Here is a 57,671-nt window from a genome sequence, read left to right on the forward strand (position 1 = left end):
TCGCGCTGGGCAGCCTGACCGCGACCGAGTTGGCACGGTTGCGGCGCGACCGGATCGGCTACGTCTTCCAAAATCTCAATCTCATCGCGGACCTGCGCGCACACCGGCAGGTGCACGGCCCGGTCGGCCCGCTGTCCCAGCGCGCGCTCATCGAGCTGGCCGAGGGCATCAAGCTGACCGGCCGCGGCGGCGCCGGCTTCCCGTTCGCCAAGAAGGTGCGGGCCGTGGCCGACGCCGTGGAGCGGCGGGGCCCCGCACCCTTCGTGGTGGTGAACGCGACCGAGGGCGAGCCCGCGGCCTGGAAGGACAAGGTCCTGCTGACCCGCGCGCCGCACCTGATCCTCGACGGCGCCGCGCTGGTCGCCTGGGCGCTGCGCGCGGTGGAGATCGTGGTGTGCGTCGCCGACGACGGCGTCGGCGAGTCGTCCCTGCTGGCCGCGGTGGCCGAGCGGGACCTGCCGGTGTCGGCCCGGGTGGTACGCGTGCCGCATCGATTCATCTCGGGCGAGGGCGGCGCGCTGGTGCAGGGCATCAACGGCCTGCCGCACATCCCGCCGGGCATCAAGCGCCGGGCCAGCGAGGGCGGCGTGGCCGGGCAGCCGACGCTGCTGTCCAACGCCGAGACCTTCGCGCAGCTGGCGATCGCCGCCCGGACCGGGCCGCGGCGCTACCAGGAGGCCGGCGACGCCGACGAGCCCGGCACGGTGCTGCTCAGCGTCACCGGCAGCGCCCGGCACCCGGCCGTGGTCGAGTGCCCGACCGGCACCCCGCTGGCCGACGTGCTCGACCTGTGCGCCGTGCCCGCCGGGCCGGCCGTGCTGTCGGGCGGCTTCCACGGCCGCTGGCTGGACATGGCCGCCGCGAGCCGGGCCGAGGTCTCCCGCCGCGGGCTGGCCGCGGCCGGCGGCTCGCTCGGCGCAGGCATCGTGCTGCCGCTCGGGCCGGACACCTGCCCGGTCGGCGAGGTGGCCCGGGTCGTGCGCTACCTCGCGGCCGAGTCGGCCGGGCAGTGCGGGCCGTGCCGGCTCGGCCTGCCGGACCTGTCCCGGGCCGTGGACGGGCTCGCCTCGGGGGCCGGCGACCCGGCCGTGGTGCGGGCGGCCGCGGCGGCGGTCAAGGGCCGCGGCGCCTGCAGCCATCCCGACGGTACGGCGGGCTTCGCCACCTCCGCCCTCGAGGTCTTCGCCGAGGACCTCGCCCGCCACGCCCGGTCCGGCGACTGCGGCCGCCCGGTCGCCGGGGTGCTGCCGGTGCCGGCCGCCCGCGACGAGGGCGGCAACCGGCGGCTGCACGTCGACTGGTCCCGCTGCGACGGGCATGGCCTGTGCGCCGACGTCGCCCCCGACCTCATCCGGCTGGACGGCAACGGCTATCCGGCCCTTCTCGACGCGCCGGTGCCGGTGCGGCTCGAGCCCGTCGCCACGCAGGCCGTGGCGATGTGCCCGGCCCTGGCCCTGCGCATGGCAGCGCCCAAGCACTGACCAGGTGTGATGGGAGAGTCCCGGTCTCACTGTTTTTGCACGAAATGTCGGGCGCTGGCGCGCCACGGCATTTCGGACTTATAACCTGACGGGGTATAAGTCGGATAAGTCGCGGCGCGGAGCGCCCGACTTATCGCGATTCGGGGCTTATCGAGCCCTCGTAGGGCTCCTCACGGCTTATCAGCGTAATTCGCGGTAGGCGGAGATGATGGCCGTTGTGCGTTCGGCCAGCTCCTGGGCCTCGTCCGGGGTGTGGGTCAGGACCTCCGGGGGCGTCAGGCGGTGCAGGGACTCGTCGGCCCGCCGTACCGCCTCGTGCGCCGCATGCAGCGCGGACTCCTCGCGCACGAAGCCGGCGCAGCGGGCGGCCAGCGTGGTCAGGGACTCCAGGCGCCGGTCGATCTCGGCGCTGAGCCGCTGCTGCGAGCGCTCGACCAGGGCCAGCCGCTCCTCCAGGGCCGCCCGCACCGGCGCCTCGGGCGGCAGGGCGCCGAGGCGGGCGTCGTTGAGGGCGGCGTGCTGCTCGGCCAGGTCCGCGTGCTCGCTCAGCAGCCCGGCCAGCGTCCACAGCGACGCCGCGACCTCGCCGCGGGGCGACGGGATCTGCACCAGATCGGCCAGGAACGGCCAGGCCACCAGGATCGTGCGGGCCGCGTCGAAGCCCTTGCGGAACCGGGCCACCTCGGGGCGGGTGGCGAGCATCCGGTGCCGCTCGGCCCACCGGCGCTCCAGCCCGGCCGCGGCGGCGTTGTGCCGCCGCCCGACGTAGACCGCGGCGGCCGCGCCGACCGGCAGCATGAGCAGCGGGTTGATCAGCGCGGAAGCGGTGACGGTGGCGCCGGCGACGATGGCCAGGATGCTGCCGGTGAGCAGGCGCGTGCCGGCCAGGTCGGGCGCGGTGCGGGCCCGGTCGTTGCCCTCGTTGCCGGAGAGCCGGATGACGACCACGCCGTCGTAGTCGGCCCGTTGCGCGGTCCCGCCCGGCGCCGGGTCGTCCCGCGAGACGAGGCAGCGGCCGAAGTCGTCGAACGCGACGTACAGCACCCGTCGATGGTAGGCGAGCAACGAAACCGCTGGTCCAACAAATCTCAGCACGCCGAACAGCGGCGAGTCAGGCCAGCGCCGCGGCCTTCGAAGACAGGTAGCGCTGCTCGGGGAGGCTGGTCGTGCGCCTGGCGGCCAGCGTGTACCACTCGCGGGCCTCGGGCAGGGCGCCGGACATCTCCAGCAGGTGCGCCCGGACCGCGGCCAGCCGGTGGTGGCCGGCCATCCGATCGTCGCCGTCCAGCGTGGCCAGCAGCCGCAGGCCGGCCTCCGGGCCCTGCACCATGGCCAGCGCCACGGCGTGGTTCAGGGTCACCATCGGGTTCGGGGCGACCCGGGTCAGGAGCTGGTACAGCGCCAGGATCTGCCGCCAGTCGGTGTCCCCGGCCCGCGCGGCCTCGTCGTGCACGGCGGCGATGGCGGCCTGCAGCTGGTAGGGGCCGGGCGGGCCCAGCGGCAGGGTGCGGGTGATCAGCGCGGTGCCCTCGTCGATCATCGGGCGCAGCCACGCCGCGCGGTCCTGGTCGGCCAGGGGGACCAGGGTCCCGTCCGGGAGGGCGCGGGCCGGGCGGCGGGCGTCGGTGAGCAGCATCAGGGCCAGCAGGCCGGCCACCTCGCCGTCGTCGGGCAGCAGCCGGTGCACCTCGCGGGTCAGCCGGACCGCCTCGGCGGTCAGGTCGCCGCGCTGCAGGTCGGCGCCCGAGGAGGCGATGTAGCCCTCGTTGAAGATGAGGTACAGCACCTGCAGGACGACCTCGAGGCGGGCCGGGCGTTCCTCGGGCGGCGGCGGGGCGAAGCGGGCGCCGGTCGACTTGATCTTCGCCTTGGCCCGGCTGATGCGCTGGGCCATGGTGGCCTCGGGGACGAAGAAGGCGTTCGCGATCTCGGCCGTGGTCAGGCCGCCGACCGCGCGCAGGGTGAGGGCCAGCTGGGAGGCCGCCGACAGGGCCGGGTGGCAGCACAGGAACAGCAGGGTCAGGGTGTCGTCGCGGTCCGGCACGGTGTCGGACGGCTCGGGCGCCAGGCCGGCGAGGGCGGCCTCGCGCCGGCGGCGGGCGTCGTCGGAGCGGAACTGGTCGGTGAGACGGCGCCCGGCGACGGTGATGAGCCAGCCGCGCGGGTTGGCCGGCATCCCCTCGGACGGCCACTGCAGCGCCGCGGCCAGCAGCGCCTCCTGCACCGCGTCCTCGCAGGCGTCGAACTGGCCGTGCCGCCGGATCAGGATGCCCAGCACCTGCGGCGCGAGCGCCCGCAGCGCCTCCTCGACCGTCACACCCAACAACTACACCACCGCGGGCCGCGCCTTGTCGGTCGCCAGCCGTACCGCGATCAGGCCGAGCAACGCGCCGGTGACGTACCGCTGGACCCGCAGCCAGGCCGGCCGCTTGACCAGGAAAGCGGCGATCGCCCCGGCGGCGCAGACGATGCCCGTGTTCACCAGCAGGCTGACCGCGATCTGCACCCCGCCGAGCAGGAACGCCTGGGCCACCAGGTGCCCGGCCCGCACGTCCACGAACTGCGGGATGAGCGACGCGTACATGATCGCCGCCTTCGGGTTGAGCAGGTTGGTCATCAGGCCCATCGCGAAGAGCCGCCGGTTGGAGTCCGGCGGCAGCTCGACCGGGGCGAAGACCGACGTGCCGCCGGGGCGCACCGCCTGGAACGCGAGCCACGCGAGGTACCCGGCGCCGGCCAGCTTCACCGCGGTGTACAGCGCCGGGACGGCCGCGAAGACGACGGACAGGCCGGTGGCGGCCAGCGCCAGGTAGACGCCGAACCCGACGGCGACGCCGCCGAGCGAGGTGAGCCCGGCGCGGCGGCCCTGGGTGATGCTGCGGGAGACGAGGTACATCATGTTGGGCCCGGGCGTGAGCACCATGCCCAGCGCCACGAGGGTCACGCCGACAACCGCACCGACGGAGATCATGGCCCCACCCTGCCGGGCCCGGCGGCCGGTGGAAACGGCCAATCCGCCGTCGGAGGCTCTTCACCCAGCGGCCCCCTCGGCGCGGCGTTAGGTCAGCAGCAGCGGCTCAACCTGGTCATCAGTTCGCTGCTGCTGTTCGCGACGGTGCTGTCGACGTACAAACCCTGGGGTCGCGCCTCCCGCGGTGACCAGCGTCGCCGCGCCGAGCAGCGCGATGACCACGCCGGGGCGCAGCGCCTCGGCGAGCAGGCCGGCCAGCGCGGGCAGTAGGCCCTGCGCGGTCATCAGGCCGGTGGAGAACAGCCCGAAGGCCTGGCCGCGGCCCTCTTCCGGCAGCGCGTCGCGGAAGGCCTCCTGCAGCCCGAGGCCGAAGGCGAAGCCCACGCCGACCACGGCCAGCGCGCCGATGAGCGGCGGCCACGGCACCGGGGCGGCGAAGGCCAGGCAGGGCAGGCCCATGAGGGCGATGAGCGCGGGCACCAGCCGCTCCCGGCGGGCCGGCCCGACGAGCCGGCCGACCACCAGGTTGCCGCCGATCATGCCGACCGGGATGGCGGCCAGCAGCCAGCCGGCCGCGCCGGCCGGGAAGCCGCGCCCGGCGGCGAAGGGGATGATGAGCGCCTCGGCGCCGGTGATGAAGGCCGGCGGGAGCCACTGCACGAGCAGCAGCCGGCGCACGGTCCGGTCGCGCAGCAGGGCGAGGTTGCCCCGCCAGCTGGCCGCGGCCAGGCTCTTGTCGTTGCCGCGCCCGGCCGCCGGCAGGTCGGCCAGGCCCAGCCGGGTCCAGGCGGCGGCGATCAGGTGGCCCAGCGCCGCCAGCAGCATGGCCCGCCGCCCGCCCAGCGTGGCGACCGCGAGCCCGGCGCCGGCCAGGCCGACCAGCTGGGCCAGCGACGAGGCGACGTTGGCCAGCGACCGGCCCAGCACGTAGGCCTCGCCGCGCAGGGTGGCCGCGACCAGCGCGTTCTGCGCGCCGTTGAAGACCGGGGTGATGAGCGCGGCCGCGGCGACGAGGGCCAGAGCGGCCCACACCGGCAGCGCCACCGTGGCCAGCAGCAGCGCGACCGCGGCCTCGGCGAGGTAGCCCAGCGCGATCAGGCGGCGGGGGCGGACCCGGTCGGCCAGCGCCCCGATCAGCCCGGCGCCGAGCAGCTGGGGCAGGAAGCCGATGCCGTAGGCGAGGGCGGCCAGGGCCGGTGAGTCGGTCGCGGCGTAGACGAGCAGCGAGAGCGCGACGATCCGCAGCGTGTCGGCCAGGATGCTCAGCGTGCGGGTGCCGAACAGGACCCGGAACGTGCCGTCGCGCAGCACCGCGGAGTACGTCGTCATGTCGCCAGGCTCCGGGACGTACACCTTGGGCGGTTAATGTTTCGTCCCTCGACGTAAGGTCGAAGGCATGCTGCGGTTGGAGGTCGACGCGGCCGACCTGCTGCACACGCGCTTCGGGGTGTCGCCGCTGTTCGAGCTGGGCGGCCTGCTGCGCAAGCTGGCCGGGCTGGCGCCGCTGGGCCGGTTCACACGGCTGCGGCCCGAGTTCGACCGCCTGCGGGCGCAGACCGAGCTCGACGCCGTGGTCGCGCTGCACACCGCCGCCTACGGCGCCGACTTCATCGGGCCGCCCCCGGCCGGGCTGCAGCAGACCTGGACCGCCGACCTCGACGCCGTGCGCGCGACGCCGTTGCCGGTGGCCCGCCGGGAGATCGCGAGGGCCCTCGCCCAGGGTCCGAGGATCCCGGATTCGGTACTTCGCGTGCTCCACTCCGCCGACGTGGTCGACCGCCTGGCCGCGGCGCTGGAGTCGGCCTGGCTGGCCCTGCTCGCCCCCGACTGGCCACAGCTGCGCGCGATCTGCGAGAGCGACGTGGTGCACCGCGCCGGACGGCTCGGCGAGGGCGGCTGGGCGGCCGCCTTCGACGGCCTGCACCCCGACCTGCGCTGGCGCGACGGCGCGCTCGAGCTGGACACGCCCCACGACCGGGGCCGCACCGTCCCCTCCGACGGCCAGGGTCTGCTGCTGGTGCCCTCGGCGCTGATCTGGCCCAGGTTCGGCGCGTTCACCGACCCGCCCTGGCGCCGCGCGCTGGTCTACCCGGCCCGCGGCGTGGCGGCGTTGTGGGAGGAATCGCCTGCTCAGACCGGTTTGGGGGAGTTGCTCGGCCGATCCCGGGCCCGGCTGCTGCTCGCCCTGGACTCGCCGGCCAGCACCACCCAGCTGGCGGCCCGGCTGCGCCTGGCCGTAGGGGCGGTCGGCGACCACCTGGCCGTCCTGCGGCGGGCCGGCCTGGTGCGCCCGGCCCGGTCCGGGCGCTCGGTGCTCTACCGCCGCACCGCGCTCGGTGACGCCCTGGCCGCACAGGGGTGACATGTGCCCTCGACCGGGCGGATGCGGTGCCGCGGCGAACTAGGCTGCGGGTATCGCGCCCGTCACACGACAAGGGAGTTTGCTGTGACTTCGAGGCTCAACCCGTACATCAATTTCCGGGGCAACGCCCGACAAGCGATGGAGTTCTACCAGGCCGTCTTCGGCGGCGACCTGCGGATCAACACGTTCGGCGAGTACGGCGGCGACCCCGCCATCGCCGACCAGGTCATGCACGCACAGCTGGAGTCGTCGAGCGGCTACCACCTGATGGCCTCGGACACGCCGCCGAACATGACGGTCAACCCCGGCGACAACATCACGATCAGCATCAGCGGCGACAACGCCATCGAGCTGCGCGGCTACTGGGAGAAGCTGTCGTCCAGCGGCAAGGTCTCCGTGCCGCTGGAGAAGCAGTTGTGGGGCGACGAGTTCGGCTCCTGCACCGACCAGTTCGGCATCCAGTGGATGGTGAACATCACCCAGCCGCAGGGCTGACCCAGCGCATAGTGTCGGGTCCGTGACCTTGGACCCCGACGAGCTGATCGCGCTGGACCGTGAGCACGTCTGGCACCCGTACGCGCCGATGCCGGCGACGCAGTCACCGCTGGTGGTCTCGTCGGCCTCGGGCGTGCGGCTGCGCCTTGCCGACGGGCGCGAGCTCGTCGACGGGATGTCCTCGTGGTGGGCGGCGATTCACGGGTACGCCCACCCCGTCCTCGACGCCGCGGTGCGCGACCAGCTCGGGCGGATGAGCCACGTGATGTTCGGCGGGCTGACCCACGAGCCCGCGGTCCGGCTGGCCAGGACGCTCGTGGACATCACGCCCGGGCCGCTCGCGCACGTCTTCTTCTGCGACTCCGGCTCCGTCGCCGTCGAGGTCGCGATCAAGATGTGCCTGCAGTACCAGCTCTCGCTGGGCCGCCCGCAGAAGCGCCGGATGCTGACCTGGCGCGGCGGCTACCACGGCGACACGTTCCACCCCATGTCGGTGACCGACCCCGACGGCGGGATGCACAGCCTCTGGCGCGGGGTGCTGCCGGAGCAGGTCTTCGCCCCGATGCCGCCGGTCGAGTACGACCCGTCCTACGTCGAGGAGCTCGACGCGCTGCTGCGCGCGCACCGCGACGAGATCGCCGGGATCATCGTGGAGCCCGTCGTGCAGGGCGCGGGCGGGATGCGGTTCCACAGCCCGCGGTACCTCACGGCGCTTCGGGAACTGGCCGACGAGCACGACGTGCTGCTCGTGTTCGACGAGATCGCCACCGGCTTCGGGCGCACCGGCGCCCTGTTCGCCGCCGACCACGCGGGGGTCGCGCCCGACGTCATGTGCATCGGCAAGGCGATGACCGGGGGGTACCTCAGCATGGGTGCCACCCTGTGCGTCCCGCGCGTCGCCGCCGGGATCAGCCGCGGGGACATGCCGGTGCTGGCCCACGGCCCGACGTTCATGGGCAACCCGCTCACCGCCGCCGTCGCCAACGCCTCGATCGAGCTGCTGCTCTCGGGGGACTGGGCGGGCGCCGTGACCGGCATCGAGGCCGGCCTCATCCACGGCCTGGCCCCGGCCCGCGCCCTGCCCGGCGTGCGGGACGTGCGCGTCCTCGGGGCCATCGGCGTGGTCCAGCTCGACCACGACGTCGACATGGCCGCGGCCACCCGGGCCGCGGTTGATCACGGTGTCTGGCTGCGGCCCTTCCGCGATCTCGTCTACACCATGCCCCCGTATGTCACCGGGGACGACGAACTCGTGCGCCTTTGCCGCGCGGTGGTCGCGGCTGCGGAAGTCGGTTAGTTCGTCCTTTCGGGACAATGCGCCGTTGCCTTTGCCGCGCGTGATCGCGGCTGCGGAAGTCGGTTAGTTCGTCCATTTGGGACAACGTGCCGTGCAAGAACGCGGCAGTGTTACGCAATTATGTCGCGGGACCTTGTGCAAGGTGGTGCGGCGGACCTACTGTCACCTCACTCACGGCGTCCGCCCCCGCCTCGAGCGTCCGAGGTGCAATCACCCCATCGCCCCCCGCTCGACGTCCGCCCACCTCGATGCGTTCTCGGCGTGCGCCCTCCCGAGAGAAACGAGTCATTCGATGTCACGGAGCACCACAGGAACACCACCGCGGTGGTCCGCGGCGGCGACGGCGGCCCTGATCGGCTTAGGAACCGTCGTCGCCGGTGGCACCGCCGCGCACGCCGCCTCGGCCTCGCCGGCCGTCACGCGGGCAGCCCTGAACCCCGCGCTCGTCGCGGGCCGGGGGGCCAGCGTCGGCTTCGCGGAGCAGGAGGCGGAGCGCGCCCAGACCAACGGGGTGGTCATCGGTCCCGACCGCACGCCGTACACGCTGGCGGCAGAGGCGTCGGGCCGGTCGGCGGTCAAGCTCACGCCCGGCCAGTGGGTGGAGTTCACGCTGCCCAGCGCGGCCAACGCGATCAACGTCCGGTACAGCATCCCGGACGCGCCGAACGGCGGGGGCATCACCGCGCCGCTCGACGTCACGGTCAACGGCAAGTCCAAGCAGACGATGACGCTGACCTCGCAGTACTCCTGGCTGTACAACCAGTACCCGTTCTCCAACAACCCCAACGCCGACCTGCTGCACAGCGACTGGTGGATCACGGAGTGCGGCTGCGTGCCCGCCTTCACCACGCCGGCGCCGCAGATCAGCAAGCCGTTCCGCCCGTTCCACATGTACGACGAGCAGCGCCTGCTGCTCGGCAAGACCTACAAGGCGGGCGACAAGGTCCGGCTGCAGGTTCCGGCGGGCAGCAACGCCGCCTGGACCGCGATCGACCTGCTCGACTCCGAGCTCGTCGGCGCGCCGAAGGTCAACCTGATCGCGTCCAACGTGCTGTTCTTCGGCGCGGACCCGACCGGCAAGCGCGACTCGGCCGACGCCTTCGACATGGCGATCGCCTTCGCCAAGCTGACGCGCCTCAAGGTGTACGTGCCGCCGGGCACGTACCAGGTCAACCGGCACATCATCGTCGACAACGTGACGATCGAGGGCGCCGGCTCGTGGTACACGATCATCAAGGGCCACGAGGTCGCCCTGAGCAAGCCGCTGCCGGACAACTCGGTCCACACCGGGGTCGGCTTCTACGGCAAGTACGCGCAGGACGGCGGCAGCAAGAACGTCCACCTCTCCGGTTTCTCGATCATCGGTGACGTGCGCGAGCGCATCGACACCGACCAGGTCAACGGGATCGGCGGGGCGATGTCGGACTCGACCATCGACGGGCTGTACATCCAGCACACGAAGGTCGGCCTCTGGTTCGACGGCCCGATGAACAACACCAAGGTCACCAACACCACCGTGGTCGACCAGATCGCCGACGGCCTCAACTTCCACCTCGGCGTCACCAACTCGTCCGTGTCGAACAGCTTCTTCCGCAACACGGGCGACGACGCGCTGGCGATGTGGTCGGAGACGACCGCCGACGCGAACAACACGTTCGACCACAACACCGTGCAGACCCCGACGCTGGCCAACGGCATTGCGATCTACGGCGGCAAGGACATCACGGTCTCCAACAACCTGGTGGCCGACCCGATCCGCGAGGGCAGCGCCCTGCACCTGGGCACGCGCTTCGGCGCCCAGCCCTTCGCCGGCACGATCGCCATCACCAACAACACCACGGTCCGGGCCGGGACCTACGAGCTCAACTGGAACATCGGCCTGGGCGCGATCTGGCTCTTCGCGCTCGAGCGCAACATCGACGCGAACATCCAGGTCGTTGGCGACAACTTCCTCGACAACACCTACAACGCGATCATGATGGTCGTCGACTGGCCGGTGAAGGACCAGTACACGATCACCAACGTCCACTTCAAGGACATCAAGGTGGACGGCACCGGCACCTCGGTCGTCTCGGCCCGCGCCGGCGGCTCCGCCACCTTCGAGAACGTCGATGCCCGCAACGTGGGCGCGGTCGGCGTGAACAACTGCGGCGCGTTCAACTTCAAGCCGACCGGCTCGGAGTTCTCCCTGGTCGACCTGGGCGGCAACGACGGCGGCGGCACCACGGGTCCGTGGATGGCGTCGTGGGAGCTGCCGAACACCATCACCTGCGACGACCGTCCGCCGGTCGTGGTTCCCCCGGCGCCTGCGCCCTGGTGATGATCTGACGCTTCTGCTGCTCTGACGCATTCGCACCACGAGGCGCCCCCGGCCGTGCTGGCCGGGGGCGCTTTTGTTCGCGGTCAGCGAGGGACCCAGAGCTCGATCTCTGTGCCCTGGCCGGGGCGGCTGAAGACGTCGGTGGTGCCGCCCAGATCCTCGATGCGCCCCCGGATGGACTGGGCCACGCCGAGCCGCCCCTCCCCGGCCGCCTCGCCCAGCCGCGCCGGGTCGAAGCCGGCGCCGTTGTCGCGGACCGTGATGCGCACGCCGTCGCCCTCGTCCTCCAGCAGCACCCAGGCCCGCGCGTCCGGGCCGGCGTGGCGGCGGACATTGTCCAGGGCGGCCTCGACGGCGGCGGTCACCTCGGCGGCGGCCGGCTGCGGCAACGGGACCGGGCCGGCGGGCGCGGCCACCTCGACCGTGGGCGAGGCCAGCGCGGTGAGGGTGGTGCGCAGGTCGCCCGGCTCGGCGCGACCCCGCGGGGGCGGGACGGCCGCGCCGCCGCTGAGCAGCGTGCGCAGCGCCACCTCCTGCTCGCCGGCCAGGCTGGCCAGCTCGGCGCCGGTGCCGCCGAGATCGGCGCCGTGGCGCTGCACCAGGGCCAGGACCTGCAGCACGCCGTCGTGGATAGGGCGGGCCAGGCGGTTGCGCTCGGCCTCGGCGGCCTCGCGGCGGATCTGCTCGGCCAGGCGGCGCTCGGTCCGCCGGTCGGACCAGTGCCGGGCCAGGCCCAGGCCGCCGGCCGCGGCCGCGGCGACGAACAGCAGCCAGATCGACACGCCCAGGTACTCCCGGCTGGGCAGCGATTTCAGGGCCAATCCAGAGCCGGTGAAGTAGCCGGAGTCGACGACGTGCATGCCGCTGAGTGCCAGCACGCCGGCCAGCGGGCCCAGCGTGGCCGGGGCGGTCCCGCTCGGGGCCACGGCGGTCGCCGTGGCGCCGACGACGGCGACCACGGCCGCCGTGACGAGCACCGCGATCAGTATCGCGGGGATGACCCGCTGCTGGCCGGCCAGCTTCTCCGGGTGGCCGATCGTCGCGGAGTAGGCGATGAGCAGCGCCACCGCGGCGGCCACCGTGACCGCGGCGGCGAGGGGAACGCGCCGGCGGGCGGCGGCGAGCGCCGCGCCGAGCGCCAGGCCGCCCACGACGGCCAGCCACGGCGCCGGCGACGCCTGTAGCGCGGACATCGCCATCAGCAGCGGGCCCGCCGCGGCGAGCTGCGCGAGCGCGGCGGTCAGCGCGCCGCCGAGGGGCCACGGCCCGGCGATCGCGGCCAGGACGGCCACCACGGCGAGCGTGACCGCGGCGATGATGGCGTCCGCGGCGTAGGCATGGCGGTACAGCTCGTACTCATCCACGCCGACCAGCTCGGCCAGCCGCTCGGTCGTGATCAGGCTCAGCGGGATCGCCAGGGCGACGGCCAGGCCGCCGGCGATCGTGGGCCGGGAGAGGATGCCGCCCGGGCGCGCGGCCTCGTCGCCGGAGCGCAGCAGCCAGACCGCCGGGGCGAGGGCGGCCAGCGCGACGGCGGCGAAGGCGACGTACCAGTACGACATCCCGCCCTGGGTCCGAAACCACCACGGCTCCGAGGAAGCCGAGGCGATCACGGCGACGGCGACGCTCGACCCGGCGAGGACCGCGCCGAGCCGGGTGTGGCCCCGACCGATCAGGGACTGGGCAGCGGCGAACAGGGCGATGACGGTCAGGGGCCGTGCGGCCGGCTGCAGGAGGAGCAGCCATTCGGGGGCGCCGGCCGGGCTCGACACCGTCGTGGCCAGCGTGATCAGCGCCGCGGCGGCGAGCAGCCACGGCCACCGGCGCAGCGCCAGCAGCCCGGCGATGACGGGGATGATCGGGGCCGCCGTCTCGGCCAGGCCGGCCGGTGAGCCCCGCAGCGGCAGATTGAGCAGCAGCGGCGCGTCGCCGCCGCGCATCGGGACCAGGAGCAGGAGCAGGGCGGCCACCCCGGCGGCGGCGATCGCGGCGCGCGGCTGGTTCATGGCAGCGATCATCGCCGATCCGTCCCGGTCGCGCTGACCCCGGTGAGGCCGGGATGGGGCAGGCGGACCGGGCGGCCGTCCGGGCGGTGCTCGAAGTGCCACCACTCGTTGTCGTAGGTGCGGTAGAGGCCGTAGCGGGCGCCGTGGCGCTCCAGCCAGCGCGCGCCCTCGGTCGGGCGGATGTCCAGCGCCGTGCCGGCGACGTGGCGGGAGGCGTCGGGCGGCAGCACGTGGCGCCGGGCCGCCTCGACCGAGCCCTCACGGGCCACCGCGCGGTGGAACAGGCGTGCCTGCTCCAGCGGGTCGCGGTACCCGGAGGTGAGCCCGAGCAGCTCGCCGTCGCGCCACAGCGCCTCGGTCCGGGCCGCCTCGAAGGCCGCGCGGGTCGACGCCGTCAGGCCGCCGAGGTCCTCGGCCGGGAAGCGGGCGGCCAGCGCCCATCGACAGGCCGTGAGCCGGGCCCGGCCGGGGGCGGCGAGCCAGGCGGCCGGGGCGAGCGCGACGGCGAGGGCGCGGGTGATCCTGCGGTACACCCCGTCGCGCCGCCGGGCGTTGGTCGAACGCATGCAAGGACAATGCCGCCCGCGCCCCGGCCCGGTCCTGAGCCGCGGTACCCATTCGTCGATAGGTACCGCGACTCAGCGGCGCCCGGGCTACCGGGCCGTGCCGGCCGAGCCCGAGCCGCGGCGGACCGGCTCGGCGCAGGCCAGCAGCCGGCCGTGCGGCAGGAACTCGATCGCGGTGGCGGCGCCGATCTCCGCCGTCGGGGTGAACGTGTGGCCCAGAGTGGCCAGCGCCTGCCCTTCCGGCGAGGCGATGAACGCCGGCTCCGCGGTCACCGACGCCGTGTTGCGCTGCGAGGCCCGCGGCGCGGCCAGGGCCTCCGGCAGCGTCATGCCGAGATCGAGCCGGTTGACCAGGATCTGCAGCACCGTGGTGATGATGGTCGAGCCGCCGGGGGAGCCCAGGGCCAGGAACGGGCGGCCGTGCTGCAGCACGATCGTCGGCGCCATCGAGCTGCGCGGCCGCTTGCCCGGGCCGGGCAGGTTGGGGTCGCGCTCGGTGCCCTGGGTCGGCGCGAAGTTGAAGTCGGTCAGCTCGTTGTTGAGCAGGAAGCCGCGGCCGGGCACCACGATGCCGTTGCCGCCGATCTGCTCGATGGTGAGCGTGTACTCCACGACGTTGCCCCACTTGTCGGCCACCGTCAGGTTGGTCGTCGACAGTCCCTTGTCGGGCGCGGCGCCGCCCGGCGCGGTGGCGCAGGGCTGCTGCCGCCCGTCGGGCACGCCCGGCTGGACCGGCTTGGCCAGCGCCTTCGCCGGGTCGATCAGGCACGCCCGCTCGCCCGCGAAGCCGTCCGTCAGCAGGGCGTCGAGCAGCGGCCGGGGCGTGTAGTCGCCGACGTAGCGGTTGCGATCGGCGAAGGCGAGGGCGCTTGCCTCGAGGTACCGGTGCAGGGCCTGGCTCTTCGGCAGAGCGTGCAGGTCGGAGCGTTCGAGGATGTTCAGCGACTCGCCCACGGTCGAGCCGCCGGACGACGGTGTGGCCATGCCGTAGACGTCGTAGCCGCGGTAGCTGATCCGTGTCGGGGCCGGCCGGCGCACCTCGTAGGCCCGCAGGTCGTCCTGCGTCATGCCGCCGGGGCGGATCGCGTGCGGCCACGGCTGCGCCGGGCTCCCCGCGACCGGCGGGCGCTGCACCGTGGCGACGATGTCCCGGCCGATCTCCCCGCGGTAGAAGGCGTCGACGCCGCGGCGGGCCAGCAGCTCGTAGGTCGCCGCGAGGTCGGGGTTGCGCAAGGTGCTGCCGACCGCGGGCGGTGCCCCGCCGGGCAGGAACAGCCGGGCCGTGGGCTCGAACTGGGCGAAGGCCGCCGCGTTGTCGCTCACCTGCTGGGCGAAGGTGGCGTCGACCGGGAAGCCGTCCCGGGCCACCCGCGCGGCCGGGCGCAGCGCGGCCGACAGCGGCCGGGTGCCCCACAGCCGGGCCGCGGTGTCCCAGGTGGCCAGCGACCCGGGGACGCCGGCGGACAGGCCGCTCACCCTGGCCTCCTGGAAGGCGAGGGGCTGCCCGGTGGCCGGGTCGACGAACGCCGTCTCGGTCATCGCGCGCGGGGCGGTCTCGCGGCCGTCGAGGGTCGAGACGCGGCCGGTGCGGGCGTCGTAGTACACGAAGAAGCCGCCACCGCCGATGCCGGACGAGAAGGGCTCGGTCACCCCCAGCGTGGCCGCGACCGCGAGCGCCGCGTCCACCGCGTTGCCGCCGTGGCGCAGCACCTCCAGTCCGGCCGCCGTCGCCGTGGGGTCGACCGACGCGACCGCCCCGCCGTAGCCGGAGGCGGTGGGCCCGCTCCTGGTCTCGGCCGCGGCCGGGGCCGCCGGGGCGAGCAAGGCCGGCACGAGGAGGATGAGGAGAAGCCTTCGCATCGGTACCTCCACTGATCGATGGCGATCGCTTCTTACCTGCCTACCCGCCGCTGACGTCCGGCACAACCCGGAAGGTGCGGCGGTACGCACTCGGGGCGACGCCGATCGTGCTCTGCATGTGCTGGCGCAGCCCCGCGGCCGTGCCGAGCCCCGCCCGGCGGGCCACCACCTCGACCGGCAGGTCGGTGGACTCCAGCAGGGTGCGCGCGTGGTCGACCCGCCGCTGCAGCAGCCAGCGGGCCGGGCTCACCCCGGTCTCCTCCCGGAAGCGGCGGGTGAACGTGCGCACGCTCATCCTCGCGTGCCCGGCCAGGTCCTGCAGCGACAACGGCGCGTCCAGCCGCTCCTGTGCCCAGGCCCGGGTGCCGGCCAGGGTGACGTCGGCCGTGCGGGGTAGGGGCCGCTCGATGTACTGCGCCTGCCCGCCCTCCCGCCACGGCGGCACCACGCTGCGCCGGGCCGCCCGGTTGGCCACCTCGCTGCCGAAGTCGGTGCGCACCGCGTGCAGGCACAGGTCGATGCCGGCGCCCACGCCCGCGCTGGTCAGCACGTCCCCGTCGTCCACGAACAACACGTCTGGGTCGAGCTTGACCTGCGGGAAGAGCTCCCGGAACCGGTCCGCCCACCACCAGTGCGTGGTGGCCGGCCGATCGTCCAGCAGGCCGGCCGCGGCGAGCACGAACGCGCCGGTGCAGACCGACATGACCCGGGCCCCGCGGGCGTGCGCGGCCCTCAGGGCGGACCTCGTCTCCTCGTCGAGCAGGCCGGTCTCCACCGGGCCGCCGAACCCGATGCCGGAGACGACGACGGTGTCGGCCCGCTCGGTCGCCTCCAGGCCGTGCTCGGGGGCGACCCGGTAACCGGCCGCGGTCATCACCGGGCGGGCCCCGGGGCTGCAGACCCGGGTCTCGTACTTGCGGTGGCCTTGCTCGTCCCGGGCGGTGCCGAAGATCTGGGTCGGCGTGCCGAGGTCGAACGGGACGACCCCCTCCAGGGCCACGATGGCCACCAGGTGCTTGCGGACGCTTTGGTTCATGGCTCAATTCTTGCGCACTATGGCTGTCGGGCCACTCGTTCCGCCGTACCGAATCGGCTGCAATGTTTCGTGTGAAACGACTCCACCCGGCCTGGCTGGTCGCCGCCGTCGCGTTCGTCGCCCTCGTCGGCGCCGCGGGCTTCCGCGCGACGCCGGGCGTGCTCCTGCATCCCCTGCACGACGAGTTCGGGTGGTCGCTGGGGACCATCTCGCTGGCCGTTTCGATCAACCTGCTGCTGTACGGCGCGACCGCCCCCTTCGCCGCCGCGCTGATGGAGCGCTTCGGCCTGCGGCGGGTGGTCGCCTACGCGCTGGTGCTGGTCTCCGCCGGAAGCGGCCTGACCGTGTTCATGCGCCACTCGTGGGAGCTCATCGCGCTGTGGGGCGTGCTGGTCGGCCTGGGCACCGGTTCGATGGCCCTGGCCTTCGTGGCCACGCTGACCGGCCGCTGGTTCGTGAAGCGCCGGGGCCTGGTGACCGGCGTGCTGACCGCCGGCGGGGCCGCCGGTCAGCTGGTGTTCCTGCCGGTCCTGGCCCTCCTGGTCGACAACCAAGGCTGGCGCACCGCCGCCCTGACCGTCGCCGGCGCCGCCCTGGCCGTGGTGCCGCTCGTCCTGTGGCGCCTGCGCGACCACCCGTCCGACCTGGGCGTGACCGCCTACGGCGCCCCCGAGTCCGACGGCCCGGCCGCCCCGCCCGCCCCGGCCACCGGCGCCGCCCGCCGGGCCCTGGGCGCGCTGCGCACGGCGTCGCGCACCCCGGCCTTCTGGCTGCTCGCGGGCGGCTTCGCGATCTGCGGCGCGACCACGAACGGCCTGATCGGCACCCACTTCATCCCGGCCGCCCACGACCACGGGATGGCCGAGCCGACCGCGGCGTCGCTGCTGGCCCTCATCGGCCTCTTCGACATCGCCGGCACCATCGCCTCGGGCTGGCTCACCGACCGGATGGACAGCCGGGTCCTCCTGGGCTGGTACTACGCCCTGCGCGGCCTCTCCCTGCTGTTCCTGCCGGCCCTGTTCGCCGCCACGGTCCGCCCGAGCATGGTCGTCTTCATCCTGTTCTACGGCCTGGACTGGGTGGCCACGGTCCCGCCGACGGTGGCGCTGTGCCGGGAGTACTTCGGCCCCGCCGCCCCGGTGGTCTTCGGCTGGGTCTTCGCGTCGCACCAGTTCGGGGCGGCCATCGCCGCCACCGCGACCGGCGTGCTGCGCGACCGCCTCGGCAACTACGACACGGCCTGGTACGTCGCGGGCGGCCTGTCCGTCGGCGCCGCGGTGCTGTCGCTGATGCTCTTCAAGGCCCGCCACCCGGCGGCCGACGCCCCCGTTCCCGCGCCCGCCGTGGCGGCTTGAATGTCCGCGCGGACGTGGGCTTGGCGGTTGAACGATCCAGGCGTCACGGCGCTACGGGATTTTCCGGCCACGTCGCCGGATCGCTGCCGCCCAGCCACTGCAGTGTCGCGGCGAGCTCGCGCACGACCGATCCGTTGTAGGAGCCCTCGGCGGTCATTAACACCATGGTGTCGGCCTCGGGTGCGAAATTGATCTCCAGGATCGGTCGGCCTTTGTCGCCGGGATGCTCGATCACCTCGGCCGGGCGGCTGCCGAGTGTCTCGTTGGGCTCCCTGATGGCGGCTCCATAGCCGGAGTCCGTTGTGAACGTGACGTAGGAGCCGCCGGTCGCGATGGTCAGCCCGGCGCCGCGCGCTGGTCCGGCGTACATCGTCATGGTGCAGGACTCCACCCGGGTGCCGGCGGGCGTCGACGGCAGGCGGAAGGGCACGGCGCAGCGGTACGTGCGGTCCAGGCGCACACCGTTGCCTACCGCGAGCGCCGCGGTCCGGTCGAGCGAGCCGGATACCTGTAGCCAGAGCCCGTTGGCGACACGCCAGCGCAGCGTGCCGATGCCGCTGTGGGACTCGTCGTATGCGAACTTTCCCGGGTGGCCGTTGACGACAACGGGCTGCTGCGTGCCGGCGAGCGGCTCGAAATCCGTGGTGCTGCGGGAAAGCCTGACCGTCAGCGTCGCCGCCTTTCCCTGGAGGTACAGGCGTTCGCCGTCGGAGGAGGCGAGGTACTGCACGTTGCGCACCGGGAACGGCAGGACGTCCAGGCCGAGATGGATCAGCAACGGCCGGCCGACCTGGGCGGGGTCGCTCAGCGCGCTTGGCGCATCGGCGGCAGGCGGCAAGGCCGGCAGCTGCGTCATCGTCTGCGTCAGGTCTGCGGCAGTGGCCGTGGGCCTGACGCTCGGCGGTGCCGACGGTGCGTCGGTGATCGGGGTCGGCGCCGCCGCCATGTTGCCGGTAGCGGGCAGCATCGCGGCGGCTAGGGCGCCTGCGGTGCCCACGGCGGCAACGGCGAGCGCCGTAGCCGCCACGATCGTCAGGCGACGGCGCCTGCGGTAGCGGATGCCGCTCGCCCGCGCCCCGTTCAGCAACCGCTCGACGTGCACGTCGTCGGAGACGACCTGCGTCAGCGTGTCGGCGACCACCCGGTCAAGTTCAGTCACGGCTTTCCTCCGTTTCGCGTCGCACCGGCCGAGCCGGCGTCAGATCCTTCTTTGGCGAGCCGGGCGCGTAGCGCGTCCAGGGCACGCTTCACCTGGCTGCGCACGGTCTCTCGGCTGCAGTCGAGCATCGCCGCGATTGCCGTGTCGTCGAGGTCCTCGTAGTAGCGCAGCACGACAGCGGCGCGCTGTTTCGGCGGCAGCGTGCTGATCAGCCGCCATACGGCGTCACGCTCGACCGCCTCCGCACCGAGATCGTCGCGACCTGGCGTTTCGGTCGGCTCGGCCATCACGACCTCCTGGCTGGACGCCAGCCGCCGCCGGGAGATCGCGGCATTGACGAGCATCCGGCGCAGGTACGGATCCGGCGGGTCGGCCTTGATCCGCTTCCAGCGCACGAAGGCCTTGGCGAGCACGTCCTGAGTGAGGTCCTCGCCCAGGTGCCGGTCGCCGGTGAGCAGGTGCCCCAGCCGCACGAGTGCAGCGCCGCGCTGCCGTACAAAATCGTCGAACTCCACGCGGAGTCCCTCCCATCGCGAATGCCCTCACCCGACTGCACGTGGTGGCGAGCCCCGGCTGTTGCATGGCCGGCGCGGTCAACTCCGGGTCGCCCTGCCTGCGAAGGCGGCGTTCCCCAAGGCGTGGAGTTCCAGCCGCTCGATGTACCTTCGGCGCATCGCGTCGTAGGCGTAGACGAAGGCGCGGGTGTGCTGCTCAAGCGCCGCAGCGACGACGGCCGGCGCGTTCAGAAATGCCCGCCGGGGGCGCGCGGCCGTTGCTGCCCGACCACCCGAAACGGCATCAGGGTGGCGGGTGGCGGCGGATCGATGACCGGATCGCGCTCCCGGCGATCCGGTACGTCCCGGACTCCAGTTGTGCCTGCGACGAACTGCCCGCGTTGTTCCCGGCACCGCCGGTTCACGGAGTGGATCGAGCCCGAAGCCGAGGCCGTCGCCGAGCCGGAAGTCGAGGCCGACGAAGCTGAGGTCGCGCTCCGTGTGATCGCCGCGCTGCACCGGGCTGCAGTGGGCGACGCTGGGTGTGCTCGGCGCCATGCATGTGCGGTCAAGGGGGGACCTGGGACCTCACCGGGCCGAGCCCGGCTCCGAACCTGCTGCCCAGAAACAACCCCACATGATTCTGTCTACAGGCGGAAGTCCAGGTCCGGGGTGATGGCCAGGGTGTCCATCTGGGCGCGCTGGAGGCGGCCCGAGTAGTCCCAGTTCATCGACTGCCAGCGGGTGAACTGGTCCAGGACCCACACCCCGGACTGGCGGCTGCCGTTGCCCGAGCGGCCGTTGCCGCCGAAGGGCAGGTGGGCCTCGGCGCCCGAGGTGGAGTTGTTGATGCTCACCATGCCGGCGCGGGTGGCCCGGCGGAACGCGAAGGCCTTGGCCGGGTCGGTGGTGTAGATGGCCGCCGACAGGCCGTAGCCGGGGGCGTCGGCCAGCTCGATGGCCTCGTCCAGGGTCGCATACCGAGCCACGCCCACCAGCGGCCCGAACGTCTCCTGCTGGAAGATCTTGTCCTCCGGCCGCACGCCGTGGACCAGGACCGGGTGGTAGAAGAGCCCGGCGGCCGGGTCGCCGGCGAAGCCCTCGCGCGGGTTGCCGGCCGAGATGCGGCCGGTGCCGGTCGAGCCCGACACGCGGTGGTGGTCCTCGATCCAGTCGAGATAGCCCTCATACCGCTCGGCGAACCGCTCGCTCATCAAGGGGCCGTAGAGCACCGACGGGTCGGTTGGGTCGCCGACAGTGGCGCCGCGCACCGCGGTCTCCAGGCGGGCGGTGAACTCGGCCAGGACGCTGTCGTGGACGATCAGGGTGCCGAGGGAGGTGCAGCGCTGGCCCGCCGTGCCGAAGCCCGCGAACAGGGCACCGTGCACCGCCAGGTCGAGGTCGGCGTCCTCGGTGATCACCATCGGGTTTTTGCCGCCGAGCTCCAGGCAGGGGCTCTGCAGGTGCCGGCCGGCCAGTTCGCCGATGCGGGCGCCGACCTCCGACGAGCCGGTGAACCCGATCTTGTCGATCAGCCGCTCGCCGAGCCCCGCCTCGAGACCGGCGAAGGTCGTCGGGCCGTCGGCGTGGACGATGTCGAAGACCCCATCGGGCACGCCCGCCCGGCGGATGAGCTCGGCGAACGCGTCGGCGCAGGCCGCCGCATACTCGGCCGGCTTCCACACGACGGCATTGCCGCACAGCAGCGCCGGCATGATGTACCAACTCGGCACCGCGACGGGGAAGTTGCCCGCCGTCACGATGGCCGCCACCCCCACCGGCACGCGGAACGTGAACAGCTGCTTGTCGGGCATCTCGCTCGGCACGGTCTGCCCGTAGAGCCGCCGGCCCTCGCCGAGGAAGAAGTCGCAGGTGTCGACGATTTCCTGGACCTCGCCGCGCGCCTCGGTCAGGGTCTTGCCGACCTCGCGGGTCACCAGCGCGGCCAGGGCCTCGAAGTTGGCCTCGACCAGCCGGCCGAGGTTGGCCACGACCCGCCCGCGGACCGGCGGCGGCACGTCGGCCCAGGCCCGCTGCGCGCGGCGGGCGGACCGGCAGGCGGCCACGAAGGTGTCGGCGTCGGCCAGCGCGACCTCGGCCACGATGTCGTCGAGCCGGGACGGGTTGACGGAGGGCACACGATGCTCGGCGGCGGCGATCGGCCGGCCCCCGACGGTCGAGACGATGAGGCGGGTCATGCCGTCCATCTTCGCGCGGGGGTACGACAGTTTTGGACGCTACGCGGAGTCGGGCGGATCGAACGCGAGCCTGCCACCGAACTGGTCGCGCAGCCGCTCGTCGTAGTAGTCCGCCGTGTCGGAGACCCAGTCGCAGGCGTTGCTCAGCTCGATCGGGTCGAGGGTCGAGGCCAGCACCTCGGCCGCCGCGTACACGCAGTCGTCGCGCCAGAAGAGCCGGATGAAGTTCAGCCGCCCGTTGAGGTCGTTGAGCTCGGCCAGCAGCTCAGGCGAGCGCTCGAGCTGGCGCAGCAGCGGCGAGAACACCCGAACCAAGGGCGGCTCGCTGGCGATCAGGCGCAGATACAGCACCGCCGTCCCGCTGCGGATCGCCGCCGGGCGGCTCACGAGGTCTGCGGGCACCTCCTGGCCGCCGAGGTAGTCGGTGACCAGGCGATGTACCTTCGCGCGTAAGGCGTCGTCAATCGACACGCGTCCACGATACCGGTGGCCCGCACCCCGCCCTCAGCCGCTCTTGCCGGGCCGCCCGGGTGGCAGGAACCCGCGCCGCCGGGCCTCCTTCACCCACCGGTGCGCCGTGCTCACCGGCACGCCGTGCTCGTCGGCGAGGTCGCAGGCGGGCCGGTGCGAGGCCTGGGCATACGTGAGGTACACGTCGGCGACCTGGCGATAGAACACGTCCGGCCGTCCGCGCATCCGCTCGGCCTCCCGGGGAGCCGCCCGCGGGACGGCCAGTGACGGCTCGACCATCTCCCAGCCCACGTCCTCGGCCACCGGCGGCGCGACGGGTCTGGGCCGGGTGCTGACTGCCGGAGTCGTACCGCCCAAAGCCTCCACCGCCGCCAACTGCGCATTGGCGGCCGCCTCGATGCGCCCGACCGGGATGGCCCGCAACAGCTCGGCGGTCGGCGTGCCGTCGATGCGCAGCCCCGCGAGCACCATCCGCCCGCCCGGCCCGACGCCGATCCTGACCAGCACCGTGCCGGTCAGCGGCGGCTCGTCCTGGCGCCATTCGTACCAGTCGTCAGCGACTGGAAAGAGGCGGCCCCGCACGCGGCAAGGCTAGTCCACATTTCCGCAAATCAACAATTGCGCCAACCTAGACGTCTAGATACGCTGATCTGGACCCACCAGCCACTAGGCGTTCGGGACCGGGGGGCGGTCGCGTGCGAAGCGCGCAACCGAGAGGGCGAGTGGCGGCGTCCGCATCGAAGAACGGGGGGAACGGGGCGATGCGGACGCCGGTCGTCGAGCGGGCCGTGTGCAGGCACGTTCCGCTCGACGGCGTCGGTAGCTGAGCCGCGGTCGCGAGGTCTCGCCGGGCCTCGCGACCGCCTCGCCGGCCGGCCGTTGAGCGTCGGCCGGCGTTGGGGGCGCCGTCGTTCGAGAGAGCGGTGGTCGGGGGACGGGCCGCGTCGGGGGGCGCGGTTCCGGGGGATGCGGCTCGCGCAGTGGGCCCATGCGGGACGCCCGGCCTCGGGGGAGGGCGAGCGTCCCGGCGGCCCCCGTCGATCAGGACGGCGAACTTGTCGGGGCGGAGGACGCCGTCGACTCCAGGGGTGCGGAGACCCCCGGCGCCGGCTCGACCGGTAGCTTGCCCTCGTCGTTGGTCGAAGTGCTGAACACGAACAGGGCCAGCACGACGCCCACCACGCACATCATGGCGACCGCGACGATGGTGACCGCCACCCAGATGAGCGCCGCCGAGCGCTTCTTCGGCTGGATGACGACGGGGGCCGGGGGTGGAAGCCGGTCGTTGTCCAGCATGGCCTCCGCCGCGACCTCCTCCGGGTCGCCGAGCAGCTCCAGGATGGACCGCACCTCGACCTCGGTCTCCTGCTCCGGCGACAGCTCGGCCCGCTTGGCGGCGATGTGCTCGCTCAGGTCGGCGAGCAGTTCGGCGCGCCGGTTGGCGGGGACGCCGGCCAAGGCCTGCTCGACGGCGTGGAGATAGTCGTTGACCAGGTCATCGTAGGTGTTCATGCCGCCCTCGTTCCGACAATTCGGTCAACAGTGTCGCGGAATGCCGACCACTCCTCGCGGAAGTGGCGCAGGGCCGCGCGGCCCTGGGGGGTCAGGGAGTAGTAGCGCCTCGGGGGGCCGCTGGTGGACTCGCGCCAGGTCGTTTCCAGCCAGCCGAGGCGGCGCAGGCGGGCGAGCATCGGGTACAGCGTTCCCTCGCTCGTCGTCAGGGTGCGCTCGGCGCCCAGGCGGCGGACCAGTTCGACGCCGTACTGCTCCTCCTGCTCCAGCAGTGCCAGCACGCAGAACTCCAGCGTCCCCCGGCGCAAGGCCGTGGACAGTGAGCCGGGTACATCCATGTCGAACATGGTACCTTGCGATGCAAGCTACCAACGCGGCCGTGGCGCTTTTCTGAACGTGCAAAAATGACGGCATGACCCGCTGGCTCGACGAGGAAGAGCAGGTGACGTGGCGTGCCTTCTACGGGGCGGCGACGCTGCTGATCGACCGGCTCGACCGTGAGCTGCAGCATGACGCCGGCATGCCGCACGCCTACTACGAGATTCTCGTCGTGCTGTCCGAGTCGCCCGAGCGGTCGCTGCGGATGAGCGAGCTGGCGCTGCAGACGCGCTCGTCGCGCAGCCGGCTGTCGCACGCGGTGACCAAGCTCGAAGCGCGCGGCTGGGTGCGGCGGCGCGACTGCGACGACGACAAGCGCGGGCAGTTCGCCGACCTGACCGAGCAGGGCTTCGCGGCGCTGGAAGCGGCCGCGCCCGGCCACGTCGAAACGGTCCGCACCCACCTGTTCGACCCGCTGACCCTGGAGCAGCTCGACCAGCTCCGCCAGATCAGCCAGGCGATCACCGGAACGTTGAAAAAGTAGAAGTCAAGCCTTGTAACAATCTTTGCCTGTCGATACGGTGCCCACCTCGCGAAACACGTCGAGGGAGGCCCCGCCATGCCGTCCGCCAGCGTCGCAAAGATCGCATTAGGTGCCCTGATCGGCTTCGCCATGCTTGGCGCGCTGCCAGGGGAAAACCCTCGGCTGCCGGATGCGCCGCAGCGGCCGACCGGCTACGCCTCGGGCGTGCCGGAGTGGGCCGCCGAGCCCTCGATCGCCAGCCTGTTGGACAAGCAGAAGTCGCAGCATGCCGAGCAGTTCTACTTCGTGCTGCCCGACCGCTTCGCCGACGGCGACCCGTCGAACAACACCGGCGGCCTGACCGGGGGGCGGCTCAGCACCGGCTACGACCCCACGGACAAGGGCTTCTACCACGGCGGCGACCTCAAGGGCGTCATCAACAAGCTCGACTACATCCAGGGCCTGGGCACGACCGCGATCTGGCTCGCCCCGGTGTTCAAGAACCGGCCGGTGCAGGGCAGCGGGGCCGACGTCTCGGCCGGGTACCACGGCTACTGGATCACCGACTTCACCCAGATCGACCCGCACTTCGGCACCAGGGACGACCTGAAGGTCCTGACCAGGAAGGCGCACGAGCGCGGGATCAAGATCTACCTCGACGTCATCACCAACCACACGGCCGACGTCATCAGATACGCGCAGAACCAGTATTCGTACCGCAGCAAGGCCGACTATCCATACAAGGACGCCAACGGCAACAAGTTCGACGACCGTAACTACGCCGATGGCACCAAGGGTTTTCCGCCGGTCAATGCGCAGTCCTTCCCGTACACCCCGGTCTTCCCCACCGAGGCCGACAAGACGGTCAAGCGCCCGGCCTGGCTCAACGACCCGACGATGTACCACAACCGCGGCGACTCGACGTTCACCGGCGAGAATGCGGAGTACGGCGACTTCTTCGGCCTCGACGACCTGTGGACCGAGCGCCCCGAGGTCGTGCAGGGCATGACGAAGATCTACTCGGACTGGGTCAAGGACAGCGGCATCGACGGCTACCGCATCGACACCGCCCGGCACGTCGACATGCAGTTCTGGCCCCAATTCGTCCAAGGCGTGGAGGCGGCCGCGCAGAAGGCCGGCAAGCCCGACTTCTTCATGTTCGGCGAGGTCTACGACGCCGACCCGGCCTTCGACTCGACCTACGTGCGCAAGGGGCGCCTGCCGGCCACCCTGGACTTTCCGTTCCAGCAGGCGGCGGCGGACTTCGTTGCCCGTGGAGGCTCCGGACAGGAGCTGGCCGACATGTACGCCCAGGACGACCGTTACACGAGTGCCGGGACGAGCGCCCAGACGCTGCCGACGTTCCTGGGCAACCACGACATGGGCCGCATCGGGCACTTCGTCGCCTCCGGCGGCACTGACCCCGCCACCCACCTGCGCCGCGACGAGCTGGGCCACGAGCTGATGTTCCTGACCCGCGGCCAGCCGGTGGTGTACTCCGGCGACGAGCAGGGCTTCACCGGCGCGGGCGGGGACAAGGACGCCCGGCAGGACATGTTCGCCACCAAGACGGCCGACTATCTCGACGACGAGCTGCTGGGCACCGACCGCACGCACGCGGTGGACAACTACGACGTCAATCATCCGATCTATCGGACGATCGCGAGCCTGGCCCAGCTCCGCGAGCGCAATCCCGCGCTGCGGCAGGGCATCCAGGTGACGCGGTACGCCGACCAGAACGTCTTCGCCTTCTCCCGCATCGACCCGGATCAGCGGGTCGAGTACGTGGTGGCCAGCAACAACGGCAACGGCACCAAGACGGTGAACATCCCGACGTACATGGCGAACACCACCTTCGACCAGATCTACCCCACCGCGGGGGGCCTGGCCGCCTCGGCCGGCGACGGCTCGCTGCAGGTCAGCATCCCGGCGCTGACCACGGTCGTGTTCAAGGCCCGCGGCGCCATCAAGCGGGCGGCCGCCAAGCCGGCGATCGCGCTGCAGGTCGACCCGGCCCCGGCGACCACCGCCGAGGTGCGGGCCACCGTCACCGGCGACCCGCTGTCGACCGTGACCTACGCCGCGCGCGTCGGCGGCGGGCCGTGGAAGCTGCTGGGCACCGACCACGCCGCCCCGTACGCGGCCTACCACGACCTCGACGGGCTGGCCGCGGGCACGAAGCTCGAGTACAAGGCGGTGGTTCGCGACGGCTCGGGACGTACCGCCGAAGCCAAGATCTCGACCGTGGTCGGCACGCCGCCGAGCGCCGTGCCCGCCGACTACGCGGTCGTGCACTACCAGCGGCCGGCCGGGGACTACGGCAGCTGGGGGCTGTACGCCTGGGGCGACGTCCAGGACCCGATGACGTGGCCGGCCGGCGCGCCTTTTGCCGGGGAGGACTCGTACGGGCGTTTCGCATGGGTCAAGCTGAAGCCGGGGGCCGCGAACGTGGGCTTCCTGGTGGTGGACGGTAACGGCGTCAAGGATGTCGCCGCCGACCGCGCGCTCGACCCGACGAAACATCCGGAGATCTGGCTCAAGCAAGGAGATGCGACCATCTACACCTCCGAAGCCGCCGCCACCGGCAGCGTTTCGATCCACTATGGACGGCCGGGGGGTGACTACGCCGGTTGGGGCCTGCACCTGTGGGGCGATGGCCTGGCCGCCGGCACGGCGACCGAGTGGTCCAGCCCGCGCCCGCCGGACGGCATCGACGCGTACGGCGCCTACTGGCACGTCCCGGTGAGCGACCCGGGCAAGCCGGTCAACTTCATCGTGCACAACGGCGACACCAAGGACCCCGGCGCCGACCAGTCGGTGCTGCCGGGCGCCCAGGGCGAGGCGTGGATCCGCTCCGGCGAGGCGACCGTGCACCCGACCCGCGCCGCGGCCGAGCACACGGCGGTGCTGCACTACCGCCGGCCGGCCGGCGACTACGACGGCTGGGGCCTGCACGTGTGGACCGGCGCCGCGACGGGCACCGACTGGGGCAGCCCGTTGCCGCCGTCGGGCACCGACGTATTCGGGGTGACGTTCACCGTGCCGCTGGCCGCCAACGCGCCGCTGCTCAACTACATCGTGCACAAGGGCGACGCCAAGGACCTGCCGGTCGACCAGGCGCTGAACCTGGTCACCGTCGGGCACGAGGTGTGGATCCTGTCGGGGGTGGAGAAGTACCTGCTGCCCATCCCGGCCCAGGGCACGCCGGACACCGACGTGAACAAGGCTAAGGCGGTCTGGATCGACCGCAGCACGGTGGCCTGGCGGGCCGGGCCGACCGACGGGCACAGCTACGAGCTGTGGTCCGCGCCGGCCGGCGGGCTGAAGGTCGTGGACGGGCAGCTCGTGGGCAATGCCACGAAGCTCGCCATGAGCGCGGTCCCGGGGAACCTGACCGACAGCCAGCGGGCGAAGTTCCCGCACCTGTGGGCGTACCAGGCGTTCCACCTCGACGGCGACCGCGCCGCGTTCGCCGCGGCCCTGCGCGGGCAGGTCGTCGCCGTCGAGCGCGACGCGTCCGGCCAGGTCACCGAGGCGACCGGGGTGCAGCTGGCCGGGGCCCTGGACGACCTCTACGGCGCGGCCCTGAGCGCGAAGCTCGGCCCCACCTTCGAGGGCGGCCGGCCCGGCGTGAGCGTGTGGGCGCCGACGGCGCAGGGGGTTTCCCTGGAGCTGTACCGCGACCCGGCCCAGCCCCCGCAGGTCCTGCCGATGCGCCAGGACGAGCGGGCCGGGGTCTGGTCCATCACGGGCGACAAGAGCTGGAAGAACCTCTACTACAAGTTCCGGGTCACCGCCTTCCAGCCGGCCGTGCACGCGGTCACCACCGCGAGCGTCACCGACCCGTACTCGGTGTCGCTGAGCGCCAACGGCACGCACAGCCAGCTGGCCGACCTGGGCGACCCGGCGCTGCGCCCGGCCGGCTGGGCCGACCTGCGCAAGCCGCTCGTCCCGGCCCGCCCGCAGATCCAGGAGCTGTCGGTGCGCGACTTCTCGATCGCCGACGCCACGGTGCCGGCGCAGCTGCGCGGCACCTACCTGGCCTTCACCGAGCCGAACTCGGCCGGCATGCGCCACCTCGAGCAGCTGGCCGCGGCCGGCACGTCCTACGTGCACCTACTGCCGGTCTTCGACATCGCCACCATCCCCGAGGTCCGGGCCGACCAGGCCCAGCCGCCGTGCGACCTGGCCGCGCTGCCGCCGGACTCGCCGCAGCAGCAGGCCTGCATCGCGCAGGTGGCCGACCGCGACGGCTACAACTGGGGCTACGACCCGTTCCACTACAACGCCCCGGAGGGCTCCTACGCCACCGACCCGCAGGGCACGCCGCGGATCACGCAGTTCCGCCAGATGGTGGCCGGGCTCAACGGCGCGGGCCTGCGCGTGGTGATGGACGTGGTCTACAACCACACGACCGCGGCCGGCACCGACCAGTACTCGGTGCTCGACCAGATCGTGCCGGGTTACTACCAGCGGCTGCTCGACGACGGCACCGTGGCCAACTCCACGTGCTGCGCCAACACCGCGCCCGAGAACGCGATGATGGGCAAGCTGGTGGTCGACTCGATCGTGCAGTGGGCCAAGCAGTACAAGGTCGACGGCTTCCGCTTCGACCTCATGGGGCACCACCCGAAGGCCAACATCCTCGCCGTGCGGGCCGCGCTGGACCAGCTCACGGTGGCCAGGGACGGGGTCGACGGGAAGAAGATCCTGCTGTACGGCGAGGGCTGGAACTTCGGCGAGGTAGCCGGCGACGCCCGCTTCGTGCAGGCCACCCAGGCCAACATGGCGGGCACCGGGGTGGGCACCTTCAACGACCGGATGCGCGACGCGGTCCGCGGCGGCGGCCCGTTCGACGGCAACCCGCACGTGCAGGGCTTCGCCACCGGCCTCTACACCGACCCCAACGGCGACGCGGTCAACGGCTCCGAGGCGGAGCAGCGGGCCCGGCTGCTGCACTACCAGGACCTCATCCAGGTGGGGCTGACCGGCAACCTGGCCGCCTACGAGTTCACCGACTCCACCGGCCACCGGGTCACCGGCGCGCAGGTCGACTACAACGGCTCCCCGGCCGGGTACACGCGCTCGCCGAGCGAGGCGGTGACGTACGTCGACGCGCACGACAACGAGATCCTGTACGACGCGATGGCCTACAAGCTGCCCACCGGCGCGACCGCCGAGCAGCGGGCGCGGCTGCAGGTCCTGGCGCTGTCCACGACCGTGCTGGGGCAGGGCACCGGCTTCGTCACCGCGGGCTCGGACCGGCTGCGCTCCAAGTCGCTGGACCGCAACTCGTTCAACTCCGGCGACTGGTTCAACCAGATCCGCTGGGACTGCGCCGACGGCAACGGCTTCGGCGCCGGGCTCCCGCCGGCCGCCGACAACCAGGACAAGTGGCAGTACGCCCGGCCGCTGCTGGCCGACTCCGCGCTGGTGCCCGGCTGCTCGGCGATCGACCTGGCGTCCGCCCGCTTCCAGGAGCTGCTGCGCATCCGGGCCAGCTCGCCGGTGTTCGCGCTGGACACGGCGGCCCAGGTGCAGCGGCGGCTGAGCTTCCCGCTCTCCGGCGCGCAGGCCACCCCGGGCGTGATCACCATGGTGCTCGACGCGCGCGGGCTGGACGGGCACTGGCGCTCGCTGGTGGTCGTGTTCAACGCGGGCGCCACGGCGACCACGCAGACCCTGGACGCCTACCGCGGGGCCCAGGTGGCGCTGCACCCGGTCCAGGCCGCCTCGGCCGACCCGGTGGCCCGGCAGTCCACCTTCGACCGTGAGCACGGTTCGTTCACCGTTCCGGCACGCACGGTGGCGGTGTTCGTCCAGGCCGCATGAAACCGAATAGCCAGGGGTAACCACCTCTGCATGAGTCGATACCGCAACCGCGTCCTGAAGGCGACGGCCGTCATGTGGCTGCTCGTCCTGCTCGTCGACGCCGGCTGGGTGGCGACCTCGCGCGCCGCGCTGACCGCGGCCACGGTGCTCGCCGTGTGCGTGGTCGCCTCGGCCGTCTTGCTCGGCAAGTTCATCCAGAACCTGCCCCGGCCGCAGCCGGCCCCGATCCGGATCCGCAACGATCGGCATCGATGACCGGCTAAGGTGCGGTTAATCTGCGCAAAAGGCTCAACCCGGCCACTTCGGTGCCGTTTGGACCGGCGTGAAGGCCCTTGCGATCGCGCTGCTGATCGGCGGCCTCGGCCCCACGCCCCCGCCGGGGCCGCCACTGCCGGGGCCGCCGCCGATCCTCGAGCCGGTCGGGCCGTCGGCCACGCTGCCCGGCATCACGGCGGTGCCCGGCACCATCGCACCGCCGTCTACGCTGCGCGAACCCAGCGGGCGTCCCGTCGCCACCTCGCCCGCGCCCGCCTCCCCGGACGCGCCGGGGTCGGCCGCCGGCTCCGTGCCGGCGAGCCCGGCGCCCGGCCGGTCGCAGGGAGGCGGAAGCGCCCCGTGGATCATCGGCGGCGTCGTCGCGGCCCTCGCCGCCGCGGCCGTCTGGTTCGTTACGCAACGTCGCCGTCACATTCAGTGAGAACGACTCGGCCGTTCGGCTAAGGACTCTTTAGGGATCCGACCTCTTCCAGTAGCGTGCCTGATCGTGTTCCGTAGTGAACCCAGCATTCATCTCCTCGCGTTGGAGCGCTCTCTTGATCACGCTCCGTATGGAGGACGCTACTTTTAGGAGGCCAGGCGGTGGCAGGCAGCGGCCCCTCCCGCGCCCCTTTACCGCGCCACGGCGTCAGCAGCCCTGGCGGCGGTAGCCAGCCCGGGGGTGGCGCGGCCCGCCGGTCGGCGGGCACCGACACGTCCGTGGCCGGGCACCGCCGCGGCGGCGGTCCGCGGCCGAACCGTTTCCGATCGGTGCGCGCCCAACTGCTCGCGCCGATCGCGGTGGCCATGGTCGGCCTCATCGGGCTCGGCGCGGTCCAGGTCACGACCTCGGTCACCGCCGCCCGCGACGCCGGGCACGCCAGGACGCTGACCCAGACCGCCGGCAGCGCGGCGCTGTTCGTCAACGAGCTCGAGCGCGAGCTGGCCGAGACCGCCGCGCTGCAGCAGCGCGGCGGCAAGGCCGGCGCCGCGCTCGTCACCGCGCAGCGCGCCCGCACCGACGCCGCCGCCGAGCGCTTCTTCGCCAACGCGGCCGGCGCCGTCAACGCCGCGCCGGCCCTGAGCACCCCCGTGCGCGTGGTCCGCGACGACTACGGCCAGCTGCGGTACACCCGGCAGTCGATCGACAAGGGCACGGCCACGATGGTGCTGGTCACCGACGTCGTCTACGGCGGCCTGGCCGACGCCCTGCTCACGGTGGCCGACGCGGTGCCCGGCCAGATCGAGGACGTAGAGCTGGCCAAGGCGGCCCGCGCGCTGGCCGCCATGGCCGCCATCGAGCACTACTCCGCGGTCGAGCGCGACCTGCTGCGCACCGTCTTCGGCCGGGCCAACCTGCAGCCCGGCGACCTGGGTGCCCTCTCGCTCATCCAGGGCGCCCGCGGCCAGCGCGAGGCCGAGTTCCGCCGGGTGGCCACGCCGGAGCAGGCCCGGTGGTACTCGCAGGAGATGAAGGGCACCGATGTCGACAACGCCGACAGCATGGCCGCCGGCGCCCGCAACGCCGAGCGCGACATCTCCGGCGTGCGGGTCGACGGCGACGCCTGGTTCGCGGCCCAGAGCGGCGTGATCCGCCGGGTCACCATCGTCAGCCTCGACATCGCCGGCAGCCTCGACGTGCGGGCCGAGCAGATCGCGGTCAGCGCCGCCCGCCGGGCCTGGATCACCGGTCTCGGCGCAGGTCTGCTGGCCGTGGCCGCCCTGACCATCGCCATCGTGCTCGCCGTGCGCACCGCCCGCCGGCTCAACCTGCTGCGCGGCGCGGCGCTGCAGGTGGCCCGCCGCGACCTGCCCGACGCCATCAATTCGGTCACCGCCGGCTCGGCCACCCCGGCCCCGTCGGTGATGGAGGGCGGCCGGACCGCGGCCGAGGTCACCCGGGGCATCGCGGCCACCAACGACGAGGTCGGCCAGGTGGCCGAGGCATTCGGCACGGTGCACCGCACCGCGCTGCGCCTGGCCGGCGAGCAGGCCGAGCTGCGCATCGACGTGTCGCGCATGGCCGAGGTGCTGGCCCGGCGCATCCGCACCCTCATCACCCGCCAGCTGCGGCTGCTCGACGAGTTCGAGCGGGACGAGACCGACCCCGACATGCTGGACCGGCTCTTCGCCCTGGACCACCTCGCCGCCCGCCTGCGCCGCAACGGGGAGAACCTGCTGGTCCTCTCCGGCGGCGAGCCCGGCCGCCCGCAGACCACCGCCGTCGGGCTCGGCGCGGTCGTCTCGGCCGCCGCGTCGGAGATCGAGGACTACGCCCGGGTCGAGTTCCAGCCGGCCGACCTGGCCATCACCGGCCCGGTCGTCGGCGACCTCGTGCACCTGCTGGCCGAGCTGCTGGAGAACGCGGCCGCGTTCTCGCCGCCGACCGAGCCGGTGCTGGTCGACGCGCGGCCGACGGTCGAGGGCGCCATGCTGCGCGTGCACGACCGCGGCATCGGCATCGTCCCGGCCCGCCTGGCCGAGATCAACTCACGGCTGGCCGTGCCGAGCACCCTGAGCTCGGCCGCGGCCGGCACGATGGGCCTGCACGTGGTCTCCCACCTCGCGGCCCGGCACGGCATCCGGGTGCAGCTGCAGGGCGTTGCCGGCGGCACGGTCGCCTACGTCCTGCTGCCGCACCGGGTGCTCGAGCGCGTCAGCGCCCTGCCCGCCGGCCGCGCCCCGGCGAGCGCCGCGCCGGTCCCGGCGGTGCAGGCCCCGGCCCCGCGGCCGGTGCAGGTCCCCTCGACGGTCGGCGCCCCGATCGGCCGGCCGCAGGCCAAGGCGGCGCAGCAGCCCAAGGCGGCGCAGCAGCGGCGCCCGGAGCCGCAGCCCGAGCCCGCGGCCGCGACCCCGTGGTTCCGGCCGTATCTGAGCAGCACCGGAAGTGAGAACGACACCATCGCGGTCAACGGTTGGAACCAGCCGACGATGGTGCAGCCGATCGGTCACACCCCGCCGCGCGGCATCGCTCAGGTGGCCCCCCAGCCGCCGCAACCTCCCGCCTACCCCGCCCCCGCCTACTCCACCCCAGCTCACCCCACCGCCCAACCCACCTGGGGTCCCCCTGGCCCCGGCACATGGCCGCCACGGTCAGGGGGCCCGTCCACCGCCGGAGGTGGCCCAGTGCCGAACGAAGAGCATCTCCCGCGCCGTCGTCCCGGCGCCCAACTCCTGCCGGACACCTCTGAACAGCGCATCGAGCCCAGAGGCGCGAAGGTCGACCCGGATCAGATCCGGTCGCGGCTGTCGGCGTTCGCCGAGGGCGTCTCGGCCGCCGCACGACGTTCCAACGGCACAACCCCAGGACAAAAGGATTCATGATGTCTCAGCAACCGCACGGCGCCGGACAGCTCGACTGGCTGATGGTGAGCTTCGCGAGGCAGGTGCCCGACGTGGCACATGCCATCACCGTGTCCGGCGACGGGCTTCGGCTGGCCGCCTCGGCCGACCTGCCGGTGGACCAGGCCGACCACCTCGCCGCCGTCATCAGCGGCCTGGCGAGCCTGGTCTTCGGGGCCGCCCGCGTGATGCAGGCCGGCCACGTGCGGCAGACGATCGTCGACATGGACGGCGGCGTCATGATCGTGATGTCCGTCGGCGACCGGGCCCTGCTGGGCGTGCTCGCCGCCCCCGGCTGCGATCTGGGCCAGGTCGGCTACGAGACCGCCATGCTGGTCCACCGCGTCGCCGACGCCCTGGATCCCCTTCCGCGCGACGCGCTGTCCAGGTGAGAGGTTCCGCTTGAAGCTTCGCAACGTCGCGCTGGCGCTGGTGGTGGCGTTACTCGTCACCGGCTGCGCCAGCGCGTCCCAGCGGCCCGGCGCCGGCCTGTGGCACAACGGCCGGCTGTTCATCGCCACGGGCAACACCACCGGCGTGTACTACACGATCGGCGGCGGCTACGCGGACCTCATCTCCAAGCACGTGGCCGGCTACGAGGCCCGGGCCGAGGCCACCGGTGCCTCGGCCGAGAACATCCAGCGCGTGGCCACCGGTGACATGGACATCGCGCTGACCCTGGCCGACACGGCGGCCGACGCCTACGCCGGCAAGGGCGGCTTCGACGGCAAGCCGCAGAAGTTGGTCGCGCTGGGCCGGGTGTACAAGAGCTACGTCCAGCTCGTCGTGCGCCGCTCGGCCAACATCAACAAGTTCTCCGACCTGCGCGGCAAGCGGGTCTCCACCGGCTCGGTCGGCTCCGGCTCGGACGTCGTGGCCGGGCGGGTCCTCCTCGCCGGCGGGCTCAACCCCGACACCGACATCGTGCGCGCGCGGCTGTCGCTGCCGGAGACCACCAAGGGCATGCAGAACGGCTCGCTCGACGCCTTCTTCTTCGCCGGCGGCGTGCCCACGCCGGGCATCGCCGACCTGCTCGCCAGCTCGCCGGGCAACTACCTGGTCATGCCGCTGTCGTCGTTGCTGCCGCCGTTGACGACCCGCTGGGGGCCCGTCTACAGCGGTGCCAAGATGCCCAAGGAGGCGTACGGCATCCCCGCCGAGGTCGACACGATCGCCATCGGCAACTACATCGTCGTGTCGCCCGACATGCCCGAACAGCTGGCCCACGACCTGACCAAGGTGCTGTTCGAGTACCAGAAGGACCTCGCCAAGGTTCACCCCGAGGGTGGGAACTTCGACAAGGGCACCGCGCCGCAGACCGACCCGATCCCGTTGCACCCAGGGGCCGCACGGTTCTATAGCAGCGGCTGAATGTGTGAGGGCGGCTCGGCGTTATGGATCTCTCATTCGGCGTCCGCGACGAGGGTGAAACGGCCTGGGTGATGTCAGGATGGGCGACGTGACCGCCACCAAGCAGAATCTGGTTCACCTGGACGACATTCGGGACGCCGCCGCCCGGATCTCCGGGCTCGTGGTGCGCACCCCGCTGCTGCCCAGCCCGTGGGCCGAGGAGCTGTGGCTCAAGCCGGAGAGCCTGCAGCCGATCGGCGCGTTCAAGCTGCGCGGCGCGACCAACGCCCTGCACCGCCTCGACCTGGAGCGGCGCCGCACGGGCGTGGTCACCCACTCGTCGGGCAACCACGGCCAGGCCCTCGCCTACGCGGGCCGGTCGCTGGGCGTGCCGGTCACCGTGGTCATGCCCGAGGTCTCCACGCCGCTGAAGATCGAGGCGACCCGGGGCTACGGCGCCGAGGTCATCCTCGTGCCCCAGTCGCAGCGGGAGGCCGAGGCCAAGCGCCTGGTGGCCGAGCGCGGGCTGACGCTCATCCCGCCGTACGACCACCCGGACATCATCGCCGGCCAGGGCACCATCGGCCTGGAGATCTTCGAGGACCTCTCCAGCGTGGACGTGGTCGTGGTGCCGGTCGGCGGCGGCGGGCTGTCCTCCGGCGTGGCGACCGCGGTCAAGTCGCTCGCCCCGCACGTCGCGGTCATCGGGGTCGAGCCGGCGGTCGCGGCCGACGCCGCCGAGAGCCTCGCCGCCGGCATGGTCCGGGTGTGGCCGGAGGAGCGGATGCTCAGCACCGTCGCCGACGGGCTGCGCACCCCGCTGTCCGAGCTCACGCTGGCCCACCTGTCGACCTACCTCGACGCCATCGTCACGGTGAGCGAGGAGGAGATCCTCGACACGGTCCGGACGCTGGCCCGCAAGGCGCGCCTGATCGTCGAGCCGAGCGGCGCGGCGGCCACCGCGGCGGTGCTGCACCGCCGCGACGAACTGCCGGCCGGGCGGACCGTCGCCGTGATCAGCGGCGGCAACATCGCCCCCGACCTGGCCGCCCGGCTCCTCGCCTGATCGCCGGGTTTGCGCTCTATCGTTGCGCCGCCCGGTCCTCAGCCTGATCGCTGAGCTCCCGCTCGATCGCTGTGGCGTCCCCTGTGACGTCCCCCTGAGGGTTATCCACAGGGCTGTGGACAAGCCCTGTGGATAACCTCTGTGGACAACGTGTGGATTACGCCTTGCCGACCTTGTCCAGGAGCCAGGCGGCGATGAACGCCTCCTCGCGCCAAGCGTCGTAGCGGCCGCTCGGGCCGCCGTGCCCGGCGCCCATCTCGGTCTTGAGCAGCACCTCCGTGCCCGGCGACACGACCCGCAGCCGGGCCACCCACTTGGCCGGCTCGTGGTAGAGCACCCGGGTGTCGTTGAGGCTGGTCACGGCGAGGATCGGCGGGTAGGGGACCGCGGCGACGTTCTCGTACGGGGTGTACGACTTCATGTAGGCGTACACCTCGGGATCCTCGAGCGGGTTGCCCCACTCCTCCCACTCGGTGACGGTGAGCGGCAGCGACGGGTCGAGGATCGTGTTCAGCGCGTCGACGAACGGCACCTGGGCGACGATCCCGCCGAACGAGGCCGGGGCGAGGTTGGCCACCGCGCCCATCAGCAGGCCGCCGGCTGAACCGCCGCGGGCCACCACCCGCTCCGGCGCGCTCCAGCCGGCCTTCACCAGGTGCTCGGCGCAGGCGACGAAGTCGGTGAAGGTGTTCTTCTTGGCCAGCAGCTTGCCCTCGTCGTACCAGCGGCGGCCCATCTCGCCGCCGCCGCGGATGTGCGCGATGGCGAAGACGACCCCGCGGTCCAGCAGCGACAGGCGCGGGATGGAGAACCAGGGGTCCATCGAGGACTCGTAGGAGCCGTAGCCGTACAGCACGGCCGGCGCCGAGCCGTCCCGCGGGGTGCCGACGCGGGCCACGATCGAGATCGGCACCCGGGTGCCGTCGTCGGCGATGGCCCACTCGCGGTGCTGCTCGTAGCGGGCCGGGTCGAAGCCGCCGAGCACCGGCTTCTGCTTGCGCAGGGTCAGCTCGCCGCTGTCCAGGTTGCAGTCGTACACCGAGTCGGGCGTCACCATCGACACGTAGTGCAGGCGGAAGGACGTGGTGTCGTACTCCAGGTTGGCCTCGGGCCCGACGGAGTACAGCGGCTCGGGGAACGCGATGTCGTAGGGCGCCGCGCCGTGCAGCGGCACGACCCGGACCCCGGTCAGCCCGTCCCGGCGCAGCGAGACGACCAGGTGCCCGCTGAACGCGTCGACCTGCAGCAGCCGGGTGCCCGGCTGGTGCTCGATGAGCGTGGTCCAGTCGCCGGGGTTGTCCACCGACGTGTACGACAGCGCGAAGTCCTCGGCGCCGTCGTTGTGCAGGATCAGGAACCGGTGGCCGTGGTGCTCGACGGAGTATTCGACGCCCTGCCGGCGCGGCGCGATCGGGCGCGGCGGGGTGTCCGGCGCGTTGGCCGGGATGACCAGCACCTCGCTGGTCAGCTTGCTGTTGATGTCGACGAGCAGGAAGCGCTCCGAGCGGGTCAGCTCGATGCCGACCCAGAAGCGCTCGTCGGGCTCCTCGTGCACGATGACGTCCTCGGACGCCGGGGTGCCCAGCGTGTGCCGCCAGACCCGGTAGGGCCGCCAGGCGTCGTCGACGGTGACGTAGAACAGCGTCGAGCCGTCGGCCGACCACGCCGAGCCGTAGAACGCGTCCTCGATGACGTCGGGGCGGACCTCGCCGGTGCGCAGGTCCTTCACGCGCAGCGTGAAGCGCTCGTCGCCGGAGAAGTCGGTGCTGTACGCCAGGAGCTGCCCGTCGACGCTGAGGTCGAAGGTGCCGAGGGCGAAGAACTCGGAGTCCCCGGCGAGCTCGTTGCCGTCGAGCAGCACCTCCTCGCCGGGTAGCGCGGCGCCGTCGCCGATCTCGGGGGGCGCCGCCCCGCCATCCGCCGCCGGGACGCGGCAGTGGATGCCGTACTGCTTGCCCTCTTCGGTGCGGGTGTAGTACCAGTAGCCCCCCTTGCGGGTGGGCACCGACAGGTCCGTCTCCTTGGTCCGGGACTTGATCTCGCCGAACAGCGTCTCGCGCAGCGGCTCGAGATGTGCGGTGGCCGCGGTCGTGAATGCGTTCTCGGCCTCCAGGTAGGGGACCGTGTCCGGATCTTCCTTGTCCTGGAGCCAGAAATACTCGTCGACCACGGTGTCGCCGTGGTGGACCCGCTCGTGCGGGACTCGCTTCGCGGTGGGCGGCTGCTCGCTTGTCACACAGCCAGACGTTACCCCCTCGGCCACGCAACCAAGCGCGTCGTTCGGTGGTCTGTCCATCAGGAGAGAGCGACGCCGGTACCGTCAAGGTCTCGTAGTTCGGGCGAGACCACGGAGGGATGCCGGTGCGGCGTCGTGGGGTGTTGCACATCGGGGTGACCGGGCTGGCAGCAATGCTGGTCCAGGCGTGCTCCGAGGGGCCGGCGAAGACACCTGGGGCGGGGAGCGAACCGTCGGCGCGAGGCAGCGCGTCGCCGCCGGGCACTTCGCAAGCCGGATCGACGCTCGACCCCTCGGGGTACGTCCCCAAGCCGGTGCCGATCGCGGAGCTCAAGAAGCTCTACAGCTACGACAAGAGCTCGACGCTCAACGCGCAGCTGACCGACAAGCGCACCGGCGACGGGGTCGTCCTCGAGGACATCACGTACTCGGACACGCGCGGCAACGACGCCATCCCGGCGTACGTGCTCAGCGCCGACATCCCGGGCGACACCCTGCGCATGCCGGCCATCGTCCTCGGCACCGGCCCGGACGGCGACCGCGACAAGCTGCTGGACGAGGCCCCCGCCCTGGCCCGGATGAAGGCCCTGGTCATGGTGGCGAGCGTGCCGATCAGGCCGACCGGCGACCCGCTCGCCGACGCCAACGCCATGGCCGCCGCCGTGCTGGCCCAGCGGCGGGCCCTCGACCTGCTCATCCGGCGCACCGACTGCGACGGCTCGCGGGTCGGCTACGCCGGCCACCACGGCGGCGCCGCCCTCGGCGCGGTGCTGCTCGGCCTGGAGTCGCGGATCACCGCCGCCGTCCTCGCCTCCGGCACCAGCCGCTTCTCCCGCTGGATGGTCAAGCAGAAGGTGCCGGCGGACTGGCACGGGTACCTCGACTCGCTGTCCCGCTTCGACGCCGGGCCCTACGTGGCCGTCGGCGGCAAGCGCCAGGTCCTGCTGCAGTTCGGCCGGCAGGACGCGGTGGTGCCGGCCGCGGAGCGCGACGAGCTGACCGCGGCGGTGGCCGGCTCGAAGCAGCGCAAGGACTACGACACCGGCCACGACCTGATCGCCCTGCCGGCCGCCGCGGCCGACCGCACCGCCTTCCTGAAGCAGGCCCTGCGGCTGTCGTAGTGCTTGCGGTCCTCGACGGCGGCGCATAAGCTTCGAACGTATGTTCGATGTCGGTTGGTGCGCCATGTGCATCGGCCGGCCGTCGAGCATGAGTTGACGTGCGTCATTGGGAAAGCCTGGGATCATGACATCCTCGTCCCGGCTACCGCGATTCCCATCGACCGATCTTCCCCACGGCATCGGATGATGGACCAGGGAGCGGGAGCTGCGGTGACGGTGATCGAGGCGTTGGCGGAGGCGTGCGGGCCGGAGCACGTGTGGGAGGCGGGGCCGGCCGACACCGTCGACGGCGTGCCGGTCGGCTGGGTGGCCGCGCCGGGCGGGCCGGACGAGGTGGCCGGCGTGCTGCGCTTCGCCGCCGCCGAGGGGCTCGCCGTGATGGTCTCGGGCGCCGGCACGAAGCTCGACTGGGGCGCGCCGCCGACGCACGCGGACCTGCTGCTCGACCTGGGCCGGATGACGGGCGTGCTGGAGTACAGCGCCGCCGGGCGCACCGCCACCGTCGCCGCCGGCACCCCGCTGCGCGCCCTGCGGGCCATCCTGCTCAAGGACAACCTGCGACTGCCGCTGGACGTCGGCTCCCCGGCCGCCACCCTCGGTGGCGTGCTCGCCACCAACGAGGCCGGCCCGCTGCGCCACCGCTTCGGCGCGCCGCGCGATCTCGTCACCGGCGTCCAGGTGGCGCTGGACGAGGGCAGCCTGGAGCGCGCGGTCGACGGCTACGACCTGGCCCGGCACGCCTGCGGTTCCTACGGCACCCTCGGCGTGATCACCGAGGCCACGGTACGGCTGGAGCCCCTGCCGGCCGCCCGCGCCTGGGTGGTGCGGCCGGTGTCGACCCCGCGCGAGGTGCAGCAGCTGACCGAGGCCCTGGCCGCATCGGCGCTGGAGCCGGCCGCGATCGAGGCCGATCTGCCCGGCGCCGCGGGCGGCCACCCGGCCGAGCTGGCCGCGCTCTTCGAGGGCGACCGGGCCGCCGTCGCCCACCGCGCCGAGTCCGCGGCCAAGCTGCTCGGCGGCGGGGCCACGGTCGAGCAGCTGCCGCCGGCCTGGTGGGGCCGCTACCCCTTCGACGCCGACGACGTGGCCCTGAAGATCTGGGGCCGGCCGAGCGAGCTCTTCGCCGTCGTGTACGCCATCCGCGACGCCGCGGGCGGGCCGGTGCCGGTGCGCGGGTCGGTCGGGCTCGGGGTCGCCCACGTGGCCCTGCCGGACACGGTGGATCCCGAGCGGCTCGACGGGATGCTGACGGCGGCGCGCACGGTGCTGCTGGCCCGGGGCGGCGGGGGCTGCACCCTGCTGCGGGCGCCGCTGGAGCTGCGCGAGCTGGTGGAGACCTACGGGCCGGAGCCCGTTCCGGCGGCCGCGGCCCGGCTCAAGCTGGCCCTCGACCCGGAGGACCGCCTGGCCCCGGGCCGCCTGCCCGAGTTCGCTTGACCGGCGGCGATCGGGGCGGCCCGCCAGGCCGCCCGCCCCGCCGTCAGGTGGTGCTCAGCAGCGCCAGAGCACGGCGTGGTAGGCGCCGTGGCTGTCGAAGGACTGGCCGGCCACCACCCGGCCGTCGTCGCTCACGAACGCCGGAGTGTTGGCCGGCACGCGGCCGTGGTAGCCGTAGGCGTCCGGCAGGGGGATCCGCCGCCCGCCCGCCAGCAGCATCCCGCGGCCGTCCGCCGTCTCGCCCGCCACCCAGCCCAGGCCGTTGATCGGGCCGCCCGGGATGGCGATGCCCGAGAGGGTGTCCACGTTGCCCGTGCGCAGGTTCCAGCGCACCGGTCGGGCCTGGTCCGTGTACTTGCCGACCATGCCGCTCGCCCACTCGCCCCGCGCCCACTCGACGACCACGCTCGGGCCCGGGTTCTGGCCGTCGGCCGGGGTGACCGGGGTGCCCTCCGGCACGGCCAGGCGGCGCGGGGTGCCGTCCGGGGCCCAGGCGTAGGCAAACTGCTGGGCGCCGAAGGAGACCACGCCGACCACCGTGCCGTCGTCGGCGATGGCCTTCGGCTCGCCCCACACCGCGCCCTCGGGGAGGGGCAGAAACTCCGGCTCGGCGCCCGGGTCGCGCCACACCGCCGGGCGGGCGCCGGCGCCGCTGATCCAGTGGCCCACCACGTCGCCGTGGCTGTTGATGCCCACCGGCTCGATGTCCTGGGGGCGCGGAAGGTCGACGATCTTGCCGTCGCGCAGGAGGAAGGCCGTCTTCCGGCCGTGATCGTCCGAGTAGCCCGCGGCCAGGCCGCCGTCGTTCACCGCGGAGACGGTCGGGTAGGGGCCGGGGACGGGAACCTTGGTGAGCTTGCCGTCCTGCCAGCGGACCACGGCCTGGTCGCCGCCGTTGGGGTCGGTCAGGCCGTAGAAGATCTTCCCGGCCGGGTCGGCCGCCGTCATCAGGGTCTGGCCGTTGCCGTTCTCCGGGAGGCGCTCGGCCCGGCAGGAGGTCGGGACCTGTGCGTTGGGGATGACGGGCAGGCCGCTCGGGCGCTGGGTCGCGGCCGGCGTGGTGGTGGGGGTGCCCGCGGGGGGTGCGCTGTCGTCGCGGCTCGTCAGCAGCACCGCCGGCAGGCCGGCCGCGACGAGGGCGGCCACCACGAAGGCGCCGGCCACGGTGGCGCGCCGGGCGGTGCGCCGGCGACGGCCCTCGCGCATGGCCCGGGCGATGTCCACCGCCGGCGGGCGGGAGGAGTGGCCGGGCAGGGTCCGCAGCAGGTCGCCGGCGTTGTGTTCGTTGAGGTCGACCACTTCAGCGCTCCTTCGTCAGGGCGGCGACGGGGCGCTCGCCCAACAGGCGGCGCAGGGCCGCCAGGCCGTGGGAGGTCTGGCTCTTCACCGTGCCGGGCGAGACGCCGAGGACCTTGGCGACCTCGTCGATGGGCAGGTCGTAGTAGAAGCGCAGCACCAGCACGGCGCGCTGGCGGCGCGGCACCTGGGTCAGGGCGGTGCGCAGCAGGGTGCGGTCCTCGGCCTCGCCGCCGCCGTCGGGGACGACCGCGTCGGGGGGCTCGGCGAAGAGCCGGACCCGGGCCCAGGCCAGCCGCTTCTCGTCGAGGAAGGTGTTGACGAGCATGCTGCGCACGTACCGGTCCAGGTGATCGACGGTGCGGACCCGCGACCACTTCACGTACAGGTTGGTGATCGTCTGCTGGACGATGTCGTCGGCGCGGTGGGAGTCGCCGCTGAGCACGAACGCGAGACGGTGCAGCGCCGGCAGCCGCGCCGTCACGTACTCCACGTACTCGGAGTCGGCGGTCTCGCCCATCGAGGCGTCCTCCCGTCTAGGGTTTTCGTCCCCCCTCAGACGGGCGCCGTCCCCGCTCAGGTTGTACGGGTCTTCTCCGTCCACACCACCGGCTGTTCGGTGCCGTCGATCTCGGTGGTGTACCGCCGCGAAGGCACCTCGACGAACCCGAAGCGCCGGTGCAGCGCGATGACCGGCGTGTTCCACGCCAGCGTGCGCCCGCCGACCGAGCGTAGGCCCATCTCGCCGAACGCGTAGTGCACCGCCGAGCGCTCCAGCTCCAGCCACGCCGGCAGCAGCTCGCCGCGCTCCTGCAGCCCGTCGACGTCCAGGAAGAAGCCCCATTCGGCGGAGCCGGCGACCGGGTCGTGGTCGTTGAACGTCACGACGCCGCAGTCCCGTCCGGCGTACGAGAAGATCAGCACCCGGCGGGCGGGGTCGGCCTGCACCTTCGCCCACCACCGCGCGTGGCCCTCCGGCGTGATGTACGCCGTCCAGATGCTCGCCCCCCGGGTCTTCGGGTGGTTGCGCCACTCGCGAATGGTCTCCACGTCCGTCTCCCGGGCCTCGCGCAGCACCTCGGCACCTCCTAGGTCGTTGAGCACCATGACGACTCCTACAACGGAGGGAACCCCATTGAGTAACCTCGACCGCCTTCGTTCCGCCTTCCGTACGGCGCTCGGCCTGCCCGACGGCGTCGACGTGGACCGGCTGGAGTACCGCGGCATCGAGCAGTGGGACTCCCTGGCCCACCTGACGCTGGTGGCCGAGATCGAGGACGCGTTCGACGTCATGATCGACACGGACGAGGTCATCGATCTCAGCTCGTTCGGCAAGGCCGTGGAGATCCTCGGAAAGCACGACGTTGCGCTCGCCGGCTAGGGTCGCGCTGGTCACCGGCTCCTCCCGCGGGATCGGCCGGGCGGTCGCGCTGGCGCTGGGCGCCGAGGGCTACCAGCTCGTGCTGCACGGCCGCGAGGAGGGCTCGGCCAAGGCCGCCGCCGAGGAGATCCCCGGCGAGCACCTGCTCGTGCACGGCGACGTGAGCCGGGCCGAGGACGTGGCCGGGATCGTCCGCGCCGTCTTCGAGCGCCACCGCCGCCTCGACGCCCTGGTGGTCAACGCCGGCGTGCACGAGGCCGGCCTGCTCGGGATGATGGGCGCCGAGGCCGTCGACCGGCTCTTCGCGGTCAACGCGGCCGGCGCCGCGCACACCCTGCAGGCCACGGTGAAGCTGCTGCGCCGCGGTGACGCGCCCGCGGTCGTGCTGGTCTCCTCGGTCATGGGCACCGCCGGCGCGGCCGGCCAGGCCGTCTACGGGGCCTCGAAGGCCGCCGTGGCGGGGCTGGCCCGGGCCGCGGCCAAGGAGCTCGGCCCGGCCGGCATCCGGGTCAACGCGGTCGCCCCCGGCTTCATCGCCACCGACATGCTCGCCTCGCTCGACGAGGCCGGCCGGGCCGAGCAGGCGGCCGCGACCCCGCTGCGCCGCCTGGGCGCGCCCGAGGAGGTGGCCGACGTGGTGGCGTTCCTGCTCTCCGGGCGGGCCCGGTTCGTCACCGGACAGGTCCTCGGCGTGGACGGCGGGGTGGTCGTGTGAGGCTGCTCAATCCCGCCGCGCGGATCATCGACGCCGCCACCGGCGCGGTCGTCACCGACCTGGTGCGCCCGGAGCTCTTCGACGGCGTGCCGCGGGGCGTGGTGTTCCTGCGCATGCCGACCACCGTCGACTCGGTTGCCGCCTACGTGACGGCCTTCGAGCTGGGGCGGCCCGTCGCGCTGCTCGACCCGGGGCTCGCGGACGAGACGCTGCTGGAGTTCATCGACCGGTTCGAGCCGGCCGCCGTGCTCGGGCCGGTGCCGGACGAACCGGCCAAGGGTTATACGGCCCTGGACCAGGCGTGGGTACGCGAGACCGCGCCCGACACCGCGCCGCACCCGGACCTGGCCGTCCTGCTGGCCACGTCCGGCTCGACCGGCGACCCGAAGCTCGTCCGGCTGTCCCGGCGGGCGCTGCTGGCCAACGCCGAGTCGATCGTCGAGGCGCTCGGCATCACCGGCGCCGACGTGGCGATCAGCGCGCTGCCGTTCTACTACAGCTACGGCATGTCGGTGCTCAACACGCACCTGGTGGCCGGGGCGGCGCTGGTGGTCGAGGCCGATGGGCTGCTCGGGCGCGGGTTCTGGCCGGCCGTCGACCGCCACCGGGTGTCCTCGATGGCGCTGGTGCCGTCGCAGTACGACATGCTGGTCCGTCTTCGCTTCGACCCCGCCGCGCACCCGGCGCTGCGGACCCTCACCCAGGCCGGCGGCCGGCTGCGGCCCGAGCTCGTGCGCGAGTTCCACGACCGGATGGCGGCGGCCGGGGGGCGGCTGTTCGTCATGTACGGCCAGACGGAGGCGGCGCCGCGGCTCACCACCCTGCCGGCCCATCGGCTCGGGGAGAAGCCGGGCTCGGTCGGGCCCGCGGTGCCCGGCGGGCGGCTCAGCATCCGTCTCGAGGACGGCACCGAGACGACCGAGCCGGACCTCGTGGGCGAGGTGCTCTACCGGGGTCCCAACGTCATGCTCGGCTACGCCGAGACCGCGGCCGACCTCGCGCGCGGCGACGACCACGGTGGCCTGCTGGTCACCGGCGACCTGGGCCACCTCGACGCCGACGGCTACCTCTACCTGGACGGCCGCCTGAAGCGCTTCGGCAAGGTCTTCGGCGTGCGGCTCAACCTCGACGACATCGAGCGCCTGCTCCCCGTCCCGGCGGCCGCGGTGTCCGGCGAGGATCGAGTGATCGTGTTCGCAAAATGCACGAATCCGATCGAAGTCGGACATAAGCTCGCGGAACACCTCAGGCTGCACTGGTCCGGCTTCGAGGTGCGGCCGGTGGAGAGCTTCCCCCTGCTCCCCAACTCCAAGATCGACTATCGCGCGCTGGAGGCGATGCGATGACCGTCTTCACGCTGTCCGAGCTCGAGCGGGAGGCGCGGCTGCTGCCCCGGCTCATCGAGCTGACCGAGCGGCACCGGGCCCGCGGCAAGGAGTACGCCAACATCCTCGCCGCCACCGGCCACTACCCCGGGCGGATCTACCGCGACACCGCCGAGCTGCCCTGGCTGCCGGTCCGGCTGTTCAAGACCCAGGTGCTCAAGAGCATCCCCGACGAGGCCGTGTTCAAGGTGCTGACCTCCAGCGGCACCACCGGCGACGTCAGCCGGATCCACCTCGACCGCGAGGCCGCCGCCGCGCAGACGAGGATGCTCGGCCAGACCCTGCAGGCCGTGCTCGGCCCGCGCCGGCTGCCGATGCTCATCGTCGACACCACCGCGATCATCAAGGACCGCCGCTCGTTCAGCGCTCGGGGCGCCGGCGTGCTGGGCATGCTCACGTTCGGCCGGGACCACGCCTGGGCCCTGGACGAGCAGGGCCGCCCCGACCTGGCGACCATCCGCGGCTTCCTGGCCGAGCACGGCGACGGTCCGTTCCTGGTCTTCGGCTTCACGTTCATGGTCTGGCAGTACCTGTACGAGCTCGCGCGGGACCACCGGCTGGACCTCGCCAACGGGATCCTGGTCCACTCGGGCGGCTGGAAGAAGCTCGCGGACCGCCGGGTCGGCAACGCCGAGTTCCGCCGGGCGTTTCGCCACGACACCGGGCTGACCCGCATCCACAACTTCTACGGCATGGTCGAGCAGATCGGCGTCGTGTACCTCGAAGGCCCCGACGGCGACTCGCTGTACTGCCCCGACTTCGCCGACGTGATCGTGCGCGACCCGGACACGTGGGAGCCGCTACCGCCCGGCCGGCCCGGGCTGGTCGAGGTGCTCAGCACGCTGCCGGAGTCGTACCCCGGGCACGTCCTGCTCACCGAGGACCTGGGCGTGGTGCACGGCATCGACGACGGCGTCTGGCCCGGCAAGCGCTTCTCCATCCTGGGCCGCCTGCCCCGCGCCGAGGCCCGGGGCTGCAGCGACACCTTCGTCGGGGCCGCCGTATGACGTTTGAGGTGAAATTTCCGCATTTCTCGGGCGCGGTGGGCCTGGGTGATCTTCTCCGGGAGGTCACCGCTGAGCCGCCGGCCGGGCGCTTGGCCGTCGGTGACGAGCGGATCCGCGACTTCCTCGGCGCGTTCTCCGCGCGGCTGCTGCGCCCCGACGTGGCCCGCCGCCACCCGGAGCTCGGCTCGCTCGGCTTCTTCCTGCGCAAGGGGGAGCTGGCCCGGGCCGTGGCCCGCCTCGGCGACGGGGCGGGCGGTCAGCGCCGCGCCCCGCGGGGCCTGGTGCTGCACTTCCCGCCGGCCAACGTCGACACGATCTTCGTGTACTCCTGGGCGCTGTCCGCCCTGGCCGGCAACCACAACATCGTGCGCATCTCCAGCCGCTCGGCCGGCGCCGCCGAGGCCGTGCTGGAGGCGCTCAACGACGCGCTGGCCCGCGCCCACCCGGCCGTGGCGCAGACCCAGCGGATGGTCACCTACGAGCGCGACGACGCGCTGACCGCCGCCCTGAGCGCCGCCTGCGACCTGCGCGTGCTGTGGGGCGGCGACGCCTCGGTGGCCGCGCTGCGCCGCCACCCGATCCGGCCGCTGGCCCGCGAGCTGGCCTTCCCGGACCGCTCCTCGTTCGCCGCGATCTCGGCCGGCGGCTGGCTCGCGGCCCCGCCCCAGCAGCGCCGGGCCGCGGTGGCGGGGCTGGCCACCGACCTCTTCTGGTTCGACCAGGCCGCCTGCTCCTCGCCCCGGAACCTGTGCTGGGTCGGCGCCGCCGAGCCGGCCGCCCGGGCCCGGGCCGAGTTCACCGGGATGCTGGCCGAGGAGGTGGCCCGCCGCGGCTGGGCGGTCGACCCGGCGATGGCGGTGGAGAAGTACGTGGCCACCTACGGGCTCGCCGCGACCGGGGCGGCCACCCGGGTCACCTTCGCCGGCAACGCCCTGGCCGAGGTCGACCTGGCCGGCCTCGAGCAGCTGCAGCGGGGCTGGCTGGGGGCGGGCACCATCTGCCATGTCACCGTCGGCTCGCTGGCCGAGCTGGCCCCGGCGGTCACCCGCAAGGACCAGACCCTGAGCCAGTTCGGCTTCTCCCAGGCCGAGCTGGACGACTTCGTCACCGTGCTGGCCGGGCGCGGCCTGGACCGGATCGTGCCGTTTGGCCGGGCGCTGACCTTCGCCGGCGTCTGGGACGGCCTCGACCTGCTGCACGAGTTCACCCGCATCATCACGATCGCCGCCTGAGGAGTTCCCCGAGGTGTCTGTCTCCGTCGTCGTGCCCTGCTACCGCTCCGCGGCCATCCTGCCCAGGCTGGTGGCCCGGCTCAATGCGGTACTGCCGGACATCCACCCGCAGCACGAGATCATCCTCGTGGTCGACAGCACCGACGCCACCTGGGACGCGGCCCGCGCCCTCGCCACCGAGTTCGCCCACGTGCGGGCGATCCGGATGGCCCGCAACTACGGGCAGCACAACGCGCTCATCGCCGGCATCCGGGCCGCCGCCGGCGAGCGGATCATCACGATGGACGACGACCTGCAGCACCCGCCGGAGGAGCTGCCCAAGCTCGTCGCCGCGCTCACCGACGACCTCGACCTGGTCTACGCCGTGCCGGAGAGCGAGGAGCACGGGGTCGTGCGCAACCTCGCCTCGTGGGGCGCCAAGAGCCTGGTCATGGGGCGCACGATGGGCATTGCCAACGCCGAGGTCCTCGGCGCCCTGCGCATCTTCCGCACCTTCCTGCGGGCCGGCTTCGACCAGGTCAGCGGGCCGCACGTGTCCGTGGACATCGTGCTGTCGTGGACCACCACCCGGGTCGGGTCGGTGCGCGTGCGGATGGACCGGCGCGGCGAGGGACGCTCGGGCTTCACGCTGAGGTCCTTGACGAAGCACGCGATCAACATGATCCTCGGCTACTCGACCAAGCCCCTGCGGCTGGTGACCTATCTCGGGTTCATGATCGGCGTGTGCGGCGTGCTGCTGACGGCCCGTCTCGTCTGGCTGTACTGCATCGGCGACACGAAGGTCGCCGGCTTCACCACGCTCGCCTCGCTCGTCGCGCTGTTCTCCTCGGCCCAGCTCATCGGCATCGGCGTGCTGGGCGAGTACCTGGGCCGCGTCCACGCCCACGGCATGGGCCGCCCGACCTACGTGATCCGCGAGAGCACCGCTCAGCGGCGAAACGCCCACGACTTGCTCAGCTGGTAGTTGACGAGCGGGGCGGTGACGATGAGCACCGCCTGCGCGAGCAGCACCGGCACGCCCGCGAGCTCCACGAGCAGCGGCAGCCCGGCGTAGGTGAAGAGCATCGCCCACAGGCAGATGACGTAGAACTTGAGGAACCCGGACAGCACCGGCCCCTTGCTCACGAACACCCAGCGGCGCTGCAGCGGGTACGTGGCGATCGCGCAGCCCAGGTTGGCCAGCACCGGGATCGCCAGGTAGTGCAGGTGGTGCCGGGTGGTCAGGTAGAGGGCGGCGAAGAGCGCGTAGTAGACGGCCGAGGAAAAGCCGCCGACCGCCACGTAACGCACGCGGCGGTCGGCGAGGAAACGGTCCACTGTGGTCACGACGGGCAGGCCAGCGGCGGATGGGCCGAGCGGCGGACCGGGCGGAAGGACCGGACCGCCTCGATGACCAGCTCGATGTCGTCGTTGTCCATGCCGGCGTAGAGCGGCAGGCGCAGCAGCCGGTCGGCCACGTCCTCGGTCACCGGGCAGCCCCCCGGGGCCGTGCGGCCGTACTCGCGACCGGCCGGGGCCAGGTGCAGCGGCTGGTAGTGGAAGGTGCCCAGCACGCCCCGCTCGAGCAGGTGGCCCAGCATCGCCGTGCGGCTCTCCAGGTCGGGCAGCAGCAGGTAGTACAGGTGGGCCGGCTGGGTGCGGTCGCCGGGCACCGTCGGCTGGCTCACGCCGTGCTCGACCGCCCAGGTGGCCAGCCGGTTGTGGTAGCTGTTCCACACGTGCTGGCGGCGGCGCTGGATCTCGCCGAAGTGCTCCAGCTGGGCGGTCAGGAACGCGGCCAGCAGGTCGGAGGGCAGGTACGACGAGCCGAGGTCCATCCAGCGGTACTTGTCCACCATGCCCCGGAAGAACTGGCCCCGGTTGGTGCCCTTCTCGCGGATGATCTCGGCCCGGTCGTGGAACCGGTCGTCGTTGAGCACCAGCGCGCCGCCCTCGCCGCAGTGCACGTTCTTGGTCTCGTGGAAGCTCTGGGTGGCCAGCTCCCCGATCGAGCCGAGGTTGCGGCCCCGGTACGTGCCGCCGAGCCCGTGGGCGTTGTCCTCGATCACCACCAGGCCGTGCCGGCGGGCGATCGCCATGATCGCGTCCATCTCCACGGCCACGCCGGCGTAGTGCACGACCACGATCGCCCGGGTCCGCTCGGTCACCGCCGCCTCGACCAGCCGCTCGTCGAGGTTGAGCGTGTCGGGCCGGCAGTCGACGAAGACCGGGGTGGCGCCGCGCAGGGCGTACGCGTTGGCGGTGGAGCAGAACGTGAAGGACGGCAGGATCACCTCGTCGCCCGGGCCGAGCTCGAGCAGCAGCGCGGTCATGTCCAGCGCGTGCGTGCACGACGTGGTCAGCAGCGTGTGGCGGGACCCGATGATCTGGTTGAGCAGCTGGTTGGCCCGCTTGGTGAACGGGCCGTCGCCGGTCATCGGACCGCCGGTCATCGCCTGTTGCAGGTATCCGGTCTCGGCCCCGGTGAGGTACCCCTTGTTGAACGGGACGGCGAGTTGCTTCGTGGCTCTCATCGGCGGCGCCTACCTAACGTCAGGAACGGGGCAGCTCGTACACCGCGCAGACGCCGGACCGGTAGCGAAACCGGGCGAAGTCGGATAGTTCCGGCGAAACGGTGCTCTGTGTTGCATCAACGAACAGCCACCGGACTCGGTAGCGGTCGCGCAGCGTTGCCACGTGCTGCGCGCTCGGTGCGGCGAAGACGGCGTCGTTGGCCGCGAGCACCTCGGGCTTCCAGTAGGGGACCGCGCCGACCCAGGTCCCGAGCCGCTGCGCCTCCGCGTGCGCGGTGGTGGCGAAGCCCCAGCCCTCGACGAGCATCCTCCGTTCGGAGTACGCGGTCATCGAGAAGTGCAGGTTGCTGCAGCGGCGCTCGAAGGTCAGGCAGTGGGCGTTGGTGGCGACCAGGTCGTCCGGGGCGGAGTGCTCGCGCAGCCAGCGGCCGGCCTCCAGGGTGCCTTGCGAGACGTACCGCGAGTCGCGCACCACGTCGCGCCAGCCCTGCTGGCGCGACTCCTGGGCGATGAGCGCGAAGTGCTGCGCCGAGGTGCTCGCCCCGAAGCCCGCGAGCAGCGCGACGAGCAGGGCGAACGCGGGCGGGCCGCGCCTGGTCCGGCGCGCGGCCACGTACAGCGCGAGGGTGACCAGCCCCAGACCGGCGTAGGGCAGCACGAGCTCCGCCGTTGTCGCGGGCCGGGGAATGGCGTGCTGGCCGAGCTGCTGCACGACCTGGACGACCACGAGGCCCAGGAATGCCGCGGCGGCCAAGGGGGCCGCCCGCCGCCAGGTCATCGCGCCCGGGAGCCAGGCGGCGAGGCCGGCCACGGCGGCGATGCTCAGGTACGGGCGGGCGGACTCCAGGAAGTACCGCTGGCTGTCCCCGTCCTGGCCCAGCAGCAGCGTGGCCGTGGCGCCGGCCAGCCCGATGCCGAGCATGACCACCACCTCGGGGGCCGGCGGGCGGCGGCGCAGCCCGGCCAGGCCGGCCCAGATGGCGGCCCAGCACAGCAGGGTCAGGGCGGCCAGCACCAGCAGCCGCCAGGGGACCCGGCCCGCGGAGTAGGCGGTCGTCACGCCGATGCCGCCGGTGGCCATGTCGGTCAGCGGGGCGAGCTTGGTGCCCTGGCTGCTGCCGCCGAACAGGATCAGCTGGGCGGCGAGCGCGCCGGCGCAGGTCAGCGCCAGCGCGGCCAGGGCCGGGCGGGACCAGCGGCGGCGGCGCACCCGCTCGAGCGCCACCAGCAGGGCCAGGCCGGCGGCCAGCAGCGGCAGGTAGGTGGCCTTGGCGCCCATCACGCCGGCCAGCAGCAGCGCGAAGAGCAGCCAGGCCCGGCGGCCCGCGCCGCCGCGCAGCAGGCCGGTCAGCACCAGTATGACCGGGACGAACAGGAGGGCGCCGAAGGTCTGGGTCGGGCCGGTCCACACGGTCTGGCGCAGCGCGCCGCCGTCGTCGAGGCCGCTGAAGGCCATGTCGCGGTAGAAGGCGTAGAGCTGCCACTGGTACGGGTTGGGGGCCAGGACCAGCAGGGTCACGGCGCTCGCGGCCGCGCCCGTCCACCAGCCGCCGGTGACCCGGCGGGCGAGCAGCGCGACGAGCAGCGGGAAGGCCATGAGCATCGGCAGCATGGACAGGCGCAGCAACACGACGTTGGGCTCGATGCCGGTGACCCAGCTCGTGGCGGCCATCTCCGGGTAGACGAACCAGTGGTACAGCAGCGGCTCGCCCTCGATCCACGGCACGCGCATCGGCATGTGGTGTCGGGCCTCGCCGAGCAGGGCCAGGTGGAACGTCGAGTCGGTGTCCGGGGAGGCGTTGGCGGGGTAGCTCAGGCCGTAGACGCGGTAGAACTTGACGCTCCACAGCAGGGGCAGGCCGCACAGGGCGGTCATCGCCCAGCGCCACGCGGCGGGCGGGCGGTCGGGGTCTTGTGCGCTCAGGAAGTACCGGCGCAGGCTCTTGAAACTCAGGAAGACGGCGATGGTGCCGAGCGGCCAGGCCAGCACCAGCAGGGGGGCGCCGAGCAGGCGGGCGGGAATGTAGGTGAAGACCTCGCCGACATAGCCCAAGGCGAGGCCGGCGGGGATGTCGGCCATCCCGGGCCTGCTCGTGAAGAGCCTTCTCGTGAAGAACCGCCACCACAGGGTGCCGGGCAGAGCGATGCCCAGGGCCACGTAGAGCGCGAAGATCGCGGTCGTCGCCGGGGGGACCCGGTAGTACCACAGCACGGCGACGGCGGCGAGCAGCAGTAGCGCCGGGCCCGCGAGCCGCTGCTCGCGCCGCCCGGCGGCCCTGGTCGTCGGAAGGGCTGGAGAGTCGCTGGGTTCAGGCGGCGCGGTCGCCCTCGTCGGGGTCTGCACAGTGGGGGTCAACGATCGCGCCGGTCAGGTGTGGCTTGCCTGTCCTTCGATCGTGTACGTCGAACCGCCAGCCCTTGCCGCCGGCGCCTTGGCGTGCTCGGAACGCGACGGTGGCCGGGAGCAGGACGGGGAGCTTGAAGGCGACCTCCGCGGCGTACGCGTCGGGGAGGCGGCCCTCGAGCGCGGCCAGGCACCTCGCCTTGGTCCACATGCCGTGCGCGATCGTCGAGCGGAAGCCGAACGCCCTGGCCAGGATGCGGCTCGTGTGGATCGGGTTGCGGTCGGCGCTCACGGCCGCATATTCGGTGCCGGTGCTTCTCGGGACGCGCCAGACGATCTGCCCCGGCTCCTCGCGCTGCTCGCTCCTGCCCGGCTTCTCGGACTTCCCGGACTTCCCGGACTTCCTGAGATACGTCGAGCGGTCCAGCCAGACCTCCTCGCCGTCCACGGTCGCCGTGGCCACGACGTCGAGCTGGGTGCCGCGGTCGTGCGGGCGCAGGTGCTCCGCCCGCACCTCCAGCGAGAACGTCTCGCCGGCGAGCAGCGGGCGGCGCACCTCGACGCGGTTGGCCACGTGCACCAGGCCGAGGATCGCAAACGGGAAGTCGTTCGCCGTCATCAGGGCCATGGCCAGCGGGAACGCCAGCACGTGGGGGTAGGTGGCGGGCAGTTCGTCGGACAGCCGGAACCCGCACACCCGGTCGTACTCGGCCAGGTGCGCCCGGTCGATGCGCACCCCGTCGAGGCGCAGCGCCCGGTCCGGCAGCGTGGCGCCGCCGGCCGAGCGGCGCAGCGCGGCGGCCCGGTAGAGCGGCCCCATCCGGGGCGGGCGATCGAGGACCGTGGTCTCGGGCATCTCAGGCCCCCAGCAGGCTCTGCCCGCAGACCCGGATGACGTTGCCGTTGACGCCGCCCGAGGCCGGGTTGGCCAGCCAGGCGATTGTTTCGGCCACGTCGACCGGCAGGCCGCCCTGGGACATGCTGTTGAGCCGCCGGCCGCCCTCGCGCACGAACATCGGCATGGCCGCGGTCATCTTCGTCTCGATGAAGCCCGGCGCCACCGCGTTGATCGTGAGCCCGCGCTCGGCGACCGCCCCGGCGGTGGCCTGGACCAGCCCGATCACGCCGGCCTTGGAGGTGGCGTAGTTGGTCTGGCCGCGGTTGCCGGCGATGCCGGAGACCGACGAGACCGAGACGATCCGGCCGTTGCCGCCGAGCAGGTTCTCGGCCAGCAGCACGTCGTTGATCCGCTCCTGGCTGGACAGGTTGACGTCGAGCACCGAGGTCCACTGCCCCTCGTCCATCCGCCCGAGCGTCTTGTCCCGGGTGATGCCGGCGTTGTGCACGAACACGTCGGCGTGCACGTGCCGGGTCGCGATGAAGTCGGCCAGCCGCTCCGGCGCGTCCTCGGCGGTCAGGTCGAGCTGCAGGGCGGTGCCCTTCACCTCGTTGGCCACCTCCGACAGTTCCTCGCCGGCGGCCGGCACGTCGAGGCAGACCACGTGGGCGCCCTCGCGGGCCAGCACCCGGGCGATCGCCTCGCCGATGCCGCGGGCGGCGCCGGTCACGATCGCGGTGCGGCCCACCAGCGGCTGGTCCCAGTCGTCCGGGACGTCCACGACGGCCGGGCCGATGCGCACGACCTGGCCCGAGACGTACGCCGAGCGCCCCGACAGCAGGAACCGCAGCGTCGACTCGGTAGCCTCCTCGGCGCCCGGGACCACGTACACCAGCTGGGCGGTCGAGCCGCGCCCGACCTCCTTGCCCATCGAGCGCACGAACCCCTCGAGCGCGCGCTGGGCGGTGGCCTCGCGGGTGCTGGTGCACAGCTCGGGCGGGCTGCCGAGGACGATGATCCGCCCCGACGGGCGCAGCGAGCGAATCACGGGGTGGAAGAACTCGTAGAGGGCGGACAGGCCCTCGCTGCCGGTGATACTGCTGGCATCGAAGATCAGGCCGGCGCGGTGCCCGTCCGGCCCGGCGCCGCCGGACCCGGCGATCTTGTCGAGGATTCGGCGGGTGGGCTCGGCCAGGCGGCCACCCCCGCCGAGGGTGATGGGGCCGAACCCGGCGTCCTTGTCGTAGCGGCGCAGCTTGGGCGGGTTCGGCAGGCCAAGGCGTCTGACGAGGAAATTCCCTGCGCCCGAGTGGGCGAAGGCGGCGTAGCGGTCAGTCATTGCGGTGCCTCCCCAGTCACAACAAACGCGCTAACCTACTCGTGAGTAGGGTAACGCCAACGTGCCCTGTCGCGTCGAGAAGGAGACTCCGATGGCCCCCTCGAAAGCCCGTTCGGAACGGCCTGTCCGGGTAGCGGTCGTCGGCGGAAACCGCATTCCCTTTGCGCGCTCGGGCAGCGCCTACGCCACTGCATCAAACCAGGACATGCTGACCACCGCCATAGACGGACTCGTGGCGCGTTTCGGCCTCGCCGGGGAGCGGCTGGGCGAGGTCGCCGCGGGCGCGGTGCTCAAGCACAGCCGCGATTTCAACCTTACGCGTGAATCCGTGCTCGGATCCCGGCTCGACCCGCGGACTCCTGCGTACGACGTGCAGCAGGCCTGCGGAACCGGTCTCGAGGCGGCCATCCTGGTGGCCAACAAGATTGCCCTCGGGCAGATCGAGGCGGGCATCGCGGGCGGCGTCGACACGACGTCCGACGCGCCGCTCGGGGTGAACGACGACGCCCGGCGGATCATGATGGAGCTCAATCGGGCCCGGTCCCTCGGCGGCCGGCTGCGCGCGGTCAGCAAATTCCGGCCCACCCAGCTAAAGCCGGACATTCCCCGCAACTCCGAGCCGCGCACCGGGCTGTCGATGGGCGAGTCGGCCGCGCTCACCGCGCTCGAGTTCGCGATCGGCCGCGAGGAGCAGGACGCCCTCGCCCTCGCCTCGCACCAGAAGCTGGCCGCCGCCTACGAGCGCGGGTTCTTCGACGATCTCGTCACGCCGTACCTCGGCCTCTCCCGCGACCAGAACCTGCGCCCCGACACCTCGCCGGAGAAGCTGGCCAAGCTCGCGCCGGTCTACGGCCGCGGCCCGGAGGCCACGATGACCGCCGGCAACTCCACGCCCCTCACCGACGGGGCGGCGGTCGTGCTGCTGGCCTCCGAGGCGTGGGCCCGGGCGCGCAGCCTGCCCGTCCTGGCGTACTTCCAGACCGCCGAGACGGCCGCGGTGGACTACGTGCACGGCGGCGACGGGCTGCTCATGGCCCCGGCCTACGCGGTGCCCCGGATGCTCGCCCGCGAGGGCCTCACCCTGCAGGACTTCGACTACTACGAGATCCACGAGGCGTTCGCCTCCCAGGTGCTGGCCACCCTCAAGGCGTGGGAGGACCCGGCCTTCTGCAAGGAGCGGCTCGGCCTGCACGAGCCGCTCGGCGCCATCGACCGGGCCAAGCTCAACGTCAACGGCTCCTCGCTGGCCGCCGGGCACCCGTTCGCCGCGACCGGCGGGCGGATCGTGGCCACGCTGGCCAAACTGCTCGCGTCGCGCGGTTCGGGTCGCGGCCTGATCTCCATCTGCGCGGCGGGTGGCCAGGGGGTGGCCGCGATCCTGGAGCGCTGAAGCTGGCGGTTGCCAAATATCGTGGGTTGCATGACCGTCCAGCCCACCATGCTGCGCCCGGCCACCCGGCGTCCCGCCTGGCAGACCGTCCTCGGCCTGGTCCTGGCGCTGCCCGCCCTCGTGCTGCTGATCACCTCCTACGTCGAGCCCGCCGTCTGGACGATCCGCACGTCGTTTCGCCGCTTCACCGGCATTCGCACGCTGAGCGGAGGCGACCCGCCGTCGGCCGGCTGGGACAACTACGAGCGCGCCTACGACCAGGGACTCGCCGGCTCGTTCTGGCACGTGCTGAGCCTGGTCGCGATCCCGCTGCTGGCGGTGCTGGTCCTGGCCCCGGCGCTGGCCTGGGCGGCCCACTCGTCCGGGCGGGTCGTGCGCTGGGCCGCCCGGGGCGCGCTGGTGATCCCGCTGGCCGCGTTCTCGCCCTACGGCATCGCGCTGGCGGCGGCCTTGGCGGAGCGGGGCCAGCGGTGGGCCTACTGGTCGGGCACCTTCGGCGTGTTCGTGGCCGTCGCCGCGCTGGTCTACCTGGCCGCGTTCCGCACGAACCGCAGCCCGTGGCCGGCGGTCATCGTCTGCGCCGGGCTCTCGGTGCTCGGCGTGACCGCCGCAGTACTGCAGGAGTTCACCTACGGCTGGGCCTTCCGCTTCGCCGACCAGCACGGGCCCGACACCCCGGCGACGATGATGTACGAACGCGCGTTCATCACCCTCAACTTCGGCACCGCCGCGGCCATCGCCGCCACCGTGCTCGTGCCGCTGCTGCTGCTCGGCGCCCTCGCGACCGCCGTGTTCGCCCTGACCGGGCTGCGGCTGCAGTGGCGCCCTGACATCGCCGGCGCGCCGTCGCCCCGGCGCGGCGCCGCCCGGCCGGTCGCCGTCGTGCTGCTGGTGCTCGTGCTGGCCGCGGCCCTCGCCGGGCTGTGGCCGTGGCTGTCCCACCTCGGCCAGCAGGGCCGCCCGGACGCCCCCTCGACCTGGGTGAACACCTGGATCCCGCCGCTGGTCTCGACGCTGGTCGGGGTCAGCGCGGCGGCGCTGGCCGCGTTCGGCATCAGCGGCCTGCGCCCGCTGGGCCGGCACAGCGAGTGGCTGCTGATGCCCTTCGGCCTCTTCCTGTTCGTCGGCGGCATGCCCCTCGTGCTGCGCGCCTACGCCGCCGGGGCGA

General features: G+C 72.9%; 49 protein-coding genes and 1 pseudogene (1 of these 50 running past the window's edge). 25 read left to right on the plus strand and 25 right to left on the minus strand.

From position 1 onward, the window contains the following. A pseudogene (locus AB0M46_RS30160) lies at positions 1-101 on the plus strand (ABC transporter ATP-binding protein); the annotation flags it as partial. Continuing rightward, positions 84-1,481 carry a ferredoxin gene (locus AB0M46_RS30165; RefSeq protein ID WP_363341518.1) on the plus strand — a complete coding sequence of 466 codons (1,398 nt, stop codon included), beginning with the start codon at positions 84-86 and terminating at the stop codon, positions 1,479-1,481. The pseudogene AB0M46_RS30160 and the gene AB0M46_RS30165, both read left to right, overlap by 18 nt. Before the next feature lie 180 nt (positions 1,482-1,661). Here the strand turns inward: AB0M46_RS30165 and AB0M46_RS30170 are convergent, their stop codons facing one another. The 4 genes from AB0M46_RS30170 to AB0M46_RS30185 all read right to left on the minus strand — a co-directional run bounded on the left by AB0M46_RS30170 (position 1,662) and on the right by AB0M46_RS30185 (position 5,781). Beyond that, positions 1,662-2,525, minus strand: a complete 864-nt coding sequence (locus tag AB0M46_RS30170) for a hypothetical protein (RefSeq protein ID WP_363341415.1) — start codon at positions 2,523-2,525, stop codon at positions 1,662-1,664. 67 nt (positions 2,526-2,592) lie between these two features. Then, positions 2,593-3,804: a DUF6596 domain-containing protein gene (locus tag AB0M46_RS30175; protein WP_363341520.1), complete on the minus strand. Its 1,212-nt coding sequence runs from the start codon at positions 3,802-3,804 to the stop codon at positions 2,593-2,595. 3 nt (positions 3,805-3,807) lie between these two features. Next, complete coding sequence (locus AB0M46_RS30180) at positions 3,808-4,452, minus strand: LysE family translocator (RefSeq protein ID WP_363341417.1); 645 nt, start codon at positions 4,450-4,452, stop codon at positions 3,808-3,810. An 87-nt stretch (positions 4,453-4,539) separates the two neighbouring features. Continuing rightward, positions 4,540-5,781 carry an MFS transporter gene (locus tag AB0M46_RS30185; RefSeq protein WP_363341419.1) on the minus strand — a complete coding sequence of 414 codons (1,242 nt, stop codon included), beginning with the start codon at positions 5,779-5,781 and terminating at the stop codon, positions 4,540-4,542. 67 nt (positions 5,782-5,848) lie between these two features. Between AB0M46_RS30185 and AB0M46_RS30190 the strand changes: the two genes are divergently transcribed. The 4 genes from AB0M46_RS30190 to AB0M46_RS30205 all read left to right on the plus strand — a co-directional run bounded on the left by AB0M46_RS30190 (position 5,849) and on the right by AB0M46_RS30205 (position 10,926). Next, positions 5,849-6,814: a DUF5937 family protein gene (locus tag AB0M46_RS30190; RefSeq protein ID WP_363341421.1), complete on the plus strand. Its 966-nt coding sequence runs from the start codon at positions 5,849-5,851 to the stop codon at positions 6,812-6,814. An 84-nt stretch (positions 6,815-6,898) separates the two neighbouring features. Further along, the gene (locus tag AB0M46_RS30195; protein ID WP_363341422.1) at positions 6,899-7,309 is read left to right on the plus strand and encodes a VOC family protein; all 411 of its coding nucleotides are present in this window, start codon (positions 6,899-6,901) and stop codon (positions 7,307-7,309) included. 28 nt (positions 7,310-7,337) lie between these two features. Beyond that, positions 7,338-8,606, plus strand: coding sequence for an adenosylmethionine--8-amino-7-oxononanoate transaminase (locus AB0M46_RS30200; RefSeq protein ID WP_363341522.1), 1,269 nt, complete (start codon positions 7,338-7,340; stop codon positions 8,604-8,606). A gap of 292 nt (positions 8,607-8,898) precedes the next feature. After that, on the plus strand, positions 8,899-10,926 hold the full coding sequence (locus AB0M46_RS30205; RefSeq protein ID WP_363341424.1) for a glycosyl hydrolase family 28-related protein: 2,028 nt from the start codon (positions 8,899-8,901) through the stop codon (positions 10,924-10,926). Between the two features lie 83 nt (positions 10,927-11,009). Here AB0M46_RS30205 and AB0M46_RS30210 read toward each other — a convergent pair whose 3' ends face one another. From AB0M46_RS30210 to AB0M46_RS30225, 4 genes are all read right to left on the minus strand, one after another. Further along, positions 11,010-12,932: an ATP-binding protein gene (locus AB0M46_RS30210; RefSeq protein WP_363341426.1), complete on the minus strand. Its 1,923-nt coding sequence runs from the start codon at positions 12,930-12,932 to the stop codon at positions 11,010-11,012. A gap of 8 nt (positions 12,933-12,940) precedes the next feature. After that, positions 12,941-13,498, minus strand: coding sequence for a M15 family metallopeptidase (locus AB0M46_RS30215; protein WP_363341428.1), 558 nt, complete (start codon positions 13,496-13,498; stop codon positions 12,941-12,943). Between the two features lie 87 nt (positions 13,499-13,585). Further along, complete coding sequence (gene ggt / locus AB0M46_RS30220) at positions 13,586-15,358, minus strand: gamma-glutamyltransferase (protein ID WP_363341430.1); 1,773 nt, start codon at positions 15,356-15,358, stop codon at positions 13,586-13,588. Positions 15,359-15,398: 40 nt separating this feature from the next. Continuing rightward, the gene (locus AB0M46_RS30225; RefSeq protein ID WP_363341432.1) at positions 15,399-16,394 is read right to left on the minus strand and encodes a helix-turn-helix domain-containing protein; all 996 of its coding nucleotides are present in this window, start codon (positions 16,392-16,394) and stop codon (positions 15,399-15,401) included. A 62-nt stretch (positions 16,395-16,456) separates the two neighbouring features. Here AB0M46_RS30225 and AB0M46_RS30230 point away from each other — a divergent pair, with 62 nt between their 5' ends. After that, a complete protein-coding gene (locus AB0M46_RS30230) occupies positions 16,457-17,749 on the plus strand; it encodes an MFS transporter (protein ID WP_363341434.1) in 1,293 nt (430 codons plus the stop codon). 43 nt (positions 17,750-17,792) lie between these two features. Here AB0M46_RS30230 and AB0M46_RS30235 read toward each other — a convergent pair whose 3' ends face one another. The 8 genes from AB0M46_RS30235 to AB0M46_RS30270 all read right to left on the minus strand — a co-directional run bounded on the left by AB0M46_RS30235 (position 17,793) and on the right by AB0M46_RS30270 (position 23,921). Then, the gene (locus AB0M46_RS30235; protein WP_363341436.1) at positions 17,793-18,890 is read right to left on the minus strand and encodes a hypothetical protein; all 1,098 of its coding nucleotides are present in this window, start codon (positions 18,888-18,890) and stop codon (positions 17,793-17,795) included. Between the two features lie 14 nt (positions 18,891-18,904). Next, complete coding sequence (locus tag AB0M46_RS30240) at positions 18,905-19,423, minus strand: SigE family RNA polymerase sigma factor (RefSeq protein WP_363341438.1); 519 nt, start codon at positions 19,421-19,423, stop codon at positions 18,905-18,907. A 78-nt stretch (positions 19,424-19,501) separates the two neighbouring features. Further along, positions 19,502-19,960, minus strand: coding sequence for a hypothetical protein (locus tag AB0M46_RS30245; protein ID WP_363341440.1), 459 nt, complete (start codon positions 19,958-19,960; stop codon positions 19,502-19,504). Positions 19,961-20,049: 89 nt separating this feature from the next. After that, a complete protein-coding gene (locus tag AB0M46_RS30250) occupies positions 20,050-21,600 on the minus strand; it encodes an aldehyde dehydrogenase family protein (protein ID WP_363341442.1) in 1,551 nt (516 codons plus the stop codon). Positions 21,601-21,639: 39 nt separating this feature from the next. Next, the gene (locus AB0M46_RS30255; protein ID WP_344610700.1) at positions 21,640-22,071 is read right to left on the minus strand and encodes a YbjN domain-containing protein; all 432 of its coding nucleotides are present in this window, start codon (positions 22,069-22,071) and stop codon (positions 21,640-21,642) included. 33 nt (positions 22,072-22,104) lie between these two features. Then, on the minus strand, positions 22,105-22,653 hold the full coding sequence (locus AB0M46_RS30260) for a hypothetical protein (protein WP_363341444.1): 549 nt from the start codon (positions 22,651-22,653) through the stop codon (positions 22,105-22,107). 459 nt (positions 22,654-23,112) lie between these two features. After that, a complete protein-coding gene (locus AB0M46_RS30265) occupies positions 23,113-23,583 on the minus strand; it encodes a hypothetical protein (protein ID WP_363341446.1) in 471 nt (156 codons plus the stop codon). Beyond that, entirely contained in the window at positions 23,580-23,921 is a 342-nt protein-coding gene (locus AB0M46_RS30270; protein ID WP_363341448.1) for a PadR family transcriptional regulator, read from the minus strand. The genes AB0M46_RS30265 and AB0M46_RS30270 overlap by 4 nt, the downstream gene beginning before the upstream one ends. A gap of 74 nt (positions 23,922-23,995) precedes the next feature. Between AB0M46_RS30270 and AB0M46_RS30275 the strand changes: the two genes are divergently transcribed. The 8 genes from AB0M46_RS30275 to AB0M46_RS30310 all read left to right on the plus strand — a co-directional run bounded on the left by AB0M46_RS30275 (position 23,996) and on the right by AB0M46_RS30310 (position 36,269). Next, the gene (locus AB0M46_RS30275; RefSeq protein WP_363341450.1) at positions 23,996-24,445 is read left to right on the plus strand and encodes a MarR family transcriptional regulator; all 450 of its coding nucleotides are present in this window, start codon (positions 23,996-23,998) and stop codon (positions 24,443-24,445) included. A 75-nt stretch (positions 24,446-24,520) separates the two neighbouring features. After that, positions 24,521-30,256, plus strand: a complete 5,736-nt coding sequence (gene pulA / locus AB0M46_RS30280) for a pullulanase-type alpha-1,6-glucosidase (RefSeq protein ID WP_363341452.1) — start codon at positions 24,521-24,523, stop codon at positions 30,254-30,256. 30 nt (positions 30,257-30,286) lie between these two features. Beyond that, entirely contained in the window at positions 30,287-30,511 is a 225-nt protein-coding gene (locus tag AB0M46_RS30285) for a hypothetical protein (protein ID WP_363341454.1), read from the plus strand. Between the two features lie 67 nt (positions 30,512-30,578). Next, positions 30,579-30,953: a hypothetical protein gene (locus AB0M46_RS30290; RefSeq protein ID WP_363341456.1), complete on the plus strand. Its 375-nt coding sequence runs from the start codon at positions 30,579-30,581 to the stop codon at positions 30,951-30,953. 329 nt (positions 30,954-31,282) lie between these two features. Next, positions 31,283-33,835, plus strand: coding sequence for a sensor histidine kinase (locus AB0M46_RS30295; protein ID WP_363341458.1), 2,553 nt, complete (start codon positions 31,283-31,285; stop codon positions 33,833-33,835). Further along, positions 33,835-34,245, plus strand: a complete 411-nt coding sequence (locus tag AB0M46_RS30300) for a roadblock/LC7 domain-containing protein (protein ID WP_344610691.1) — start codon at positions 33,835-33,837, stop codon at positions 34,243-34,245. The genes AB0M46_RS30295 and AB0M46_RS30300 overlap by 1 nt, the downstream gene beginning before the upstream one ends. 10 nt (positions 34,246-34,255) lie before the next feature. Then, positions 34,256-35,224 carry a TAXI family TRAP transporter solute-binding subunit gene (locus AB0M46_RS30305; RefSeq protein ID WP_363341461.1) on the plus strand — a complete coding sequence of 323 codons (969 nt, stop codon included), beginning with the start codon at positions 34,256-34,258 and terminating at the stop codon, positions 35,222-35,224. An 88-nt stretch (positions 35,225-35,312) separates the two neighbouring features. Continuing rightward, entirely contained in the window at positions 35,313-36,269 is a 957-nt protein-coding gene (locus tag AB0M46_RS30310; protein WP_363341463.1) for a threonine/serine dehydratase, read from the plus strand. Between the two features lie 157 nt (positions 36,270-36,426). On the opposite strand, the gene AB0M46_RS30315 is transcribed toward AB0M46_RS30310, so the two are convergent. After that, complete coding sequence (locus AB0M46_RS30315) at positions 36,427-38,505, minus strand: S9 family peptidase (protein ID WP_363341465.1); 2,079 nt, start codon at positions 38,503-38,505, stop codon at positions 36,427-36,429. Positions 38,506-38,819: 314 nt separating this feature from the next. On the opposite strand from AB0M46_RS30315, the gene AB0M46_RS30320 reads away from it, so the two are divergent. Together AB0M46_RS30320 and AB0M46_RS30325 are read left to right on the plus strand one after the other, a co-directional pair. Beyond that, positions 38,820-39,626, plus strand: a complete 807-nt coding sequence (locus tag AB0M46_RS30320; protein WP_363341467.1) for a hypothetical protein — start codon at positions 38,820-38,822, stop codon at positions 39,624-39,626. Between the two features lie 210 nt (positions 39,627-39,836). Continuing rightward, the gene (locus AB0M46_RS30325) at positions 39,837-41,063 is read left to right on the plus strand and encodes an FAD-binding oxidoreductase (RefSeq protein WP_363341469.1); all 1,227 of its coding nucleotides are present in this window, start codon (positions 39,837-39,839) and stop codon (positions 41,061-41,063) included. A gap of 54 nt (positions 41,064-41,117) precedes the next feature. Here the strand turns inward: AB0M46_RS30325 and AB0M46_RS30330 are convergent, their stop codons facing one another. The 3 genes from AB0M46_RS30330 to AB0M46_RS30340 are packed head-to-tail and all read right to left on the minus strand — an operon-like array spanning position 41,118 to position 43,466. Beyond that, a complete protein-coding gene (locus AB0M46_RS30330; RefSeq protein WP_363341471.1) occupies positions 41,118-42,362 on the minus strand; it encodes a hypothetical protein in 1,245 nt (414 codons plus the stop codon). Between the two features lies 1 nt (position 42,363). Then, positions 42,364-42,879: a SigE family RNA polymerase sigma factor gene (locus AB0M46_RS30335; RefSeq protein WP_363341473.1), complete on the minus strand. Its 516-nt coding sequence runs from the start codon at positions 42,877-42,879 to the stop codon at positions 42,364-42,366. A 56-nt stretch (positions 42,880-42,935) separates the two neighbouring features. Continuing rightward, a complete protein-coding gene (locus AB0M46_RS30340; RefSeq protein WP_363341475.1) occupies positions 42,936-43,466 on the minus strand; it encodes a GNAT family N-acetyltransferase in 531 nt (176 codons plus the stop codon). Between the two features lie 28 nt (positions 43,467-43,494). Between AB0M46_RS30340 and AB0M46_RS30345 the strand changes: the two genes are divergently transcribed. Genes AB0M46_RS30345 through AB0M46_RS30370 form a run of 6 tightly spaced genes read left to right on the plus strand, consistent with a single transcriptional unit; the run spans position 43,495 to position 49,043 of the window. Beyond that, positions 43,495-43,740: an acyl carrier protein gene (locus AB0M46_RS30345; RefSeq protein ID WP_363341477.1), complete on the plus strand. Its 246-nt coding sequence runs from the start codon at positions 43,495-43,497 to the stop codon at positions 43,738-43,740. Next, positions 43,724-44,455: an SDR family NAD(P)-dependent oxidoreductase gene (locus AB0M46_RS30350; RefSeq protein WP_363341479.1), complete on the plus strand. Its 732-nt coding sequence runs from the start codon at positions 43,724-43,726 to the stop codon at positions 44,453-44,455. The genes AB0M46_RS30345 and AB0M46_RS30350 overlap by 17 nt, the downstream gene beginning before the upstream one ends. Then, a complete protein-coding gene (locus AB0M46_RS30355) occupies positions 44,452-45,801 on the plus strand; it encodes an AMP-binding protein (protein WP_363341481.1) in 1,350 nt (449 codons plus the stop codon). Before AB0M46_RS30350 ends, AB0M46_RS30355 begins: the two co-directional genes overlap by 4 nt. Further along, positions 45,798-46,847 (plus strand): acyl-protein synthetase, encoded by a 1,050-nt coding sequence (locus AB0M46_RS30360; RefSeq protein ID WP_363341483.1) that lies wholly within the window; start codon positions 45,798-45,800, stop codon positions 46,845-46,847. Before AB0M46_RS30355 ends, AB0M46_RS30360 begins: the two co-directional genes overlap by 4 nt. Further along, the gene (locus AB0M46_RS30365; RefSeq protein ID WP_363341485.1) at positions 46,844-48,079 is read left to right on the plus strand and encodes an acyl-CoA reductase; all 1,236 of its coding nucleotides are present in this window, start codon (positions 46,844-46,846) and stop codon (positions 48,077-48,079) included. Before AB0M46_RS30360 ends, AB0M46_RS30365 begins: the two co-directional genes overlap by 4 nt. Positions 48,080-48,092: 13 nt before the next feature. Then, positions 48,093-49,043, plus strand: coding sequence for a glycosyltransferase family 2 protein (locus AB0M46_RS30370; protein WP_363341487.1), 951 nt, complete (start codon positions 48,093-48,095; stop codon positions 49,041-49,043). Here AB0M46_RS30370 and AB0M46_RS30375 read toward each other — a convergent pair. From AB0M46_RS30375 to AB0M46_RS30395, 5 genes are read right to left on the minus strand one after another with little or no spacing between them, the layout of a single operon-like run. Continuing rightward, positions 49,007-49,405 carry a GtrA family protein gene (locus AB0M46_RS30375; RefSeq protein WP_363341489.1) on the minus strand — a complete coding sequence of 133 codons (399 nt, stop codon included), beginning with the start codon at positions 49,403-49,405 and terminating at the stop codon, positions 49,007-49,009. The two genes, AB0M46_RS30370 and AB0M46_RS30375, sit on opposite strands and share 37 nt — an antisense overlap. Continuing rightward, positions 49,402-50,592 (minus strand): dTDP-4-amino-4,6-dideoxygalactose transaminase, encoded by a 1,191-nt coding sequence (gene rffA / locus AB0M46_RS30380; protein ID WP_363341491.1) that lies wholly within the window; start codon positions 50,590-50,592, stop codon positions 49,402-49,404. Before rffA ends, AB0M46_RS30375 begins: the two co-directional genes overlap by 4 nt. Positions 50,593-50,611: 19 nt before the next feature. Next, on the minus strand, positions 50,612-52,948 hold the full coding sequence (locus tag AB0M46_RS30385; protein ID WP_363341493.1) for a hypothetical protein: 2,337 nt from the start codon (positions 52,946-52,948) through the stop codon (positions 50,612-50,614). Then, positions 52,902-53,792: a MaoC/PaaZ C-terminal domain-containing protein gene (locus AB0M46_RS30390; RefSeq protein ID WP_363341494.1), complete on the minus strand. Its 891-nt coding sequence runs from the start codon at positions 53,790-53,792 to the stop codon at positions 52,902-52,904. Before AB0M46_RS30390 ends, AB0M46_RS30385 begins: the two co-directional genes overlap by 47 nt. A 1-nt stretch (position 53,793) precedes the next feature. Continuing rightward, positions 53,794-55,113, minus strand: coding sequence for a 3-oxoacyl-ACP reductase (locus AB0M46_RS30395; RefSeq protein ID WP_363341496.1), 1,320 nt, complete (start codon positions 55,111-55,113; stop codon positions 53,794-53,796). A gap of 91 nt (positions 55,114-55,204) precedes the next feature. On the opposite strand from AB0M46_RS30395, the gene AB0M46_RS30400 reads away from it, so the two are divergent. Both AB0M46_RS30400 and AB0M46_RS30405 read left to right on the plus strand, forming a co-directional pair. Then, on the plus strand, positions 55,205-56,503 hold the full coding sequence (locus AB0M46_RS30400; protein ID WP_363341498.1) for an acetyl-CoA C-acetyltransferase: 1,299 nt from the start codon (positions 55,205-55,207) through the stop codon (positions 56,501-56,503). Positions 56,504-56,533: 30 nt separating this feature from the next. Further along, a protein-coding gene (locus AB0M46_RS30405; protein ID WP_363341500.1) for a hypothetical protein crosses the window boundary here: on the plus strand, positions 56,534-57,671 show its 5' portion. The gene runs 446 nt beyond the window's last position; the window shows 1,138 of its 1,584 coding nt (coding positions 1-1,138); its start codon is at positions 56,534-56,536; its stop codon lies beyond the right edge, outside the window.

It is taken from the genome of Dactylosporangium sp. NPDC051485, from assembly GCF_040682015.1.
GTDB lineage: Bacteria > Actinomycetota > Actinomycetes > Mycobacteriales > Micromonosporaceae > Dactylosporangium.

Excerpts from the sequence above, each read along its gene's own strand:
- AB0M46_RS30225 (WP_363341432.1), bottom strand. The coding sequence starts at position 16,394 with ATGAACCAAAGCGTCCGCAAGCACCTGGTGGCCATCGTGGCCCTGGAG.
- AB0M46_RS30205 (WP_363341424.1), top strand. The coding sequence starts at position 8,899 with ATGTCACGGAGCACCACAGGAACACCACCGCGGTGGTCCGCGGCGGCG.
- AB0M46_RS30390 (WP_363341494.1), bottom strand. The coding sequence starts at position 53,792 with ATGCCCGAGACCACGGTCCTCGATCGCCCGCCCCGGATGGGGCCGCTC.
- ggt (WP_363341430.1), bottom strand. The coding sequence starts at position 15,358 with ATGCGAAGGCTTCTCCTCATCCTCCTCGTGCCGGCCTTGCTCGCCCCG.
- AB0M46_RS30230 (WP_363341434.1), top strand. The coding sequence starts at position 16,457 with ATGTTTCGTGTGAAACGACTCCACCCGGCCTGGCTGGTCGCCGCCGTC.
- AB0M46_RS30400 (WP_363341498.1), top strand. The coding sequence starts at position 55,205 with ATGGCCCCCTCGAAAGCCCGTTCGGAACGGCCTGTCCGGGTAGCGGTC.
- AB0M46_RS30360 (WP_363341483.1), top strand. The coding sequence starts at position 45,798 with ATGACCGTCTTCACGCTGTCCGAGCTCGAGCGGGAGGCGCGGCTGCTG.
- AB0M46_RS30190 (WP_363341421.1), top strand. The coding sequence starts at position 5,849 with ATGCTGCGGTTGGAGGTCGACGCGGCCGACCTGCTGCACACGCGCTTC.
- AB0M46_RS30265 (WP_363341446.1), bottom strand. The coding sequence starts at position 23,583 with ATGAACACCTACGATGACCTGGTCAACGACTATCTCCACGCCGTCGAG.
- AB0M46_RS30340 (WP_363341475.1), bottom strand. The coding sequence starts at position 43,466 with ATGGTGCTCAACGACCTAGGAGGTGCCGAGGTGCTGCGCGAGGCCCGG.
- AB0M46_RS30335 (WP_363341473.1), bottom strand. The coding sequence starts at position 42,879 with ATGGGCGAGACCGCCGACTCCGAGTACGTGGAGTACGTGACGGCGCGG.
- AB0M46_RS30185 (WP_363341419.1), bottom strand. The coding sequence starts at position 5,781 with ATGACGACGTACTCCGCGGTGCTGCGCGACGGCACGTTCCGGGTCCTG.
- AB0M46_RS30270 (WP_363341448.1), bottom strand. The coding sequence starts at position 23,921 with ATGGATGTACCCGGCTCACTGTCCACGGCCTTGCGCCGGGGGACGCTG.
- rffA (WP_363341491.1), bottom strand. The coding sequence starts at position 50,592 with ATGAGAGCCACGAAGCAACTCGCCGTCCCGTTCAACAAGGGGTACCTC.
- AB0M46_RS30275 (WP_363341450.1), top strand. The coding sequence starts at position 23,996 with ATGACCCGCTGGCTCGACGAGGAAGAGCAGGTGACGTGGCGTGCCTTC.
- AB0M46_RS30180 (WP_363341417.1), bottom strand. The coding sequence starts at position 4,452 with ATGATCTCCGTCGGTGCGGTTGTCGGCGTGACCCTCGTGGCGCTGGGC.
- AB0M46_RS30210 (WP_363341426.1), bottom strand. The coding sequence starts at position 12,932 with ATGAACCAGCCGCGCGCCGCGATCGCCGCCGCCGGGGTGGCCGCCCTG.
- AB0M46_RS30285 (WP_363341454.1), top strand. The coding sequence starts at position 30,287 with ATGAGTCGATACCGCAACCGCGTCCTGAAGGCGACGGCCGTCATGTGG.
- AB0M46_RS30300 (WP_344610691.1), top strand. The coding sequence starts at position 33,835 with ATGTCTCAGCAACCGCACGGCGCCGGACAGCTCGACTGGCTGATGGTG.
- AB0M46_RS30365 (WP_363341485.1), top strand. The coding sequence starts at position 46,844 with ATGACGTTTGAGGTGAAATTTCCGCATTTCTCGGGCGCGGTGGGCCTG.
- AB0M46_RS30215 (WP_363341428.1), bottom strand. The coding sequence starts at position 13,498 with ATGCGTTCGACCAACGCCCGGCGGCGCGACGGGGTGTACCGCAGGATC.
- AB0M46_RS30395 (WP_363341496.1), bottom strand. The coding sequence starts at position 55,113 with ATGACTGACCGCTACGCCGCCTTCGCCCACTCGGGCGCAGGGAATTTC.
- AB0M46_RS30250 (WP_363341442.1), bottom strand. The coding sequence starts at position 21,600 with ATGACCCGCCTCATCGTCTCGACCGTCGGGGGCCGGCCGATCGCCGCC.
- pulA (WP_363341452.1), top strand. The coding sequence starts at position 24,521 with ATGCCGTCCGCCAGCGTCGCAAAGATCGCATTAGGTGCCCTGATCGGC.
- AB0M46_RS30245 (WP_363341440.1), bottom strand. The coding sequence starts at position 19,960 with ATGGCGCCGAGCACACCCAGCGTCGCCCACTGCAGCCCGGTGCAGCGC.